Genomic DNA, 57,671 nt, shown 5'->3' with positions numbered 1-57,671 from the left:
AATGGCCCAATACTATAGATTACTAAGAGAGTTAATGACAATAAGAGCATTACCCATTAAGGGTTATGCCATGGATTTAGCATTATATAGATTAATTCAGGAAACAGATCCTGCACTGATTATAGTAACTAACGTGAATAAGGAAAGCATTAGTAGGCTTAACGACACCATTAATCAATTACCAACAAGGGCCTTAGCAATTGACATAGTACCTGAAACAATATTAATGAGAAATCTAATAAAAGGAACGCCTTGTGCCCAATGGGTTATTAGAAATAGGACGAAGATTTATCTAGCATTACCAAAGAATGTTAAGGTAATTACCTGGGACCCTGCTTGCGAAGGTATTGGCTCATTAATCGCTAAAATATCAACATACCTAGGCAGGTGGTTATAGGGTGAGGCAAGTCCTAATTACATTATCATTAATACTCCCTATAATACCCTTCATAGCGATAATACCTAGCAGTCCACTACTTAGTTTAATAATAATTGGCATAGTTTTCTCGACAGGGTTAATTGGTCTTCTCATAAATAATTTAGCCATTGAATCCTGGTTCTCATTAATACTGGCATTAATAATCTCATTAATATCCCAGGGATATATACCATTCATATTTCACGTAGTACTTATTCCACTGCAGAACCCTGAATTATTTAATGGCTTAGTAATAATGATTGAGTACTCATTGGTATCATCACAATTATATAAGAGTTACATGAAATACATAAAGGAATTCGGTAGTAGGGGTTTTGATAAGAATGAGGTTAATTACGCTTTAAATAATCTGGTTAAGTGGATCATGAGCTTCTTAACTATAGCTCTAGCTATATCACTCACTATTTACTACATAATGGTAATAATAACAATACCACTGGTAGACCCATTCACAGCTTTAGTGATCTTTGCAATCACATACATAACAATATCTAGGTACTTATTAACGAAAATGAGAAGCTCATGATATTTCAAAAACAGCACTAAAACACTCAAGGGTATTACCATCAACTACAGGACGCCAAACAATCCTATACCTACCCCTACCAACGGGCTTACCATCACTATCAAACTGAAACCAAACAACAACAAATGAGGAACTCGGATTAATGATAATTTGCGGAGGCTCAATCGAATAAACAACCCTACCATTCAAGTCAACAACACACCAAGAACCAATATTAACAGGCGTATTGCCCAGGTTAATGAGAGTAATGTAAATAGGCTCACCACTCGAAAAAGAACCCCTATCCAAATAAACACTACAGGACATAAACACCCAACAAATTACCCATATAGAAATTTATAAAAATTAATTATTAATGAATATACGATCCATCAAGTAAGGAGGACTTAAAAATATACAAGTCTACTAGGTCAATGATGTCAATAATCTTATCACCAGCAATTCAGAGATCCTAAAGGAACTAGCCGGTGACAAGGATATCGAGGCATTTCTCGCCGACCTAGTCGCCGAGAAACTCGATCCTCAACGAAGGATTAAGGTTTACCTTAAGCTTCATGAGGATTACCTTAGGGCCGCTGAGGAGCTCTACGCGAGGGGTGATCTAAGTCAAGCCGGTGATAAGTATTGGGGCGCTGTTACGGTGTTGTTGAATGCCATTGCCGAGGTTCGTGGTTGGGAGCATTATAGCCATAGGGATTATGATGTAATAATTGAAAAATTATATGGGGAGACCAAGGATAAGTCGTTACTCGTCAACTTCAGGATGGCCGAGGGTTTACACGCAAACTTCTACCACAACTTCATGACCAAGGAAAGCTTCGAAACACACAGGGAGGCGGTAATGGAGTTGATTGGAAAGCTGAAGGAATTACTAAAATAAAAGCAAGTCCTAAAAGGATGATTAATCCGAAGAAGCAATAACAATGCATTTTTACCATCATATAATCTAATGCGTTTTGAACCAGGGATTATTGATGAAACACCACGATTATAAGGATTTAAGGAAGGTTGTCATCATTTAATGAAGGCATAGGCTGGCTACGAGCATGGGCCTGCGTTGAAGTCCACGTAGACCGTAGGCGCCGGGTAGTAATTGCTCAGGTTACTTACATAGACCTGGTAATTAAATTCATAGGCAATAGGGCTCGTGCATACATTGATATTGGACGGGTAACTCATCTGTATAAATACCGTGTTCTGAATATTACTGATGGTCTGCGTATTAAAGGATACGCCTACTATTAAGTAGTTTAGGAATTGCTGTAGTTCTAGAGGTAATGATACTCCCATGGCCTCAAGTATCGCGCCCATATCGCCTGCAAAGGCAAACAATGGTGTTGCATCCACCTGAGTATCAATGTTACCAACATAAATTAATGTTGTGCCGCTTGGAAATGTTATTGTGTTAAAGGCCTCATTATTAAGAAGTAGTTGTACATAGCTCATCATCGTTGCTGGATTAAGGGGCTCTGCCTCGAACTCATTAACACTCGTGTTGTTATAGGCTGCGAACCAAGTCATTATAGCCCACTGCACAGCCTCAACCGTGCCAATGCACGGATCACCCAACGGACCAATACACTCATACTCGGTGTAATTGGCAATCTCTAAATAACCAATCACGGCAACGCCATAGGCACCAGCACCACTAATACTTGGTGCTGTTACTGTAACGTTTTTATTAGCATACGTACATTCAGAGGCGGACGTAGTTAATGATGGATTCGCAAATACGCAACCATATGCAAGTAATGTATATGATGCGCTATTACTTGGTAATTGTAGCATATAACCTATTCCAGGCGTTTCAACGTTTATACCGGTACTTGTCGGTATCGCCAACGTTAAGGCAAAGCCCGCCTCGGTATATGTGTTTTGTTGCAGAGTTATTGCTAAATTGATATTACTCTGCGTTATATAGTTCACTTCAGGTGATTGTATTATTTGTGCCGTTATTGGGAATGGTGTGTTGCTTTGGGTCAGTAGTACCGTGTTGAGCTCCCAATACCAACACTCCTCCTTATTCTCATAAGGGCCGCTACTAATCACGACACAACCAGCCCATATAGTGTTTGGCGGTTGCGTTGATGGGTCGTTAAACGCCAACTTGGCGTTATCGGTGGCGTTTATGGGTAGTGATGTCTTTAGGATCTCCGTGTAATTAATCGCCACATTAACTACAGAGCCCCTGGCAAGCTCGGGTATTATTGGCACCGTCACGAACCCCGTGACCACGGACGGGCCATTGCTTGAGTTCGTTATTGTACTTATGAAGAGCACAATGGATGGACCAGCGATGTCCGGAGTCATCCTCAGATAATTATCGAGCTTGATGGCGTAGGCCGTGTAATTGCTTACGCTTATTACGAAGCTTGTGGAATTGCTCAGGTAATGACCAATATTCACGAAGCCGCCAACTGACGGTCCCGTGGCGTATATGAAGAACCTGGCATTGACATTGAGGTACGGCTTGGGTGCACCCTTAATCACTATATTAATCAATGGGTAAGTATTGGGTTGATCGAAGGTTAGGACATTCAAAGGCCAGGGAAGCTCGGAATACCTGACGTATGTAACCACATAGCCAGGACCTGAGAATCTGAGGACGGTACGGCCAATGTGAGTGTAGATAAGTAGTGAAATGTAAACACCAATAATGATCAGTACTATTATTAGTACCCATTTACGGTTACCCAAGCCCATACCCACCACCCATATCCTATACAGCGGGCTTTTTTTTACTTCGGGTGTTCATAAAAAGTGGGTCGGGTGGAGTTGAAAATCCTCCTGCATACCTGGGCAGTTAATTATCAGCTTACTAATTTACATTGACATAGCACATCACCCAATGATCAATACCTCAGCTCCAAAACCGCGAATCAAATACACGACAACACATAGAAAATAAAAATCCACAAAAGAAGGCACGAAAAAGAGAAATTGAACGATTTTGGTGCCGGGGCCGGGATTTGAACCCGGGCCCCCTTGCGGGGACGGGATGGCCCGTTATTCTCGAGTCCCGCGCCTTGGACCTAGCTCGGCCACCCCGGCGTTTTTGTTTATTGTGTTTTCGATTTAAAGCTTTTGCTGTTATTTCTTGGCAAGTTTTGTCGTTTATTTTGACGTAACTTCTTGGTATTTTTATGTTCAGTTAATTTAGTTGTGTTATTGTTATTGTTATTGCCTTTGGGAGTATTGTTGGGTTTGTTATGTCGAGTATTAGTATTCTTTTCTTTGATCTTAGGTATTTCGTAATTACGTAATTCATGTTGTTCCTTGGCATGTCCCTGCATCTATCGCTTAATATGCTCATTAACTCGCTTGGTCTTACTATAATTGAGTCGCCGGCTATGAAGTATCCCCTGACTAACCTGACAGGGCTTGAGTAGTAGACAAGGACTATACTACCCTTACTTATCGTTCCCATGAAAATCTTTACCTCGCACTTCTTCTGGCCGGTTAGGACTTCATCTGCGAATTGTGGTTTTAAGGACATTAGGATGCAATTCATGATTTTAACCGAAGGCCTTGGCTAGCCTTGCTAGGTAGTCCCAGTACTCGTCGATTTCCTTCTCAATCTCCTTAATATCTTCCTCCGTTAAGTGCACGAACCTGCCCTGTCTTTTCAAGTACTCAATTATTGGCTTCCTTCTTGATTTGTCGAGGTGCGTATTGCTTGGTGGGTTGAATCTTATTCTGCCGTGATCCCATTCATATAGTGGGAAGTAGCCTGTCTCTGTAGCTAGCCTGGCTATTTCCACGGTCATCTCCTCTGGGTAGCGCCAGCCTGGTGGGCATGGTGCTATTACGTGTATGAAGGCAGGGCCCTCATCAATGTAGTCAAATGCCGTCTTTACCTTATTAGCTAAGTCAATTGGGTAGGCTATGTTGGCTGTGGCAGCGTATGGTATGTGGTGCCCAATGACTATGCTCATTATGTCCTTCTTCCTCTGGACCTTACCCTTAAACTTACTACCCACTGGCGATGTTGTTGTCCAGGCGAAGTGCGGTGTTCCTCCGCTTCTTTGTATTCCCGTGTTCATGTATGCCTCATTATCATAGAGTACATAGAGTATGCCATGACCACGCTCAAGCATACCACTAAGGGCTTGTAAGCCAATATCATAAGTACCACCATCACCGGCAATAACCATGACCTTAGCCTTAGTATCCAGTATACCCTTCCTTCTAAGCGCCTTAAGAGCAGCTTCTACACCTGATGCAGCAGCCGCGGAGTTCTCAAACGCAACATGCAGATATGGTACACTCCACGCAGTGTATGGGTACGATGTTGTAGTCACCTCTATACAACCTGTTGCATTAACAACTATTACATCAGAACCCGCCGCCTTAAGCAACCACCTAACTGCAATTGATGGGCCACATCCAGCACAGGTTAGTTGTCCAGGTCCAAAATACTCATCCTCAGGTAAATCCTTTATTGTTCTGAAATACACCTTCATCTCCATCACCCCCTCAACCCCAGGAATATTGTCTTCCTCGGATATTCACCAGTCCTCGCATACTCATCAAGCGTTTTATAAAGGTTATAGAAATCATCAGCCAGCATAGTCCTTTGAGAAATGCCATGCACCACGGAGATCACGGGTTTCTCAATACCCTTACTATAAAGTGCTGTAACTACATCATTAAATACAGGGCCTTCATACGTACTTCCTGGAGATAATGCCCTATCAACAACGGCCACCATCTTAGCATCTTTAATAGAACTCACCACTTCATCTACAGGGAACGGCCTGAAAAGCCTTATCCTTAAAACACCCGCCCTTAATCCTCTCTCCCTAGCCCTCCTGACAGCCTCCTTGGCATTACCACTTGATGCTCCTCCATAAGTTATTAATACGTAATCCGCATCATCAAGCATGTATCTCTCGACAATGTCATAGTTTGTTCCAAAGGTCTTATTAAACTCACCATGAATCTCCTTAATGACTCCCCTTGATTCCTTAAGTGCATTGACTACTTGGTACTTTATTTCGTAGTACCAATCAGGGCTTGCAATAACGCCTATAGTTATTGGTTTTCTAGGGTCAAGCTTTAGCCTATTTAGGTTTCTCGGTGTGAACTTCCTCACGTAATCCTCGTGATAAAGCTCCACGGGCTCTGTCGTGTGGCTCATTAGAAATCCATCATAGGACACCATAACTGGCACTAGGACTCTATTATCCTCTGCTATTCTATAGGCCATTATTATTGAATCATAAACCTCCTGTGCGGTGGAGGCTATTAACATTATCCAGCCTGAATCTTTAGCATTCATTATATCCTGGTAATCACCATGGATACTTATTGGCGCTGATAATGCCCTACCTGGAACAGCCATGACTATTGGAAGCCTAAGGCCAGAAGCTATATGAAGAACCTCATGCATGAATTCAAGACCTTGAGCTGACGTCGCCGTGAACACCCTCGCACCAGCCGCTGCCGCACCTACCACCGCTGAAAGAGCACTGTGCTCAGACTCCACTGGTATATATTCAGCGTCTATTTCGCCATTAGCCACCAACTCAGCCAACTTCTCTATTATCGTTGTTTGTGGCGTTATTGGATATGCTGCAATAACATCAACATCAACAGCCTTAACCGCGTAGGCAGCGGCGTAATTGGATGTTAATCCAACACGCTCCTTAACAATCTCCTCCCTAATACTCAAAGTCTTGGCGATCTCCATTACCCAACCACCTCAGAAACCATCTTTATTGCCTTTACTGGACATTCGTGGGCGCATATCCCACAGCCCTTACAATGGTCATAATCAATCTCATAGGTCAAATCATACTTTTTACCTGACTTCGTAGTGTACGGCTTCTTTAACTCTAGTATTGCTGGTTCAGGGCAGTACATCCAGCATATCCTACACCTAATACATGCGTCTTGGTCAATAACCGGCCTCTCAGTCCTCCAAGTACCGGTAAGATTCTTACGCGCATTACCCGGTTCAACAATAACGCCACCAATTGGTAAATCCTTCCATGTGAGTTGTTTCATCATAGTACGATCACCTCAGCCACCTTATAAGCTTCTTCCAGCGCTTCCACATTTGATTTACCAAGCTTCTTGCCGAACGTCTCTAGGACCAAGTTCTTAACGGTCTCTATATCTACCAGGTCAAGCACCTTAAGTAATGCACCAAGCATTGTGGTATTCACTATTGGTTTACCCAGATGCTTAGTGGATATCTCATATGCATTCACATAAACAACCTTACCACTGAACTTACCTATGGACTGCCTAGCATCATCAACACTCAACGCATTAATAATTATATAATTCTTCGTTATCTGCGGTATATTAAAAACATTCAATAACCTCGTATCAAACACCACTGAAATATCTGGTTTATCAATTGGTTCTCTAGCGAGAACAGGTTCTCGAGATAACCTAACATAAGCCCTAACGGGTGCGCCTCTACGCTCAGCACCGTATTCAGGAAACGAACTTGCAAATAAGCCACGCCTAATGGCGGCCTGGGCAATAATCTGCGCAGCAGTCACAGCACCCTGGCCTCCCCTGCCGAAAAACGTTATTTCAATGGCCGAACCACTCATATTCGGTCAAAATATCGATATAGATGCCTTTTATAAACCCTTTATTCTATATTCTCATAAATAAAACAAATAATTAAGGATTTGCCCCCTGCATGCATCCACACCATTAGTACGGGGCTCAGCGGCCCGGTTTTGGCCGGGTCGTTGGGCCTCGTACTAATGACGTGAATGCAAGGCAGGTATAGGCTCTATGTGGTTATTGCCTGTTTTATTTAAATAGATTTTCGTAAAGTAATCCATGCGTATTACTTATTTTATGAGGAGACCTTTACGACTTGTTCTGAATGCTTTTAAAGGCTGTGTTGGGGCATGTCATTGGTATTAATGAAAAGAGAACATAATATTGTGTGCACTACGGTTAATGAGGATTTATCGTTTAACTTATTTTCTAGGGCTCGTTATTTAGTCCTGGTGAAAAATGGTGTTGTGGTTCATAAGGAGGTTAATCCAGCTCTGAATTCTACGAATAAAAGACCAACAGTTGCTAGGAGGTGTGTCGAGCTTGGCGCAACAATTGTACTAGCTCCTCATGGTTCACTATGTTATCCTTCATATTTAATACTTAGGAGATCTGGTGTTGACGTTTATGTGGTTAGACCTGGTGATAAAATTAACAGTGATCCTGATAATAATTATTATAAGGTTAGTATTTGGGAAGTTATGTATTCAAGTTTTTTAGCTATTAAGGAGAGGATTGAGGAGGCGATTTTCCATGGGTAATAACATTGATTTTTACGTTGCATCTCAATACACGCTTTTCGGAACACCTAGGTGCGGCCGTGGTATACCAATACTTGGTATACCCATGGAGGATACCGTTAGCTTTAGGCCTGGGACACGATTTGCACCCAGCATCATTAGATCCTGGAGTCAGTACTTTGAATTTACACCTACGGAGGACCTGGGTATAGATCCACTTGATAAGATTTGTGATTTGGGTGATTTATCATTACTGCAGGGTATGATTGACAGGAATTTGGAGAGGATTAATCTAGTTGTTAGGGACGCTATTAGTACGTGGGGTAGGGTAATCAATATAGGTGGTGAACATACACTAAGTCTTGGTGTTGCTAAGGCGGTTAGAGAATCCCAGGGTTCATATGGCATTTACATACATGTTGATGCTCACTTGGATTCAAGAGAGGAATGGCCGATAGGGCAATCCTTATCGCATGCAACATTCGTGAGGCACTTAATTAATCAGGTTAAGCCTCAATTGATTGTTTTCCTTGGGTTTAGATCATATGACAGGGAGGAGATGAATTTCGTGAGTAGACTTGAAAATTCCATACTATTGTCAACTAGGGATGTGAAGTCCATGAATAACCATGAACTTAGACTGCTCATGAGGGGTGCCATTGATAGTTATCCTGGTTCGATCCACCTGAGCATTGATGTTGATGTTCTTGATCCATCAGTAATGCCTGGCGTCGGTAATCCAGAGGGTTTTGGACTTAGTTATAGCGAGCTTTTGAGGATTACTAAGGCTATTCTTGATTACGGTGATTCCAGGGTTAAGGCCGTTGACATTGTTGAGTACTCACCACCAAATGATCCTGGTTTAATGTCGTTACCCACAACAATCAGATTAATCCTTGATGTACTTAATTACATACGTACTTAAATTCTCGTCCTCTAAAGGCGGTGATATGTAATTCTCGAAGATAAATATACATTCTTTCCTCTTAATTCCTTTTAGTTCTTCGTTACTTCCTACATATACGTAGACACAGTTCCTGTCCTTGATTTTTCTTCATTTTTATTGTTCCAATTACCGTTATTACTGAGATATCAATTCGTCAATAAACATTGCAAAGAAGGTGGAATTCAATGTGCCGTTGAGGAATAGGATGATGAGTTTTCATGTAATGACCAATGACCTAAAACCATTAAACCCACACCAGGGCTAACGCATAAGACCTACACTATACAAACCCCCACTCCTTAAGGGATAGAGAAGGACTATTCTATGAAAATTATTTAAATATGCCTAATAATTATCGTGCTGAATGAATCTCGAAAGATTCATGGAACTAATGAGCGAGGGCGGATTTTTCTACCCAAGCTTTGAGATTTATAGGAGTAAGGCTGAGGTCGGTGGATTCTACGATTATGGACCACTTGGTGTAGAGTTAAAGAGGAATATAATTGAGAAGTGGCGTAAAATCTTTGTTTATCCGTATCAAGACTTTATTGTTGAAATAGAAACTCCAATAGTAATGCCAAAGATAGTATTTGAGGCTAGCGGTCATGTTGAGCATTTTACCGACGCAATAGTCGAGTGTACTAAGTGTGGTCGTAAGTTCAGGGCTGATCACCTAATAGAGGAGGAGCTTGGTAAGAGGGGTATTTCAATAAAGACTGAGGGGTTAAGCCTCGAGGAGCTTGATAAGTTAATTCGGGATTATGATATTAAGTGCCCTGTATGTGGTGGTGAGTTAAGTAGCGTTAAGCCCTTTAACCTATTGTTCCAGACAACAATAGGGCCATATAGCGATAACATTGGCTACATAAGACCTGAGACGGCCCAGGGAATGTTCGTGTCATTTCCAAAGATATTTAATCTAATGGGTAGAAAACTACCACTTGGTATTGCTCAAATTGGTAAGGTCGGTAGAAATGAAATTTCACCTAGGCAGGGCTTAATTAGACTCAGGGAATTTACCCAGATGGAGATTGAGTTCTTCTTCGACCCTGAAAATGCTAAGTGCCCATACCTTGATGAACTGGATGTTAAGTTGAGGATAATACCTGAGAAGGATGTTGTTACTGGTGTTAAGGAGCCCAGGGAGTTTAGGCCTAGGGAGGCTGTTGAGGGTGGGATTGTGCCTAATGAGTGGATGGCGTTCTTCATGGGCCTAGCCACAATATACATGAATGAGCTTGGTATATCGCTTGATCATCAGTACTTCCTGGCTAAGTTGCCTGAGGAGAGGGCTCATTACTCAGCGGCTAGTTTTGATCAGATGGTTTATAGTGAGAGGTTTGGTTGGGTTGAGGTTAGCGGTCATGCTTACAGGACTGATTATGACCTTGGTAGGCACGCGAGGTATAGTGGTTATGACTTAAGCGTTGACAGAAGACTGACCACGCCGAAGGAGGTTGTTGAGGTTAGGGTCTACCCGAATCCGCAGAGGATTAGAGAAGTCTTTGGTAATGAAATGCCTAAGGTCATGCAGGCCATTGGTAAGGCTGACCCAAGGTGGTTAGCCAATGAGCTGGCTAATAAGGGTAGGGTGATCATTGATGGGTATACCATAACAAGCGATGTTGTGTTTATTAGGGAGGAAAGGAGAAAGGTTCATGTTGAGAGGTTTATTCCACATGATGTTGAACCATCCTTCGGTGTTGATAGGATAGTGTACGTAACTCTAGAACATGCCTATACAGAGGTTAATGGAAAACCATTACTAAGGCTACCGCCTGATATTGCTCCAATAAAGGTTGCGGTGTTACCAATAATTAAGAAACAGGAGTATGTAAGTATTGGCAGGAATATATTTAGGGAATTATCGATGGTTGGAGTTAAGGCTGTTTATGATGATGATGGAGCAATAGGCAGTAGGTATGCCAAGTATGACTCGGTAGGTGTACCGTTCGCAATAACAATAGACGATAAGACACCCATCGATAGTACAGTAACTATTAGGGATAGGGATACGAAGGCTCAAATCAGGGTTAGTATGAACGATATAATTAAGGTAATTACTGATGCCATTTTTAGGAGGATATCGATAATCGAGATCGCTAAGTCGATGGGTCTTCAATTAATCATTAGGGAATAGGTAGATAAGCTTAAATAAGCTAAGCTCCATTAGCACTTCAATGGCAAAGAGAGGCGGCGCACGTCAGGTAGGTGTTAGCTGGAGATTTCATAAGACGCCTGGAATATTCATGAATAGTCTAGTTCCTGTTGCGGATAATAGTGGCGCTAAGCTTGTTAGGGTGATTGGTATAATTGGGCATATAGCAAAGCCTATTCACAGGGAAATACCTGGAGCTTCCGTGGGTGATATGGTTGTTGTTAGTGTTGTGGAGGGCAAACCTGAGGTTAGGAAGCAAGTACTCAGAGCAATAGTGATTAGGCAAAGGAGACCATATAGGAGACCTGATGGCACCTGGATAGCCTTTGAGGACAATGCCGTAGTTATTACAGACGAGAATGGCGCACCCAAGGGTAGTGAGATACATGGACCCGTAGCTATGGAAGCAGCATTAAGGTGGCCGGGCATCTCGAACTTAGCAACGATAATAATATAAAATTATAAGCTAAAACAAAAATTAGACCTTCTTCTGAAGAACAACCCTAAGTACATTAGCCTTTGCCTCCTCAGAAACAACCTCGTAATCATATTGAGCAACAAAACCTCTAATAAATGATAAGAGGGCCTTGTTACCAATATCGGTCGTGCCACTAGGCCCTATAGCCATTAACTCAATGGTATTTGGGCTCAGTTTCTTAACCTCAATATGCCTAACGGCTAATAACCTGCTAATTCTTGAAATTGCCTCGAGAAGTTCCTCAAGGTTTTCAAACTCCATCCTAACTAGGGCGCCGACTTGATGACCATATTTTTCATAAATGCTCCATAGATCATTCATAGCCTTGCTTGCACCTTCTCTAAGTTCACCCGATATCTTATCACTCTTGGAGAAGTCAATAAGAACGGACATTATATGACCACACACCTCCTCAATGAGCTTCATAGGCATTGGTATTACATCCATCGAGCTTAAGATTTTATATAATCTCCAAAAGTAAATGAGGTCTGATGGTTCAAAACCATCCCTAATAAGCTCAGTTGTTAATTTTAAGCCCTCGCCAGCAATATAGAATAATGTCCTTCCCCTGGTCTTAGCAACCCGTGATAATTCCGAGGCTATGTTTTTAGGAACCATTATCGTAGTTCTTGAATAGACCTCCTCTGTCTCTTTTTCCGGATTGTCCCTAGCCATAATTAGGACTATTTACATGAATACATTAGAATACTTATAAGCCTTATTGCACACAATTTACAATCATTAACGTGGAATACCTCACGTATTAATAATTACGTAATGTCGAGAACCTATGGAATCAAAGCGTTATTGCGCCTTCAAGCCTATACCTTTCCCTAGCTAATCTAAATAACTTCCTCCAGAGAAAGACACTTAATAATACCACGTTTATACCCAGTATTAGGCTCATGGCCTCAAGCCCAACAATATTCCCTATCGCTGTGTAATAATCCATTAAAGCCGTATATCCATGAACCATATAGACCTGGCCATTAAGCCCTTGTATATACTCGGCAACCTCAAGCCCACCCCATGTTGAACCTGCTGTACTTGCTAAGCCCGTTATTGTAGCAGGCATGGCGCCTGGAATCGCCAATCTCCTAAGCTTCTGCCAGGTACTTAATCTCAGGTTCTCGGCTACATCCCAAAGACTCCTGGGTATTGTCTTCATACCCACGTACATATTATAAATCACGTACCAAGCAGTACTTAGGTAGGCCACTACGAACACCAGTATTTCAAGCGAAATATGCGAACCGAGACTCACCGCTAAATACGTTATGAAGGGTATGGCAATCAATGGTAAGTAAGCCGATACAGGTATTGATGCTAAGTCCTCAAGTACTGGTAATAAAATCGACTCAACTCTTCTATGCGTTACCATTAGGTAATTAACAGGGATAGCTGTTAATATTGCTGCAACTGTGACCAAAATAACCCTAAACCAATCAAGCCCTAGATAATAAAGGTAAAGTAAGCCATATTCGTATAGATTATTTATTATGGGAACCCAAGTCGTTTTCCAAGACTCATATATTGAGTAGGTTATTAAACCAATAACGAAAATAACAATGCCTATGCCTATATACCTCTCAGACTCGGTTATTATGTTTCTAGGTCTAGGCCTTGACAATAGTCTATGTCTGACAGCATAGCTCGAGGCTTTAACGAATATGGGCATTATGGCATCCTCAACAGCCACAACCCTCCTTAAATACCTCATATTTCTAGCTGCCAATGACCTAACGCGACTAGTAACTATGGGTCTCCTGACTCTAGTCCTTGTTACTTCCATGAATGGATCATAACTATACTTAACTGCCCAATCAACAAATGGCCTAAGTATTCCAAATAGTACTGAGGTCACCATGACTACCAATACCCCAAGTCCGGTAAATGCTGCGGTCCACTCACTCCTGCTTGTCCATGATGCTATTAGTGCCCCTATGCCGAAGACTGAGTATTGCGTTGTGCCTAAGGTAACAACCTCACTAACTACTATGTAGAACAACGCATCAGCAAAGCTTACTAAAACATTACCAGCAACCCTGGGCATTGTAACTGGTATGTATAAGTATCTAAACTTGCCCCAGAAGCCCAGGTTAAGCATCTCAGCCGCATCCTCAAGTGACTGGGGCGCCGTCTTAATGGCCTCATACTCACCAACCCATATATTCCAAACAACTGCCGTGAAAACCAAAAAGTCAACAGCCAACTCAGTTCCTATGTAACCACCTATTGACTTAACGAAGAATATTAAGACTATTGGGAAGAAGGTGATGACTGGTACGGCCTCAAGGGTTTGGGTAATTGATAGGAATATCCTCTCAAAAAGTCCATTCTTTGCCGCTGCATAGCCAAAGAACCAACCAAGCACTATGCTCAGTATTATAGTAAGGGCAACTCTACCAAATGTCGCAAGTGTTGCTAGAAACGCTACTAAAACTATGGACCAAATGCCCATAGCCATCACTTAAACCTTAAGACTTATTGACAATAATGAGTATAGTCTATCCAAGTAATCCTGAAACTCTATATCCCTCGTATTCCTAGGTCTCGACAACTTTATCTCGACCTCGGCCATTATGCTTGCAGGTCTTCCCCCAAGTATTATAACCTTGTCACTCAACTCCACAACCTCATCAAGGTTATGGCTAACCATTACTATTGCCTTTACCGTGGATTCCTCATTAAATACCATGTTATAAATCTCGGCCCTCAAACCTTCAGCTGTTATTGCATCAAGATTTGCGAAGGGCTCATCCATTAACAAAACCACTGGTTGCGCAGCTAATGCCCTAGCAATTGCAACCCTCTGCTTCATACCGCCACTCAATTCCCTTGGGTAGTAATCCTCAAAACCACCAAGACCCACAAGCTCAAGGTACTTCCTAGCTATTTCCCTCCTAACCTCCTTACTGAGATCCTTCCTGTGAAATAACGCCAATTCCACATTCTCAAGTGCTGTTAACCAGGGATAGAGCGCAAAGTCCTGAAATATCATGGCAAGCTTAGGTGTTGGACCCCTAATCTCCTCACCCATGAGAAGGACCTTACCACTATCAGGTCTCCTTAGACCAGCTATTATCTTAAGTAATGTTGTCTTTCCCGTACCTGTGGGTGCAACTATAGAAACAAACTCATGGGAATAAACCTTAAAGTTGATGTCTTTAAGGACAGGCACAGGACCCTTCTCAGTCTTGTAGCTATAGCTAACATCAATAACCTCAAGAATTGGTTCCTTCATCGTTGCAATTATCTCACCATGATGACGAATGAGAGTTCACTTAAAAACTTTATTCCGTAAAATAGGCACTACGACCGTCTAATATATACTACACCAAATTCTCAATATTTATACTTTCAATGTTAAAATCTCTATATGACTCCTGGAAATATACCTTAGGCATTTCACCCAGTTCAGACTTACCAAAAAGCCTAACCTCTATCAATCGTATCAAATGCGCCAGTCTGAACTTGCCGAAGATCAGAGTTTCATTGGCAATATCAATAATACGCCTTAAATCATCCATAGTCACTATTAATTTACCATTAATTATTATGGGGACCTCAAAACGATCCTCGCCTTGAACTTCAACAACAACACCATCATGTGTCACTGAATATATACCACTATGTTTAAAGCCTGCCTCCCTAGCCATCCTAAGTATCGTCAATGCCCCATGAACATCCCTAGCCACGAAGTGGATTATTGGCGCCCTAACCAAGAACCAAACATCGCCAGAATCAATATTACTAAGTACATTCATAACCTCGCCATACGTGACAGGCCTATGCCACTTAACAACGAACTTAAATAACCCAGAACCCTTTGAGTAGCTAAGTCGTGGAGCCTTAGCCAGGGCAATCCTACCGCTGCAACTACTTGTCGTGTAAAAGTCATTTAAGGACTTATTGAACGTGAGTAAAAAGTCGTATATGTCAAAGTCAACTCTATTCTGGGCTCCCTCCTCCATCAATCGCTTAAGAAATATGGACTTACGTGAATCAAAATTAGTCCTTACCATTTAGGCACTAACATAGAAATTTTAGAATTTAAATTACTTAATGAACTATTCACGGCTTAAATAGATGCATCGAGAGACTTAAATAGACGTATTAGTTAAAGGGTCAGTTGATGAGGTTAAGTATCGTCGGCTCAATACTGATATCGTTAATTATAGGGCTAACCTTGGGATACTCAATACCAACAGTAACGCACCCAGCACATACCATGAAAACGAGCCAAACCCTAAGTGTAATAACGGCGTCTCTATATGCATCGTTGTTTCGAGATGCTGGTGAGAAGTTGGGCATAAATACCGTGGTGACCGGGATGGGTTCTGTACAGGCTGCCCGTCAGGTAATCCTAAATCCAAGCGGCTATTCAATATATGCAAGTATAGATCCATACATACTAACCTCCCTATTATATCCAAGCAACATAACTAGTTGGTACATAGCCATAGCAGGTGATCAAATGGTAATAGCGTACTCACCCAACTTACCTAAGCCATTATTAAATGTGGTTAATAACCTAACCAATGCTGAGTGGTCAGCGTTAAGGTCCGGGAATTATGCAGAGGCTATGGTAATAACCAGGGAATTCCTAAACCTAATATTCTCAAATGAAACCTTTAACATGGCTCATGAATACGGAGCCTACGCCATAGGGATGTCCAACCCAAACACTGATCCTGAGGGGTATAGGGCGCTCATGGTTCTACAACTCACTGGAATATATTGGGGCTTGGGTAAGGATTACTACGTTAATCTGTTTAATCAGGCAAATTCCACGGGTAATGTATACGAGGTTCTCGCAGGCAGTGAGTTATTCGGCCCTGTTGAGTCAGGTAAGGTTTGGTTTGACATAGCTATTTACAAATCATCTGCCGTGAGCGTTAATATACCGTATTTTCCATTACCACCACAGGTCAATCTCGGTTCGCCACAATACTCAAGCTTTTATAGCAAAGCCAGTGTTACGATTGTGGTTGGAGGTTCTAATATTGTTGCTAGGGGAACGCCCATTCAATTAGCTGTGACAATACCTAACCAGGCACCTGATAAGGAATTGGCAGTAGAAGTGATACTTTACCTAATATCGCCGAGTGGTCATGAGCTCATGGAAAGCCTTGGCATACAACCGTTAACACCAGCATTATTTTATGGCAACTTAAGCAATGCACCACCATTAATTAGGGCCTTTGCGAATTCTTCGTTATTGGCATATGGTGGCTAATGGTGATTATTATTGGATAGCACAAGGCATATGTTTATGCCTTTCATAATTCTAATATCACTTATGCTGCTATTACCTATTGTAGTCCTTCTCTATGAGGGTTATGGATACCTATTAAAGGCATTAATGAGCGGTCTATTCATCGAGAGCGTTGTAGTAACATTGCTCGGCGCATTTATAGCCGCAGCACTAGATCTACTCCTGGGGGCGCCTGTTGCCTATGCCATATCCAGAAGGTTAATACCAAGGCCAATAGATAGCGTAGTCAGTGGGGTATTGCTAAGTCCATTAACAATACCGCACACAATAGTTGGTTTGTCAATCCTAATACTGGTTTCACCAATATCGCCAATACCTATAATACGTAAGTTACCTCTCGTAGATACAATATGGGGCCTCGTAGCTGCATACTTCGTGGTTTCCGCACCAATAGCCGTCGGTGCCATGAAACAGGTATTTGATGAGTTGGACCCAACCTATGAATACGCCGGCTTGACCCTAGGACTTAGTCAATGGGGTGTCTTTGCCCATGTCGTGGTTCCCATGACATTCAGGGAGCTCGTATCATCATTCCTGATGACTTGGGGCAGGGCCATAAGTGAGTTTGGTTCTATTGTCATATTAGCTTACTACATAGTCAACCCACCATTCTTTAATTATGTGTACCCAGTGCCAATATTGATTTGGTATTCCTACGAGGTTTATGGGCTGCCCATGGCATTAGGTTATGCGTCAGCTTCGTTAATGATATCAATACTGATTTTAGTATTAATTGAAATTATTAGCGAGAGAAAATTCACAGGTTTTAAGCCGTGATCTCTAATTAAATTAATGGTTATTCACCTACAAACTTAGGCTTCCTCTTTTCCAGGAACGCCCTTACACCTTCCTGTGAGTCTTTCGTCGATATTGCCACACCGAATAATGCTGCCTCATTGTTTAGCGAGCTCCATATTGGTGATTCAAAGCCGTAGTTTACGGCATATTTGGCAAGCATGAGCGTCAATGGTGGTTTAGAAGCCAATTCCTTAATCCACCTCCTAACCTCAAACTCAAGCGCATGGTTAGGCGTAACCTTATTAACTATGCCGTATTCAAGAGCTTTCCTAGCACTTACTTGTTTACCCGTTAGTATTAGTTCCTTACTTACTCCTAGGTTCGTTAAGCGCGTCAGTCTCTGTGTACCGCCGGCACCTGGTATTATGCCTAGGTTAATCTCAGGTTGCCCAACCAACGCATCCTCGGAGGCTATCCTAATGTCGCAGGCCATAGCTATTTCTAAACCGCCACCAAGGGCATAACCGTTTATGGCCGCAATCACGGGTTTCGTGTAATACTCAACTTCTAGGGTCATTGAGTGATAATGTCTCATGGCTTTAAACATCTGTATTGGCGATGAATTTTGGAACTGATTGATGTCAGCACCAGCACAGAAGGCTCGGCCGTTACCAGTGATTACTACTACCTTAACCCTTGAATCATCCTCAACGGCTCTTAGGGCATTTACTATTTCATCGGCCATCCTAGGTGTTAATACATTCAGCTTATCGGGTTTATTAAAAACGATCCAGGCGGCTGGCGGATCTATCCTTAGTAGTATCTCATCGTACTTTCTCACCTCAACCTCGGGATAGTTCCTAAATCCAGCACCACTCTTCCTACCTAATTTACCTGACTTAACGTATTCCGTAAGTAATGGGTCTGGCTCATACTCATCCCAATTACTAACGTTCTTGAGATGCTGAAGGGCACTAACCACATTATCAATACCTATTTCATCAGCGAGATCGCTTAAGCCCCATGGATAATTCAACCCAAGCCTCACACTCTTATCAATATCCTCAACACTAGCTACGCCCTCCCTAACCAACCAGGCTAACTCGTTAATTGCTGGCGCCATTAATTTAACGGGATCCAAATCAAGCCCTTGATCAGGAAGTACTTTAGGCTTGACATACTGACCAGGACCCGGATACTTATAGAAACCTTCACCGGACTTAACACCAAGTTTACCCTTATTTACTAAGTCCTCAAGTAATGGGCATGGATGAGCCCTAAAGCCTCTCTCAGTCATGGCCTTAACTATGAAGAGACTTGTGTCAAGACCTATGTAATCAAGTAATTCAAAGGGACCCATCGGTAGACCAAGTACATTCCTGGCCATCGCGTCTAAATCAATTATTTTAACCCCTTCCTGCATTACCTCACGACACGCCTCAAGCATAACCCTAAAGAGGACCCTATTAACTATGAATCCAGGTACGTCCTTATTAACAACAACAGGCTCCTTATTTAAAAACCTGGTTAGTTGCACTGTGATATTTACAGTCTCATCACTTGTGTATTTACCTCTCGTGATTTCCACAAGCTTCATTAATGGTGGTGGGTTCATGAAATGAAGCCCTATGAATTTATCACGCCTAGAGGTTGCCTCTGAAAGTTCGGTTATCGGTATTGTACTTGTGTTTGATGCGAATATTGCGTGAGACGGCGCGTACTTATCGGCTTCTCTAAATATGTTCTTCTTCAGCTCGGCATTCTCAGGAACAGCCTCAACCAGGAAATCAACACCTTCGACGGCAGCTGCTATATTTGTAGTGGTCGTTATCCTCGATAATATCGTATCAACACTTTCCTTCAACTCACCTCTTTTACTTAATCTCTCTAGACTGTCTCTGATTCGATTTAATGCGTTCCTAAGTATCTCGTCAGATATGTCCATAAGCCTAACCTCATAACCAGCGATGGCGAATACCTCAGTGATTCCATGACCCATCGTGCCTGCGCCAAGAACTGCAACCTTCCTAATGCTGAGGCTGGAGGACATACATTAGTTTATGGAATTAATTCCTTTATGAGTATTACCATGGGGGATAACATTTTAACTGCGTTAGGGAATAATAATTTAAAATTGAAATTTATTGCTTCAATCTTAATTTGCCAGCGAATTTCTTGGTGACCTCTTCATTCAATTCTTTATCCCAATTCTCGTAATCCCAGTAATGAATAACCTCGTACTGCTCCTGCCTACTAATCATTCTACTGAGCAAGTCCTTCTGAGTACCCTTCTCCTTAAGTTCTATTAAGGCATCCTTAACAGCCTTCATGGCGACCCTAAAGGTCGTTACAGGGAATATAACAATCTTATAACCCATCTCCTCAAACTCCTTAGCCGTTATGTACGGCGTCTTCCCAAACTCGGTCATATTGGCGAGCAACGGCACCCTAACCTCCCTAGCGAATCTATTGAATTCCTCCTTACTCTCGAGAGCCTCGGGAAATATTATATCCGCCCCAGCTTCGACGTACGCCTGAGCCCTCCAAATAGCCTCATCAAGTCCATAAGTACCGCGAGCATCCGTCCTTGCAATGATTAAGAAGTTCTCATCCCTCCTCGTCTCAACTGCCGCCCTAATTTTCTTAATCATTTCATCAGCAGGAACCACATGCTTACCACTCAAGTGGCCGCACTTCTTGGGTAATTCCTGATCCTCAATCTGTATTGCAGAGGCCCCTATTGACTCAAACTCCCTAACAGTCCTAACAACATTAAGTGTCTCGCCAAAGCCAGTGTCCGTATCAACAATGATAGGTATATCCACGGCATCCATAATGTACTTAGTAAACCTAACCAACTCATCAAGTGTGAATACACCAAGGTCGGGCAGGCCCAGGGAGCTGCTGAAGGCCGCACCGGAGACGTAGAGAGCTTCGAAACCAAGTTGTTGGATCATTAGGGCAACGAAAGCATCGAAAGCCCCTGGGGCAATGATAATGCCAGGTTTTGATAATCTTTCCCTAAGCCAAGCCCTAACCTCCTTGGGATCCTTCTTGTTTCTCCTTAATAATACGGCGTCCATCATAGTGCTTAATTAATAATCCCTTAATAAGTAATTCCATGATCAGTTGAAACACAGCTTTATTACTTACCCAAATCCACTATAGTGATACTATAATGCGTAGTATCAGGTCAATATTTAACAGGAGAGGCGCACGTAGGCTGCCTCCAGACCGAGCCAGAGAGAGACTTGAAATGATAATTGACTTGTCACGCGCCATTATGTCAAGGAGGAGCGTGCAAATCGCTAATGATTATTTAATTATTAATGATTGGTCATTATTCACCCGTTACCTCATTAATTGTGTTAATGATAATTGTTCATTAATGAGTATTAGGGTTGATGGTGGGCAGGGAAGTTCATTATTGAACTTTTTGGCGAGGGTTAATAGTAGGCTTGAGTCTGAGGGTGCGGGTAGGATCATCATTGTTGGTGGTTTCGCCACGGAGCTCTATAGTGGTGGCGTTTATAGGACTGGGGATGTCGACGTAATTATTGATTCTAGGGATTCGGAGAGAGCCATGGGCATACTTTATGAGGAGTTGAATCACATAAACGCGAGGAGGGAGGGTAGGGTGTGGGTTAGTGATTACTTTGGTGTATTAGCCCTGGACATAGTCGGCGTGACCTACGTGGGTAGGGTCAAAGTATTGAGAGTAGATAATGGGCATGTTTATATTGAGTCACCGGAGGACAATGCAGTAACTAGCCTAAACGCTTGTGTTTATTGGTCCTCAGATGCCGATTGCGAGAGAGCTGCGGCGGTTCTGGCTGCCCAGTGGGGCAGTATAGATTGGAATTACCTGGTTGATAGGGCTTGGCGTGAGGGCGTTCTTGATAAACTGAATGAAATAAGAAGAGCAATAGAGGAGAGATACAGAAGGTACCAGGAAAAGTAAGAAAGAGAGTAATGTTTTTACCGCAGGTAGTCAATAAGTCAATAATGGGTAGGCTCAGGGATAGGGTGATATTAGTTACGGGTGCTTCCAGGGGCATTGGCAGGGCTATAGCCAGGGCAATCGCTGAGGAGGGAGCCAGGGTGATAATAAACTACAGGTCTTCAGCCAAGGAGGCCGAGGAATTAATGCTTGAACTAAAGAGGAATGGCTTCGATGCGGCCATAATTAGGGCTGATGTATCCAGGGAGGATGAGGTCAGAACAATGTTTGAATTAATTAAGAAAGATTACGGAGTACTACACGGGATAGTCAACAATGCTGGCCACGGTTCCGCAACTACCTGGAACAAGAGATTTCATGAAATAACCTGGAGCGATTTCGAAGAGGTCATTAATGTTGATCTGAAGGGCACATTCCTATGTAGTAAATTTGGTATTGAATTAATGGTGAATGGCGGGTCGATAGTCAATATTTCATCAATAACGGCAAGGACTGGTGATGTTACTGGCATACCCTACCTGGTCGCTAAGTCTGGAATAATAGCCCTCACAAAGTCCATGGCGCTATCGCTATCGCCAAGAATTAGGGTGAACGCAGTGGTCCTTGGAAGTATTGAGACCGGGTGGGTTAATTGGTTAGGCAGTGACGAGGCTCGGAGATTAATTAACTACATACCCATGGGTAGGTTAGGTAGTCCTGAAGATGTTGCTAGGGCCGTTATTTTCCTGCTTAGTGATGATTCATCATTCATAACGGGACATACGATTGTTATTGACGGCGGCGAGTGCACGGCATGCGATTAAGCACTCCTTTAATACGTGCTACTTACATGTAATACTGAATGCGTAGGAATGCTGTCCTATTAATAGCGTCTAGAGCGATTAGGAGCTTGGCTTTTGGATACTTAACATTTATAGTACCACTGTACTTAAAGTCTATTGGATTCTCTGCCGTGATTATAGGGCTTTACTTCCTCGTAGCCACAATATCCTCAGCAATACTGGTACTAATTTCAGGTTTTCTCGGTGATATGATAGGTAGGAGGGATGCATTGATTATTATGTCGAGTTTATTTATAATATCTATGGTAATCTTCAGTATAACGAATAATAAGGTATTACTATTCTTAACATCAGTATTTGGAACAACAACGGGAAGCATGGGGGGTGGTGGGGCTGGCGGTGGTCCCGTTACCCCATTACAAACATCTTTACTTGCTGACAATACCGAGTTAAATGAGAGGACAAGGATATTCAGCCTCACAACATCAATATCACTACTCTCTTCATTACTGGGTTCCCTAATATCATATGCAATACTAAGCCTTGGATTTAGTGACCTAGTGCTTTTCAGGATATCCCTCGTATTAAGTATTATATCATTAATGTTGCTTGTCTTAATCAGTAGGGATAAGCCCAGGATTAAGTCTCTCAGTATTAACGACATTCTTCCGAGAAGATCGTCAAAGCCGATAACGAGGATAGCAATAGCAGGATCGCTGGGTAGCCTAGGTCTTGGTATGGTTACACCATTACTACCATTATGGTTCAGATTATTCCTGAATGCAAGTGAGATTGAGATTAACGAGGTATATACCGCATCCTATGTTGTCTCGATAATCCTCACACTAATGGCTAGAAGAATTGAGGTCTTCATGGGTCGTGTTAGGGCGATATCCATACTTAGATCCATCTCCGTATTCCTATTTATTGTAATGGCATTAATGCCGGTCTTCATGATTGATGCCGTGCTTTATGTAATTAGAGTCACGCTATACACAATAACAATACCTCTACGTCAATCGCTTTCCATGGACTTAATGGATGAGAATGAGAGGGCCCGGGGTCTATCAATCACAGGACTTGCACGCAGAGTCCCATATGGTTTAGGCAGCACGATTGCCGGGTTACTAATGAATTATGCAGAATTCTCATTATCAATGGTCCTGGGAGGCGGCATAGCATTACTCGATCCAATACTTTACTATATATTCTTTAGGCATTATGATGATAGGTCTTCCCAGGTATAATCTTACACAGGATTAAGGGCGACTTAATACATATGTACTGAACCCTCTTTAAGTATCTTCATGAAGGCATAACTAGACAGAGCAACACCAATCACTATGTATATTACTGCCAAGACAGCCAATGGCCATAGGTAATTAAGGAGTTTGGGGATACTGTATCCATAGAGCATAGCACCCCTAAGTCCTGACAATGCCCAGGTTAGAGATAGCGAGTAGCTTATGTACTGGAGCCAGGTCGGTAATACTGAAATTGGGAATACGACTCCGCCAAGCAAATTCGAGGCTACTGAGGTGAATAGGGCTATTGGGTTTCCCTGCTTAACAATCAATACGACGGCACCGGCAATTAGGTTAAGTCCAATTATTGATGCTAGGTAAAGTATTAGGAAAACTATCGAGGACAATAAGTTAGCCCTATACGTAATGCCGAGGCCAAGGCCAATTAGCAGTACTAGAAGAGCACTAATTGAGTTTATTACTAGGCCCCAAACAGTATTGTACATCATGAGTGCCATGGGCCTCAATGGAGATGCTATTAGGTATTCTAGGGTTCCAATTAACTCTTCATTTCTGATACGACCAGCCAATGTGGTAACTGATGCGGAGAAGTAGCCCTGGAATGCCGTGCCGATAACCATGAAAGCCGTATAATTCTTAATAGCGCTTAATTTTCCAAAACCAAGGGTTATGCCGATGAAGAAATAGATAAATACGGGAATAACCCAATTAATCATTGTTAATGCAACCTGCGTCTTATACGAAATCCACATCTTCCAGCCCCTAATCACAATAAAACCATATAATCTGTCAATCACACCCATTATGACCACCCACTCCTCCTCATGATCCTCTCCATCCTCCTTGCATTTCCCTCAGCAACAGCCACCTCAACATCAATATCCATAACCCTAACCCTACCATCACTCATTGCTAACCTACCCATCAATTCATTAAACTTATCAATCGTCGTGACTATTACATACTCATCACCACCAACACTCTCAACATTAAAGCCACTAAGTCCATCCACAGAACCCTTAACGAGAACTTTAACGACCTTAAGGGCTGGAGCCTCATTGAGGATCCTCCTATTTATGTAAATAACCATGTCGGCCAACTCAATCTCCTGAGGATCATGAGAAGCCAGGATAACTGTTTTCCTACCCCTAAGGCCCTTAATGAAACTAAGTATGCTATGCTTAGCATCGATGTCGATGCCGCTCGTTGGCTCATCAAGCAACAGTACGTCTGGGTCATGCATTAATGTTCTGGCTATCTCGAGCCTCCTCATCATACCCGTACTATATGTTGCGACCCAATCATTAATCCTCTCACCCAGTCCCAATTCCTCAAGCAATTTCTTGGCTCTTGCCCTAGCCTCCCTAAGTGATAAGCCATATAATGTGCCGAAGAACACCAGGTTATCCATGGCTGTTATCCTCCAGTAAACACCACGGTCCATGGGGGTCATAAACCCAATCCTCCTCTTAGCCCTAACATCGGTTGACCCATAGCCATAAATAAGGATCCGCCCACTGTCAGGAACCAATATACCAGCAGCAAGCCTAAGAAGTGTAGTCTTACCTGCGCCATTAGGACCAACGAGAACCACTATCTTACCCTCAGGAACCTCGAGGTAAACATCCTCAACAGCCACAATACGCCCAAACCTCTTAGTAACATTATCAAAAAGAACTGCAGACACGAAGCCGTTATCGAAAATGCATTAATAACACTTTCTCCTTTTACAAATACATAATCACGACAAAAACCACAACTATGGCATAAACCACAGAAAAACACTTAAAACCAAAACCGCAAGATATAGATCGGCGGGGGTGCCCGAGCCAGGTCAAAGGGGACGGGTTGAGGTCCCGTTGGCGAAGGCCTGCGTGGGTTCAAATCCCACCCCCCGCACCAAGGGGCTGAATTGTTTATGGTTCGTGTCGTTTTCATTTCAATTGGTAAATATTTATGCGATGATGAATTAATATCGCGAGATTTAATATTGAATAAGTACTCGATTATGTAAAAATTAAATGGTTATTTTTTAGGCTCAATTAGAAATGCACTAAATATTAATGAAATAATGCCTAGTGTTACTATGAATATTATTGGTATGAACCAGGGATCGTAAATAAGGTAATATAGCTTTAGTGCCTTGCCTAATGTAATTGAGTAGTAATATAAATCGCTCATTACTATAATTATGGCGAATGCCCCGACTTGTGATGCTAGCCATAATAAGCTAGCCGCTATACCTGCTGATTCACCACCTACTGTCTCGAGGGATAATTGAAGACCAACAGGCGCTAGCGATAACAATAGAAAACCAACTCCTATTGAAATAACCAAGTAAATAATATATATGGTTCTCAACGAAAATAGGGCAAATAACAAAACTAATAATGATAGATTAATTAGTATTATCCCCTTCCTCATATGATACTTATCGGAAATGAATGGTATCACCACCATTCCAATTATCCCGCTTATGAGCATTGATATTCCAGCAAGGTCTCCGTAGAGAGTTGCTATACCTCTAGAGTATAGTATTGATTCATTCCATTGAGCCAGGGCACTAAATACGCCAACTCCTATTAAGAATAGTATCATTAGTATTATGATGTTTCGCTGCCTAATAATAGTCCTTATTTGAGCACTGAAGCTCTGCTGCGAGACGATCTCACGAGTTCTTCCCTTAACTGGTGACTCGCGCGCCGTAGTGATAAAGAAAAGAAAAGTAAGGATATAGTGACTATTAATGAGAATGTAATTATGTTTAGAATTAAGTCGTGAAATGAGGGTTCAGGAACCATTATGGGCGTTATTACTAATGCTAATACCATACCGATTATTTGCCCCATTGTGCCAATACCATTTGCTAATGTTTGTTCATTCTCAGGAAACCAATTATTAGCAAGTTTAGTTATGCCATTGTATATAAAGGGTTGACTTGTACCAGCTAAGCTTTGAAATAGAAGTAGTAAGTAGAAGTTAGTGCTGGCAAATAGCCTCAACCAGGAGAACAACGCGAGTAATGCACCGCCTATCGATACTGCAAGCTTAAACCCATATTTATCAACTATGAAGCCTGCAGGTATTGAAAGAGGAATGAATATTAATGGCCATATAGCAGCCATTAATCCTATCATTGTTAAGTTCGTATGAAATAAAGATACCATTTGTGGCACAGCAATACCCGCAAAGTTTAGCCATATAATCTGAGATGACATAGCAATAAGAGTATAACCAGAGAGTACGACCCACCTCCAGCGGTTTTCATATATCATATTCATATAAAAATAATAATATTTACTTAGTTCTTTTAAATGCTTATTATAAATAAAATATTTATATAACATGGATATCAATAATTTTAAGAATTCTATTTCATTAATTCCTTTACAAACTTAAATGAATACATCTCATAATATAGATTCAATATCGTGATATATTATTAATAAGAGACGGAGGATTATTGCATTCATTTAAAAAGAGGAAGTATTGTAATTACGCGTAATGTTACAAGGGAAAAATATCTGTTCTCGAAATTATTGGTTTAAATAAAGTATTATATTTTATATATTCATGATATTTTTAAATAAATTAATAGATTTCAGAGTAATGGCATTATCCGATATATCTAATCTTATGGCTGGGTTAGGAAAATTATTCAAGCCCTATAAGGGGGCTTTTCCTGAATTTAGGTCGTTACCATCCAAAGGAGTTAGTAGGGATGAATTACTTTCTATTTTGAGAAAAATGGCATCTGAGGAAGATAAATCATGGAAAAACGGTAAAGTATCGGGTGCTGTCTATAATGGGAGTGATGATTTAGTGTCTTTATATGAGGAGGTCTTTTCAATATATCCACTTGCCAATCCATTGCATCCTGACGTTTGGCCAAGCTTAGTTAAATTGGAGAGTGAGGTTGTAGCCATGTGCGCTAATATGCTTCATGGAGACGGCAATGTGAGAGGTTCAATAACTGTGGGCGGTACTGAAAGCATTTTATTAGCAATGAAGACCTATAGGGATTACTATAGGCATAAGAAGGGTATCATAGAGCCTGAAATAATTATTCCTAAATCTGCGCATGCAGCCTTCCTTAAGGCTGCCGAGTACTTTAACATAAGGGTGAAGATCGTAGATCTTGATGATAAATTTAGGGTTGATGTGGAGAAGGTTAAGAACACCATTACGAAAAACACAATAGCAATCATAGGTTCTGCGCCGAATTTTCCATATGGAACTATAGACCCCATTAAGGAGTTGGCTGAGGTAGCCATGGATCATGGGATCAGTATGCATGTTGATGCTGCATTGGGAGGGTTCATATTACCATTCGCACGAAAATTGGGTTATGATATACCACAATTCGACTTTGACGTAGAGGGGGTGACCTCGATTAACTTAGATACTCATAAATACGGATATGCTCCTAAAGGTTCCTCGGTAATACTTTATAGAGACCCAGAGTTATTTAGTTATCAGGTATATGCCATTGGTGACTGGACTGGGGGTATTTACTTCACACCAACAACACTGGGTAGTAAGCCTGGCTTTACCATAGCCGCCACATGGGCTGTAATGCTCCATCTCGGTGAGGAGGGTTATATGAAAATAACAAAGGAGATACTTGAGACCGGTAAATACATAATTAATGAGATTAAGAAAATAAGTGAATTGAAGATACTTGGTGACCCACTGTGGATAATTGCCATATCCTCAGATTCCATAAATCCCTACGTCATAATGGATTACATGGCACAGAGAGGATGGCACTTAATAGGTTTAATAAATCCACCAGGATTCCATATAGCACTCACGTATAGGCACACTTTACCAGGTGTTAAAGAGAGCTTCATAAATGATTTACGTGAATCAATAAAGGACGCCATAGAGAAGGGCCAACCTACAACTGGCATGGCGCCCATCTATGGAGCAACAGCGTTTCTGCCTAAGGACCAGCTAGACCTTATTTTAAAGTACGTAATTGATTGGCTGTATAATCCGTGGGAATAACTATGGCTTCATTAAGTGAATACTATATTGGTATTGACCTCGGTACATCTTCATGCAAAGTCGCTTTATTTAGTAGGGATGGAACATTAATAGCATCATCCACTAGGTATTATCCATTAATTCTTGGTAAAGATGGAAAGGTAGAGCAAGATCCATTAGCATGGTGGGGCGCTGTTAAGGACTCCCTAAGAGATGTTGTTACTAATACGAAAATTGATGTTAATAAAATAATGGCTATTGGCGTTACTGGACAGTGGTCAGATACAATACCAATTGATAAGGATGGAAATCCATTGTACAAAGCCATCATATGGATGGATACAAGGGGTAAGGACGAAATAAAGAAACTGATTGGGGGCTTTCCATCAATATCTGGATACCGTATAGATAAACTATGGATGTGGATACGCATAACTGGTGGAGCACCGACAAGGTCAGGTAAGGATTCCATAGCTCATATTCTCTACATAAAGAATAACATGCCTGACATATTCAATAAGACGCATAAGTTTCTTGACGCAATTCATTTCATAGTAATGAAATTAACAGGTAAGATTGCAGCATCTTGGGACACATCAGTCTTATTGTGGGTTACTGATAATAGGAACCCAAATAATGTGGTTTATTATGAACCGTTATTAAGACTTGTTGGTATACCCAGAGATAAATTGCCTGATCTAGTTTCACCAACTACTATTGTTGGTTCAATAGACCCTAAGGTGACTGAGGAAATAGGATTACCGAGTCACATTAGGGTTATTGCTGGTTGTGGTGATCTACCATGCTCACCAATAGGCGTTGGTGCTGTTGATTATTACGAAACGCACCTATACATTGGAACATCATCGTGGATAACAACGCACGTACCATTTAAGAAAACAGATATATTCCATAATATTGCATCGCTACCCTCGGCACTCCCTGGTAAGTACTATGTACCGGTTGAACAGGAAAATGCGGGGAGCTGCCTTGATTACACCATGAAAACACTCTCCATTAAGGATTACGACGAGATCGATAGGCTTTGTTTAGAATCGGTGCAGGGGTCAAATGGATTGCTATTCTTACCCTGGCTACTTGGGGAAAGGGCTCCTGTTGAAGATCCATACCTTAGAGGTGGATTTTTCAATCTAGGTATATATAATTCAAGGGGCGATATTGTGAGGGCTGTGATGGAAGGCGTAGCATTAAATATTAAGTGGGCATTTCAGTCTTATTTAAGGTTCATAAATCATAATGTTGATTACGTAATAATGGGCGGCGGAGGTGCCCAATCAAAAATATGGCCGCAAATAATAGATATATTGAATATTAAAGTGATCACTGTAAAGAATCCAAGGTATATAACAGCAAAAGGAGCAGCTATGTTAGCGGCCTATGGCTTAGGCACAGTTAATCTTAATGATATAAAGAGCACAAGAAAAATTGATCAGGTATATGAGCCAAGTAAAGATCTAAGAAAGTTATATGACGAAAAATACTTAATATTCATGAAATATTATAAAAATAATAAGGAATTAATGAAATCAATCAATAAATTATAATTCAAGGATTATAATTCAACAATATCATCCCTTGAACCGCAATGTAACCAAGCCTTTTGTAGACCCTAATTGCTGGTGTGTTATATTCATCAACGTGAAGCATCGCCACGGCACTACTATTAATTGCATCCTTAGTTATTACAGAGACTACCGCCTTTGCGAATCCTCTATTCCTGTAATTAGGGATTGTGAATACATCACCCACGACCCAAACCTCCGGTAGCTTCAAGTACGTACCTGCAATGGCCACCAATTCACTGTTCATGAATAATCCATAATAATGCCAATGAGGCGATGATAACCTAATTAACGCCTCAGCCTCACTTATCCGCGTTCCCTGTATACTCTTTACCCTAAGGAATTCATTAATATCATTAATCGATAATCTGCGAATAACAACAGCATCATCGTTAATAATAAATTCCCTAAAGGAATTACTCCAACAAATCATTGTTAAGTCTCTGGATAGTGATATCGTGCCTTTGCTGGATAGCTTATTGATTAAATGATTCACGTACTTAGGTTCGGTTTCCGCATGAATCACTAGGCGGTTGTTTAGTGGAATCTCATCAAGAGCGTTAAGGGATGCATTACCGATTATGTGAATTGCCGTGTATGGTAATCCCCTGAATATCAATAGGTAACCAACTATGTCATTATTAACCACGTTTAGGTAAGCCTCCGTGAACTCTGGGTAGTAAACAATGTCGTAGTACAGGTATACATACCTGACAGGGTCCATTAAATAAGCCCTCCTGATCAGGCTAAGGATGTTCCTATTCAACTCCTTAAATACATCAATAATCATTACACCAGGCAGGGAATAATCATTACCTGGATTTATTAATCAATCTCCCAACAATTGGGCAATAAGGATCAGGCGAATCCACAGAGCTAAATGCCGCAAACGCTCTGGCAGGGCAACCAGCATTGCATAGGTTAACCATTGGGCAGGTACTGCATGGCTTTATACCCACATAGTTCCTATTCCTAAACGATCTAAAACCATTCCTCCAGATAACCTTAAGATCATCCCTAAGCGCATTGCCCTCATAGAACTCCTTATTCATGGTCAATTCACACCCATAGATACTACCGTCCGAGTCTATTACGAATCTGCTTCTGCCCGCGGGGCATGTTGTGTAATTAATAATCCTAAGGGCATTAAGTTTCTCCTTGGACCTCTTATACGCATTGTATAGATCACTGAGGCTAAACCTAAAGCCATTCAGGACAAGCTTAACCCTGGTCTTAGTGCGCATTATGTCATTAATAACCATCCTTGCCAACTCATTACTAATCGATAGGCCGTTTTCACGAGCCCTACCAAACTCCTGAACACGTATGAAGGTGAGCACTGGGGCACCCAATTTTTCCGTTAACCTAACCATATCCACAACGTAATAAGCATTGTCAGGTATTACCGTATACGACAGCGACACAGCAATACCAACCTCCCTAAACACATTAACAGCCCTAACAGCCTTATCGAAACTGCCAATGCCCCTAATAACATCATTGACTGCTGGATTTGGGCCATCGAGACTCACCTGAACCTGGTCAAGCCCAGCCCTCTTAAGTTGAAGTGCACTTTCTCTATTAACTAACGTACCATTAGTACTCATCGATATGTAAAGACCAAGGTCCTTCGCATGACTTATTATTTTCAATAAGCCCCTTCTGATTAATAGCATTGGTTCACCACCCAATAGGTAGACATACTTAGCCCCAAGATCCCTTAATTTATCAAGTATGAGTAACCAATCATCGATACTTAATTCATTACTTAATGGCTTACCCGCTAATAAGTAGCAGTGTCTACATTCTAGGTTGCATGCATGGGTTAGGTAAATAGTTACGTCATTAATGAAGTTCATGCTTAGGTATGGAAGTTCGTTATTGTCCTCAACACTACCTCGCAGAGCCAGTATGTGGCTAAGTGGGGATGCTGGGCATTCATCCAGGAAGATCTCCATTTCATTAATCACTTAATCGCCTAATTCCTAACTCTATGTACTCCAATTTAAATTGCAGACTTTAGAGGGAAAGAAAATCAGGTGATCCGCTGTTCCTCATCGATCAGCGATTCCTGATTTTCATCAATCAACATCTTGATTATAATTGAAGTAATAAAGCTATTACTACTCCTTCCCCTTGGTATTGTCTTGCTGCTTCTCCTCAACCTTACCCTCTGCTTTCTTTTTCTTCCACATTGATGGATACGTGCCTTTTTTCATAATTACTCTGGTAGTCTTAATTGCAATACCGCGCTGGGCATTCATTATTTCATCGCTTGTCATTTCCGCATAGCCTAGAGCCACTAGTTCATTCTTTAAAGTCATGATTGCCGTTAATGATTTCCTCTTTATATTATTCGTTAACTTAACAATGCCAGGAACAGCCAATGCGGCTCCATGACAAACCGCATCGACTGCGGAGTCCCTGATCCAGACCTTGGGTAAATGCCTAACCATGTACTCAACAGGTTTTACATAAGTTCTCAGGAGATCCTCAATGCCATAATCCCTATAGAGCGTGTATGCATCCTTAAGATCCTGCAGTGTAATTGTCTCCTTCTCAGTGAAGCAACCAACCCTAATTCTTCTGAGCTCCCTCATGTTTGCGCCAACTCCAAGAACCTCACCAATATCATAAGCAAGCTTCCTTGCGTATGTCCCTGATTCCACATTCATCCTTATTAATGCGTACTTACCATCCCTCTCGAGAAGCTCAAGCTCATAAACATGCTTAACCCTCAACTGTCTCTTAACCGCACTCCTCAATGGCGGCCTTTGATAAATGGCGCCGGTGAACTCCCTAAGTACAGCCCTCAACTTCTCATCATTAACATCCCCATGCATCTTCATAACCATTACGTACTCCTTATCCAACGTATTAATTGCAGGCATAGCCTTCGTAGACTCTCCAAGCGCTATAGGTAATACTCCAGAAACCCCTGGATCAAGCGTACCAGAATGACCTGCCCTATCAAGATTAAGCATCTTTTTAATCCAAGCAGCAACCTCATGGCTTGTTGGTCCCCTCGGCTTATCAATAACCACAAAACCATACTTGAGGTAAAGATCCATGGGCCTCTTCTCTGGCGGTACGCCCCACTCTGGGTTTGTTTGCTCATTAGCTATCCTAACGAGAACCTCCGTTTCATTACAATAGCTCGGTAATGACACGCTCAATCATATTACGAATGTTATGAAATTATAAAAGCCTATCTCCGAATTACGATAAATTAACTTTTATTTTACCCCACATTATTATTCACGAGTGCCCAACATAAAAACATTAATTATAGTGATCTTAGTGTTGATACTCGCGATAGTACTTGTGTATTTGGTACATTCGTTATATATGATTAAGAATGGGACTGCTGTAGATAATATCTACGTTAACACAGTTAAATATAATGAATTACTAAATAATTATACAAACTTACTGGTTAAGTATACTGTATTACTTCAGGAATTAAATGAGTGCATGGCCAATGAGAGCTCGGTACAATACCAGGGTTCATTAAGCCATAGGATTACCATTGCAAGTAACCTGGTCCTAAATACCACATTATCAATAGTGAACTGCAATAGCTATTCACTTCAATCAGCAAAGGAACTCTACTTTGAAACAAAGGGACCCGGCTATCTAGAAATAACGTATAGGTTATCAAATCCCCAGGTGATTTCAGGCTCTGTCTCATACTACGTATACATAATGGCCCAGGCAATGCCATCAATTCCAATAACTGCTGTATACACTTATGAGAGCTCGACGTATGCCTATGAGGCTGGTCAATATGGACAATTAATTATTCCAGTCCTGCCAAACTCAACATACACCCTCAACATCGGATTCACGTGCTACACCACCGAGTATTATCCGCCAACGAACGCAGGCACGATAGTTAATAGCGAGATCCCGGAGAGTGCCGTTATTAATGTGACCTACGTATGGTGAAGGCATTAAGTTATGTAGCCCTATTCAAATGCAGAGGTGGTTATGTAATTACGAGGGGTAGGAAATTTGCAATAGGTAATGGACTTTATGCGTACGTGGGTTCATGTGGTAATGCATGCGCAGCACGCATAGTTAGGCACCTTGGTAAGGTCGTTAATAGGTTTTGGCATGTTGATTACCTACATGACATATGCAATGAAGTTGCCGTCATGGTACTACCCTTTAAGGAAGATGATGTTGCTAAGGCATTGCTCAGCAGGTTCTCTGGAATCTTAGGTTTCGGAAATAGTGATAAGAAGGAGAATAAGACGCACCTATTTAGGATAGGTCCAAGTAATGAAGATATCACTAAGGCCTTACACGTATTAAATGTGGTAATTCACGAGACCTTAAACAGTAAAGCACGAAATTTTAAGTATTAAGATCGCGATCAATTTTATGAATTACATTGATAACCATACTCAGGCTGTAGATAGTAACTGGTGTAGTTTATTATCATGCCCATGGGCCAGTAATAAGTATTGCCGGTGCTCGGATTGTAGGCCTCAACGCCTAGGAACGTGGTATAGAAGTTGTAATTATTGGGGTTAAATTCAATGGCTACGTTGGCGTTTTCGTAGAATTGAACCTGCTGTGCCGTAGTTGGTATCATGAAGCCCACGGCAGTATCCACTATACTGAACACAGTACTTAATGCTACCCCAGCGGGTGGGCTAATAAAGGAAATAAAAATACTAGCGAGCACTGAACCTACAGCATAGGCTATGCCGGCTGGTGTTGGACCATATGAACTAATAACGTTATCAAAGAAGTACGCAATCTCATTAGATGTTACACCGCTGTACTCAATATTGCACTGAGTACTTACGCCGTTAGATGAGCTAAACCACGACCCATCAGTTATCAATTGCGAGATGCTATAGCCCGTACTAAAGTACCCATTGAACATGCCACTCACGGGTCCATTACCCATGTCAATGCCGGGCAGTAGATAAAGGGTATTGCCACTTCCTGGGTAGGAATCGGATGCCAACCCTAGCACGTAAGTACCGTTAGCCCAGATGCCCGTTGAGGGTTGGTACCACGAGACAAACGCTACGTAGCTATCGAAGTATAGATAGACGAAACCAGGGCCATTTACCTGGTATATCAATCCGCCATTCTGCGTACTCTCCTGATACGTGCCTTCGGATAATGATAGGTCAGGTTGAACCTCAACAAACGACCAACCATTTGCCAACTCAATATTCATATTTTGGTTGAAGGTGATTAACGGTCCTACCAAATTAATGAAGGAGTACCCCGTTGATGGGTTCGTCTCGTTAACCGTCCCATAAAATCCATTACCTGATGGAACCCCACCATACACATCCCAAAAGCTGAATAACTCTATACCTGAGTTTGACAGCGCATTCTCGCTCCAACCTATGAAGAATTGAACGAGAGGTCCCTGATATTCCTGGCAATCCTCAAGGACCCAACCACTGCCTGGCTCTGGCGCGTATGTATCACTAATTTCACAGCTACCCACATACGTATAGCCATAATTACCACCGCCACTGCCTGGCGAAGTATTAACCTGGGGAGTATTAACTGGGTCTTTTATTGAATTATACAATGCTGAGCTTGGCATTGAGCCCTTACCTCTTATAACTATTGGTTTGATACTACTCATATTTACTATTGATACTATTGTTAATGGTTTATTCCAGGTTATGTAGCTTGGTGGGTACGGTATTGCTATAAACGCATTATAGACCTCGTCGTTGTTTATATACGTAACTATGGCGAGTAATGATGGCCATACCGCATCTCCATAATGACTAAACCATGCCTCTGAGGCATTAATTACCGATGAGTTATCTAATGCGATGCTAACTAAGCCGAACCCTCTGTAATATCCAATGGGTATTATGTACCTCTGCGTAATTGCGAATAGGCTAACGGTAATATTAATGGGTTTATTCTGGAAATACGCCCTAATGATGAGCTGTGGCTCGCTTACCGAGCTATAGTTGAAGTACTCGATTATCGAGTACGGAGTTTTAATTACCTTAAAAGGCCTTAATTGGGTTGTGAATTGACTCGCTGATGATGCTGCCAACGTAATTATTGCGGTTATAGCCATAATTAGTATTGCGATAATTAATAACCTTCTTAAGGTCGTGTACATAGTCATTAAGTTCTTTCTTATGCACGGATTTTTTTACTCCGGCTGTTCAGTGAAAGTGAGCCGATCAGAATTGAAAATAATAAAGGCAAATAGAGCATAAAGGCTTAAGTTTATAATCTCTATACGGTTATGTTTATTAATGATGTTGCTGGTGCGTCTGAGTGTCATGATGATGGCTCGTGATCCTGAGCTTCACTGTTATTCTCATCCTCACTAGATAATGAGTTGTTAAGTAAATCTTCGAATCGCCTAATTTTCAGTTTCTCCTTTATTAGGGTAGTCATGCTACTCCTTAACTCTTCAATGTCGGCCTTGGTTACGTATGATAGGGCGTTGACGACTTCCTCAGCATACATACTAAATATTGCGTATTTCATGAGGAGTTCTTGCTCCTTCTCCTTCCTCGTTATGTAAAGCCTGAGCTTCCTAGCCACCTCCCTAATGGCATTCCTTACCTCGGACTCTATCTCAGGGACTTCCGCAATTGCCTCCTTACCCGCACTTGCGTATGGTATCTTCGTTGAGCATATGTGGACCACAATGGCCAGAGGGGCTGGGAACTTAACCTTATACTGCGTCCAATCTATCTCATCAACGATCTTCCTAATAACATCATTACCCTCGTCATATATTAACGGGACCTTATTAGCGAATCTATAAATGATTGGGTTGTCACTCGGTTCAATGGCGCCTCCCCATGCAAGGGCAGCCTCGACAATGAATGGATTACCCATGTATGAACTCGGCTTCCTAGTCACGGTAAACACAACCTCAGGCCTAAGCACAAACTTAACACCCTCAGCAAGTATGTCCTCACCTATTGGTGATAACCAATCAGCCCTCGGTCTCCTCCACCCATTAAACTCCCTCATCTTAGTTACGAAATTAATTAATTCATCATTAATGAGCTTACCCACGGGCATGTCTGGTTGCAATCCCACGAAATCTATAAACGTCTTTGCAATGGTCTCACCAACACCATCAAAATTCTCAGTAAGAAACTCAAGCAGCGGCAGGTCTGGATTTTTCTGTATTAATTGCTTTATCAATTCCACATCAACACTCTTGGGATGAGGGAGACCCTCCTTAGGTGGGTCGGGCATTTTAGTCGTTACCCTCGGTATTTTTATGGCATCGTCCTCATCAGGTCCCCTAAGAACAAACTCCGCATACGGCGCTACCATGGCGGTTCTCCTCAGATACTCCTCAACCCTCCGCTTTGCCTTAGACCAATCGCCCTCAAGCACTACCCTTATTGCTGTGCCATGCCACCCATACTTATTCTCCATGGTTCTCTGAGACATGATTACAGGCTCATTCTTTGTAATGTCTATCATCAGTTGATACTCATAAATAACATTACTCCTCAAAGGTGCGCTTCTAACTAGGATTGGCGTATTAGTAGTTGATTGGGCATATAGGACCACCATCTTGGCTCCAAGCCCAAATATACCCCTATGCTGCTTAATTCTATACTTACTACTGTAGAATACCCTGCCGAAGACGTTCGGTATTTCATCCCCAGGTATACCAATGCCATTATCCTCAACGTAAATACTAATCCAACTCCTAGATTGATTTGCATAATCAATGTATATCTTTATGCTCGGCAGTATCTTAAATGTCTCAGTGGCATCGAGACTATTCTCAACGAGCTCCCTAATAGTCTGATAAATAGCCCTAGTCGGATTGCTAAATCCCGCTATCTCTCGATTACGCCTAAAGAACTCAGCCGGCGATAAAGCCTCAAACTTAACAATATCGTTAGTACCCATGATCTAGAGCCTAGGAAACGAGAACCAATTTAAACTTTTTGCATTCTATAATATGCGAAGATTATTAATAATCAACAAGGCCCACGATACATAAACCCTCACTACCTCATTAAGCTACATAAAAACGACGCCTAAAATAAAATCTTAAGTAATAAAATACCTAATTACGTGGATAATGCTTACAGCGCCACAGGTCCTAAGCACCATTATTTAGGCAATCATAGTCACAGTAATTGAGATACCAAAGGCGATGCTCATGACAATGATAATGGGTATAATAATATTCTTTGTGCTAAATGTAATTTACGGAAAAGTAAGCCTTGAGTCAAAAAGGAAATGGACCACTAATGCCTTGGATAGATTACGTGAGTATAACATGAAATCTATGCATCCTTTACCTGAGATTTTATTATAAATATCACTGCACGTGTTTATATGACTATTGCCTTGAGAATTTGCTTAATATCCTTTAAATTCTCGAGGTTCCTCACGAGGTTTATCACCGTACTCATTTGACTCAGTGTTAATAAACCATCAGTTAACCTCCTGAACTTATCCTCAACCTCCTCATCGGTCATTGGGTTCTTTGGATGACCTCTGGGATGATCAACCTGCGCAGTTAATTCTTTACCGTTTCTGAACTTCACGGTTATCCTATTGGGTATTGCCGATGGGTATAGCTTATCAAGCTCTGGATCCACATTAACCTTCATCTTCCTTATTAATGAAAGAACTCTAGGGTCGCGTATATTCTCGGGCTTGTAGTGGTATAGCTCAACGGTACCGTAAAGTAGCGCCACCGCCGTTACCCACATTAGGCTGTGGTCCGCAGTCTCCTTCGTCTTCGGATCCCACTTTTCAGGGTCCTTAACTATTATGTCGTAAGCAGCCTTAAAGGTGTCTATGGTTATTGACTCAACATCATCAGGCCCAACGGTCTTGCCATACTCCTGCCTAATCATTCTGGCCGCATCAACCGCTGACTGTGCATGGTATTCCACGGGGTACGGCTTTATGTACGTGTCGAGGATCCTCTTTGGGCTCGGCATTGAGCTTAATTCGAGAATAATCTTATCATTGAAGTCCCCCGCCAACAATTGCTTTACAAAACCCATCTCACCCTTTAACGGCGCGTCAGGTCCTGTAAAACCCTCCTTAGCCAATAACACGGCAAACACGGCGTTCCTTGAGGAGTTAGCTGTTGCCGCTGCCTTCCAATGACTCAACTCACCAACCCTCGACTGTCTCATGGCCGCATGCGGTACAGTAGCAATTGATAGAGCGTTTAATGCCTCATTCTCATTAAGGCCCATGAGTTTCGCAAGACCTGCCGTCACTGCTATGCCTATGTAGTTAACGTGGTCCCAACCATGAAGCCTGAGACTACCCGCATCACAAAGCCTAATGCCTATCTCATACGATGTGGCTATAGCCGTTATCAAATCCTTACCACTCAATCCCTTATGCTCCGCGGCCGCAAATAACGCAGGAATCATATCACTTGGATGAAGCGGCTCCTTACCCAGGTAAGTATCGTTATAATCAAGGTATCTAACCATCAGGGCGTTAGTAAATACCGCCCACTCAATTGATGAAGTATCCAATGTGCCCCATAGCGTGGCCTCGACATTTGATCGATGATTCTTAGCAACACCTCTGGCTATCTTAATGGGCTCGGCCATAAATGCCGCCAGGGCAACTCCAAGGCCATCGAGAATCCTACGCTTAACCTCATTAATAACTTGTTGATCCAGATCCTCAAACTTAACATTGAGGGAGTAACGTATTATGGCCTCACCCAGGGAATCCCTAGCCATATTACTTAATGCAGTATTGCCTTGGTTTTAATGCATTAACCTTAATGAATAACCACAAAACTACTTATTAATCATAATGTTAAGGCATTAATACGTGAAGAAAAGAGCCATTTTATTATTATCCGGTGGTATTGACTCGGCTGTAGCGCTATACCTACTCAAATCGCGGAATTATGATGTAGTTGCCATATCAATAAATTATCCAGGAAGAGGAGAACGCGAAAGAGAGTCAGCGAGGATACTCGCTAAGTTAACAAATACTAGGTTAATAGAGGTTGATATACCGTTCATGAAAGAAATCGTGGAGCTATGGAACAATAAAGAGGAGAGACCTGAACACCTAAGGGATGCACATCCAAGTACAATACCTGCCAGGAATGCGATAATATACGCAGTCGCCGCATATTACGCTGAGATACTGGGAATAAACATCATAGTGGCTGGCCATAATGCCGATGACACGAAGTACTTCCCAGACACATCAAGAATGTTCAGGAAAATAATATCAAGGGCATTGACAATAGGGACCCACATAGGTAAAACCAAGGGACTAAGGGTTATTGCACCATTATCAAAACTAAATAAGACGGAGGTCGTTAAGTTAGGCCTCAAGCTAGGTGTGCCCTTTGAATACACGTGGTCCTGCCACAACAATTATGATAAGCCATGTGGCCAATGCAGTGGGTGTCTAGCAAGGAAGAGAGCATTTGATGAGTTGGGCGTTAAGGACCCACTCGAGGAAGCGATAAATAGCGGAAGGGATTGGTGGTTATTGAAGAAGAAATCATTACTCAAGCCCTAGACTTAATATACGTCTTCAATACCTCGATGAATTTATCGATCTCATCGGTGGTATTATAACCATGTGGAGAAATCCTAATGGTTCCAGGTCTTGGAGAAACAACAATATTATTCCTGCTAAGGAACTCCGCTAGATCGTAGGGGTTCGAATACTCGAAGGTTAGTATTGATGAGTGACTGCCAAGCGGTGTCGTTACCTTAAGCCCTAAATCCCCTAGTGAATTCGCTAAGCGTCCAATTAATTTGTTGGTATGTTCCTCAAATCTATGCGGTACTTCGTACTTGAGTAGTAGTTTCATTGATGCTAGTGTTCCTTCGAAGGCTATTATTGGCCAAGTACCCCATTCAAGCCTTGCAGCGTCTCTGGCTGGTATGTACGTGTTTATGTCTATTGGTCTCTTAAACAATTTCTCATTCCTCAACCTCCTACTTACCTGGTTATCATCAATCCCCATCCACCCTGAGAATGATGGTTTAAGCCTACTTAGTAATTCATCATTTACATAGACGAAGCCAGCGCCATGAGGCCCAAGTAACCATTTGTATGAACCCGTAATTAGAGCATCAACATCATCCCTAGCAACATCAATTGGTAAAACACCGACTGCGTGAAACGCATCACTTATAAACACAGCACCCCTTGCATGGGCAATCTCAGATATTTCCCTAATCCTCTCCTTATACCCCGTTATCCATGATACATAATCAACGAAGACTACCGCAGTATTATCATCAATGAGCCTCTCATAATCCTCCAAAGGTACATAACCATTAACGGACTTTGCAATCCTAACCTCCCTGATTAATCCTCGGGATTTAAGTGCGTGAAATGAGAAGACACCTGTTGGAAAGTTGAGTGGACTAATAACTACGTTACTACCTGGCTTAAATTCCATGGCTGATAATAATGCATTGAGTCCGTAGGTTGCACTGGGTACGGCAGCAATATTCTGCCATGATGACGCACTGATTAATTGCGCAAAGACCCTCTTGGCCTCAACAATGTGATCAAGTGCTAATTCCCATGGTTCACCCTCCTCCTGCCACAGATTAAGGAAGTTATTGACCGCTTCAGCAGCATCCTTCGTTAAAGGACCAGCTCCCGCATTATCAAGGTATACCTTTCTTCTGGTTATTTCTATTCGATTCCTGAGTTCCTCAAGCCAACCCATTAATTAGGTAAGTAATAAGTGGAATTAATTTTTATCGCATCTACTCAATAACTCCATTATTACCTCGATAATGGCCTTCATGACGGAGACCCTGGTCGGTTCATCAACCTTAACACAGGTACCAAACTCTATGCACAACTCATCCAGGTACTGAAGCACGGTACTAAACTCCTCACTTGGGTTAACCAACCAATCAATTAGGTGGTAAATGGCCTTAACAGTCTCCTCCCTATCCATCAATAATAACACTCACTAAATAATTAATAAGGCAATAAATTCAGGCGCCACGAACCTCAGAACGACGATAGACCAAGTACTGAGCTGACGGACAGGCCTTAGAACAAAGCAGGCAGTTTATGCACCTGTTCTCATCAACTATGAATGAGGGACCTGAACCAATCCTCCTTAAGGCCTTTGTTGGGCACCAGTTGATGCATAGGTTGCACTCACCACATATTGATGCCCTAGCCACAAAGCCTGCAATGTGAACTCTCAATTCCTTATTGACTGAGGAAATCACCACTTTGTTATTACCCTGCTCAACCTTGGCCTCGGCCTCTCCGAACTTGCCCCTCACAATGTATGAACCATTAACGCTCTCCACAGTGCCGAGCATCTTTAAGAACTCCATGAAGGTGTCCAGATTGATGGGTTTGTTAACATCAACTATCAGTGACTCACCATCACCACTAAACCTGACTGGGTACTTAACCCTGAAACTCACCCTAACCCGGCTACGGATATCGCCTGGCCAGCTCCTCCTCCAGCGCCAGAGGCCGTAATCAATGAATTCGCTTGGTAATTCCTGGCTGGTCGAGAATTCCCTGAGTACCTTGATAAGCCTCGTGTAAATACCGGGGTATTTCTCACGCACAATCTCAAACTCTCCCAACTCATTCGCCGGGCATATAACACAGCCGAGCCTATCAAAGCCATACTCATAGGCCTTATTATAAGGCAGGTTCCTCAGCAATATGTAACCCCAGACCTCGAGCGCTGTCCAGTCTTGTATTGGAGCAACAACAATATCCCTAGTAACCCACTTACTAACCGAGATCCTGGGTAACCTAGCCCTTTGGAACGACTCAAGGGCCCTCTGGCCAACAACACTTATGAAACCCATTGGAAACCTGCGCAGCATTTCATCGGTTATTGGCCCAAGCTTTATCACCTTACAGCACCAGCGGTAGTCTCTGGCTGGTGGTCCGAATTCCCTAATCGCCTTCCAATACATATCCTCTGCCGAGGCTATGATTAACTCGGCATTGTAGAGCTTCGTAACCTCCCTAACATTGCCATAGGACTCTAGTGGTTCGAGACCCGTGTCATTAAATAATACGTAGAATTTAACGCCTGTCTTTGACACAAGGTCGAGGGTTACCAGCGAGTCCTTACCGCCTGAGTACGAAACCACAACTGGCTTCTTATACTCGCTGAAGACCTTCCTTAGGAATTCTATGGCTTTCTCGGCCTTATGCTCTATGTAATCCCTATTTAACTCGATGAAATCCTTCAGCGTGCTGGGCTTGGGGCTTGGCAGTGGTCCCTTTGCTAACCAGCTCTTGATTATCCTGAGCCTGCTACCCCTCATTGACTTAGCAATGCCGTGGTATCTACCGTCCTCCGTGGACACCGCAACGTGCACATACCTCTCGCTGGGTAGGTTACCCCTGGTGATTAACTCCTTATGAACATCATACCTCCCGGGAAGCTTGTTTAATCTAATTATGGCCCAGTAACCAAGGCCCCTATTAATCATCTCAGTAACGCCCTCGTACAACGGCCTGAACCTCCACATTCTCCTCCCTATATCATAAAACCTATGACCGATCACCCTACCTCTCGTGATGACCTCATCAGCTTGGTCTGCATAGCCAGGTATTTTATTGAGAAGGATGACCTCATTATCGGGTATTAATAATTTAGCCAACTCTTCATTTCCAAACTCATTAATCACAGCCCTCCTAGTAATCTCGACATCGGCAGGAAAGGCAGGCCTAACATCGCCAGGCTTGGTAATACTGACGATACTCATTGATGAGCATCGCCTAGCCCCTAAGTCCTTACTAAGTACTGGCACGTTTAAGTCATCACACCAATAAATCACTGAGGGCATCTTACAGCGGGTTTAAGGATAAGGAAGATAAATTTAATTCTTTTGACGAAGCCGGAAGCACTCACTTCATGTTCCTCATTAACTTCTGCCGTGATCCCTCATCAAGTAGTTGTAACACTCTGCCCACAATTGCCTGGTCTCTGTTTTGCAGGTTCTTATCTAGGCTTGAGACTACCCTGCTCCTTAATGCCAGCCCCGCCTTAACAACCTCGTCTGGGTACGAGGCCAGGATCTTCATAGTTGTCTTGCACCAATTAATGTACTCATCATCAGCGGCCCTTTTGGCGAGGGTCTCAATGACTCCTCGAAGTGCCTGGAATGCCTGGTCCTCCTTTAGCGTGAATAGCATTTGTAGTATTGACCTTATTTGTTGCTCACGCTGGTTCTCGGGTAATCGGGCTATCTGTATTGGGTCTACCTGCGAACTCATTGACTATTGTTAATGTATTGCCAAAATAAATGAATCCCGGCACACCAGTAAAAATAACAAAACCCAAATTAATCCCGGTTTTACGGAGGCAGTAGAAGACGCAGTGGGTTACCGACATCCCTTAGGAAGTCGCGGAGTTCACGCCTAACATTCTCATCGCGCAGGATCTCGATTATTAAGGCCTTGAGCGATGACCTGAATTCCCTATCATTTATGACAGACAACATTGATGAAATGACTATCTTCCTGAGGTTTGGGTCATTAACCAGGTCCGCCAGTACCACCTGTATTAATGGCTTGATAGACGTTAGTATCCCGGTCACGAGCATCTCCTGGTTAATAACCTGCCCTGCCTGCACAGATTGCTTGTCATTACTCATTAACATACTCATTAAATCAATGGGTTAAAAACCTATGTATTATCCCAAGCGGGAGTGCGGGGTGGCGTCAATGCTGTGCTTAATTAAATAATCACTAATAGGCTATAGAGGTACATGGTGATTAGGAAGAGCACTATGAGCACTGAGGGTATGACGTAGGTATAAAGCGGTCTCCAGGTAATTCTCCTCCTTATCAATGCAAGACCGATGCCACTGGCTATATGTAGTATGAAGAAGAGCGATAATGGTGCGATTAATAGTATGTGCAATTGAAGGGCTAACCCCCTAGTCAAGGCGCCGAACGTTAGGGAATACACTATAGACGAAGTCGCGGGCCCAGCACCAAATCCCGTAATTGCCTCGGCAATGGACAACGCAAGTAATATCCATGCAGTCCTCCTCTGAAAACTCGGTGAGTAGATTGAGTTAGCAATGTCGATGCCGAGGGCTGGGTAAACCGCCATCACAATACCAGGCACTGCGATGAACCATGACTTGAGATACATCGCTAAAGCCATCGTTAGGATGCCGGGGTATATCAGAGTGGTCTTGTTGATGCGTAAATCACTAATACGCAGGGACTGCATTGTTAATCACCGTTCTTCCTAGCAACGTCTGGGTAACCCCTCGACTCCCAATAGCCCAGGTAATTCTCGTTAGTCACCGTGATCTTAACCAACCACTTAACGTATTTATAGCCCCACCACCTAGGCACGACTAACCTAACGGGGTAACCGTGAGTCGCCAGTAATGGTTGCCCATCAGCCATAAACGCGATTAACGTGTCATCCTCCATCGCCTTCCACAACGGTAAATCACTTGTGTACCCATCAGCACCATAGAGTATTACCTTAGTCGCACCCGATTGAACACCCGCGGCATTTAACACGTACTTCAGGGGTACTCCGATCCACTTAACCATCGCCTTTAGGAAGTATGGGTCTGAGACACATTGTAGTGTGTCTATGATCGTCGTGGTCGGCATACTCGTCAGTTCAGAGTATGTTAGGTTTAATGGATTATTCACGAGCCCATCAACCACCAGCATGTAATTGCCGATATTTACCTGGGGTGTAGGCCCTATTTGCACGATATACCAATCGTCCAGTGGTGTTAAACTTACGTTAGTAACATTACTAGTGCTACCCGTGTTATTTGTGGCATTGCTTACCGCAACCGCATCGACGTTTACCTGCTGCGTCTTGTTTGTGGGGAAGGTCTTAATGGCCGATATATGCGATACGGTTGGTACGGTTATGTTGACCGTGGACCCATTAGTGATTAATTGATTTGCCCTGGGCTCATTAATTACGGAAGAAATTGCGGAATTATTGGCGGTAGTGCTTTCAATGCCCTGACCATTATTGGTTATTGCATTGGGTATCATACTTGCGAGCATTGCGGCAGCACCGGCGGTTAGTAACATGGTTAGGAACCTCCTCCTACTACTAATGCCCATATTCCTTGACCTCCCGCCCTCAGTGTTACTTGGCATCGGTGAGTATGTAATCGGACCGTTAAATAATGCTTATTCATAATCCCTTACAAACTTATTACTAATCTCCATACCCTAATTTATTCATAATTTTGTAACAACCCCAATGGCTATTACTAATTTATGAATTATAGCCCTAGTTATTTAAGGTTGAGACGCCATGGTTACTCGACCATCATGGTTGAGGTTGGGGAAAGAGCCCCGGACTTTGAGCTCTTAGACACGGAGTTGAAACCAAGGAGGTTGTCCGAATTCCTCGGTAAGAGGTTCGTAGTCATACTAACCTTTCCAGCGGCCTTCTCGCCAGTATGTACAAAGGAGTTGTGCACCTTCAGGGATAGGATGGCATTGCTAAATAAGGCCAATGCCGAGGTCATAGCAATAAGTGTGGACACGCCATTTACACTCAAGGCGTTTAAAGAGGCAAATAGGCTGAACTTCACAATGTTGAGTGACTTTAATAAGGAGGTAATTACGAAGTACGGGGTCGTCCACGAGAGCCTACTCGGACTTAAGGGCGTGGCTAAGAGAGCGGTCTTCATACTCGATCCAAAGGGCTTAATAGTCTATAAGTGGGTCAGTGACAACCCAGGCATTGAGCCACCTTATGAGGAGGTAATACGTATAGTTGATGAACTAAGCAGGAAGTACTCCCCCGTAATGTAAGGCACGCGTAGATTAATAACCTGCTCAAAAATAAGAAGTCATTACTGCGTCAGTCCGGCTAAAAGCTTAAATTTCCTTACTTACGGTTTTTCCTGGGCCGGTAGTCTAGCCTGGAAGGATGCCCGCCTCGCACGCGGGAGATCCCGGGTTCAAATCCCGGCCGGTCCACCAATTCAATTCTTTTTCCTTTATCGCTAGCTTAGGATTTTACCTGCGTAGACGTTTATAGGGCTAGGCAGGTGATTAGTAGGTACTTGCCAAGGACGCCTCTTGTCTATTCACGTCAGTTATCTAGGTTGCTTGGCTTTGATGTTTACCTGAAGCTTGAGAATCTTCAGCCAACTAGGGCGTTTAAGGTTAGGGGTAGTGCGTATTTCGTGATGGTTATGAGAGATGAGGCGCAGAGGAGAGGATTAATTGCGGCGTCCACGGGCAATCACGCGCAGTCTGTTGCCTACGCCGGTAAGTTAATAGGCGCCAGGGTCCGTGATCGTAATGCCTGAGAGCGTATCTAGGGTTAAGGTTGAGACTCTGAAGAATCTAGGTGCCGAGATTATATTTCACGGTAAGGTATTTGATGAGGTCCTGGACTACGCAATGAGTCTCGCCAACAGGGAGGACTTGCTATTCGTGCATAGCACCAATGAGCCACTGCTCTATCCCAGGGTTAGTACAATACACCTAGAGGTTGTTGATGACCTATCTTATGTTGATGTGGTGATTAACCCAATAGACGGTGGTTCGGGAGCGTCGAGTGCCGTGATAGTCTATAAATCCGTTAACCCATCAATTAAGGTCATAGGCGTACAGGCGGAGGGCGCGCCGAGTGTTTACCTATCGCTTAAGGAGGGTAGGTTGATTTCCACGGGTTATGCTAGGACTATCGCCGAGGGCTTGACCACGGCTAGGGCCTATGAGTTGCCGTTCAGCATATTGAGGGGTAGGATTGATGATGTGGTTCTCGTTAGTGATGATGAGATGCTCAGGGCTATTAAGGAATTAGCCTTAATGCTGGGCAGGTCGCGGAGCCGGCGGGTGCCGTCGCATTGGCCGCTGCCATGAAGTCAAGAAGTCAGTTAGTGGGTAAGAAGGTCGTTGTCATGGTTACTGGCGGTAATATTGACCCAGAACTGTTTATGAAGGCCCTTGAGAATTACTAGGTGTATGAGGAGGATCATTGTACTGGGCTTTGTCTCACCACTGCATAAGGATAGACTACCCGCTATTGAGGGTGTTGATAGGGTCATATCAAGTACTGATGAATTAAGGGGATTGAGCATTAATGATGCATTCGTCGTTGCCTTAATACTGTCAGGTGGTGTTAGTCGCCTCGTTAGGGAGTTCGCCGAGGATTATGGCCTACGCAGGTTACTGCTTGTTTCTCACCCAGGTCTTAATAGCCTCGCCTCAGCCCTTGACACAAGAGCTCTACTTAGTGAGGTTGGGATTGACTCAGGGGTACTTCACCTCGAAGACTTGGGCCATATTGACCATGCGCTTAGGATTGCCAGGGCCATAGCCTCCATACTCGGTATTAGGGTTGCTCTGCTTGGTGTTGGGGTTAAGGATAGTGTGGCCAGGACCTTTGAGGATAGGTTTGAGGCTAGGGTTGATGCCATACCCATGGAGAGTCTTGAGGAGATAATTAATAATGCCGATGAGAGAGTAGTCACCGAGTTCATGAATTACATCAGGGGTAGGGTTAAGTTTGAGGTTAGTGATGATAGGCTTAGGGATGTTGGTAGGATCTACGCTGCCATGCGTGGTCTTTATGGTAAGTACGATGCCCTCACAATTAATTGCTTCCCATACCTAATTAAGCACAAGGTCACACCATGTTTGGCATTGGCTAGGCTTAATGAGGAGGGGTTGATAGTGGCGTGCGAGGCTGACCTAAGGGCTTTGTTCTCCATGGTTATTGCCAGGGAGTTAACAGGCTATAGCGGTTGGATCGCAAATACGAATCACATTGAAGGCAGTAAGGTCACAATGGCTCATTGTACCATAGCCCTTAGCATGATCAGTGATGCTAGAGTAGTTACGCATTTTGAGTCAGGGTTTAGCTATGGCTTAACAGGTAAGTTACTATTCAATGAGGTGACTGGGGTTTCAGTCTCAAGTGATTTTAGGAGGATGAGTATATTCAATGCAAAGGTCGTTGAGTCAGGGTTATTGAGTAATAGTATGTGCAGAACGCAGGCGATACTTGACCTTGGGGTTAACTCCTCGGTAGTCCTTAGGTTAGCGCCATACAATCATCACGTCATAATACCAGACAATGTAATCAAGGAATTAGAGACAATAGCTGGCGTCCTTGGTATGGAAGTCGTTAAGTACACACAGTAAACTAGCACTCACCCTTCATGCCCTTTGGCGGTGTGACCCCTCTCTGGCCTAGGTACCTGCCCAGGTACTTCGCCTCGCCAATTGCCTTTACGAGGACTACGTGTAGGAACCTCATACCTGGCCTAAGGACCATGTAGTTACCGCTGTTGTTTATGACTTCTATTGTTACGTTGCCCTCGAAGCCTGTGTCAATTATTGTTGGCGGCACACTTAGGCCGTATCTGGCCAGAGTTGAGCGCAGGTTGCAGAAGCCTACTATGTCCTTTGAGAATTTCACGTATTCCATTGTGGTTAATAGCGCGAAGCTTCTTGGTGGTATTACGATTCTACCATCCTTAGCCTCAACAATGCTGAATAAGTGCCTTGCGCTCTCTAGCTCACATGGGTCTATTACCTGCCCGTCGAAGGCATATATTGCGTACTCAGTGCCGACCCTTAGGTCAAGCCCATTCTCCCTAACAACGTCCTCACTGAAGGGCTCGATTGATAGAACTCCGCCCTTAACAAGCTTTAGTATTTCATCCCTCGCTAGTACGGCCATCAATTACTAACGAACTTCGCAATTTATTTTTATTACCATGAAACACCACAGGTATTCCTCACGTATTATTTCATCATTGACCAGGTAAATACACTTGTTGCCATGGATACTTATTCTTATCCTTAGTGTTCCTTATATCGTCTAGTTTTTTCATCATTTCCTTAAACTCTTCATGACTGATCTTCTTGAACAATGGTCTCACATTACTAACTCTAATCCCTGATTTGGGTGGCTCATAGGCATCCTTCCAGTTTAATTTGCTGAAGCCAGCCATAGTCCATAGACTCTCCATGGACTTCGGCATAATGGGCCATAAGTCAATGGATAATATCTTAACTATATGTAGGGCATTGAGTATAACGGCACCAGCCTCATCCTTATTACCCTTTATTAATTCCCAGGGCTGTCTTTCATTTAAATACCTGTTACCAACCCTGGCTATTTCTATGGCCTCCAATAAGGCGTCCCTGAGTTCAATCTTCTCATAATACCCCTCAGAATTCTTAAAATGATCCAACGCTTCATCCCTATATTTAATGTCTATATCTCTTAATGATCCACTAGGTATTTCTCCATTAAACCTAGTGCTAATGAATGTTAAGACTCTATGTATGAAGTTGCCGATTATATCATTTAATATTGAGTTTATAACATCAAGGGTCTGATGCCAGGCAAAGCTTGTATCCTTACTCTCGGGTCTTTGGTATATTAATACGAACCTCCAGTAATCAACAGGCATTAGGGCAAGCGCCTCGTCTATCCAAATACCAATCCTCTGACTCTTGGAGAATTTCTTACCCTCAAATAATAGGTACTCGGTTGATGCCGTGGTGTAGGGCATTACATATGGGTCACCGGATGCTATGAGCATTGCGGGTAGTAGTATTACGTGAAATGGTATGTTGTCCTTACCCACAAAGAACACAACCCGCGTGTTTGGGTCGAACCAGTACCTCTTCCATTCATCCTCATTGCCCCTGTTCCTGAAATACTCGATCGTCGCCGATATGTAGCCGAGCACCGCCTCAAACCACACGTATATCGTCTTATTATCGGCACCAGGGAATGGAGCCTCAATACCCCACTTATTATCCCTTGTTATGGCTCTTGGTTTTAATCCCTCCTTCAACATACCAAGACTCATTTGCTTAGCATTCTCTGGTAATGCAGTATTCTCCTCAACATACTTCTTAACTCTATCCTCAAGTCTCGTTAAGTCTAGATACCAATGTGCCGTCCTAACCCAAATAGGTTTAGAACCACATATGGCGCATCTCGGGTTTATTAGAAGCTTCGGTTCAAGTAATCTACCGCAATTCTCGCACTGATCACCACGTGCCTTATCATAACCACAGTAAGGGCATGTACCTATTATGAACCTGTCGGGAAGGTAGATCTTATCCTTCGGGCAGTAGGGTACTTCATCCTCCTTAGTAAATATGTAACTATTATTATAAAGCTTCATAAAGAACTCTCTAACAAATTCCCTATGCACCGGTGACTCGGTCCTTGTATAATTATCGAAACCAATCTCCCAGAACTCGAATAATTTCTTTATTATTTCATGCATTCTATCCGTTAGTTCTCTAGGCCTTATGCCCAATTGCAGCGCCTCAACCTCTATTGGTGTACCATGCTCATCAGAGCCCGATACAAAAACGACGTCATCACCCTTAAGCCTTAGGTACCTTACAAAAACATCTGCTGATAATACAGAACCAATTAAATTACCTAAATGAGGCACTGCGTATATATACGGCCATGCAGACCCTATAACCCACCTTCTCCTAGCATTTCCAGGTTGGTCACTCTCATCACCAAAGGGCACAACGAAGTTCAGAAATTTAAGTTTTAAGGATTTACTAAGAGAAATTACTCAACCTTAATCTCAAATCCTTTTCGGCCCGTGCTCTTCTTTTTCAACTCCACGGTTAATACACCATTCCTATACGTGGCCTTTGACTGGCTTGGGTCAACCTCAGTCGGTAAGTCAACCTCCTTATAGTACTTTCTATCACTATCCCTGGCACTAATGATCAATTTTCTACCATCTTCACTAATCTTAATACTAATCTTATCCTTATCAACACCCGGCATGTCCATTATAACCTTAACAGAGTCCTCCTCCTCAATGACGTCGGTCAATGGTTCGATGTCCTCCTCAATAATTGGTCTCTCGCCCTTGGGTCTCACATTACCAAACTCCTTAATCCTTGGTTTACCATCAGGACCTATTGATATTTCAAAACCGTAATAGTAATACTTAGGTCTTGCCCTACTGCTACGTTTCTCCTCTTCCTCTGGCGTAACCCCTCTCATCATTCTATCCATTTCCTCCTCCATTTCTCGCTCAAGCTCCTCAAAATACTTTTGAATTCTCTTAAACCAATTATCAATATCTTCAAACCATGACATAACCATTGATTAATTTTAATGGGCCTTATAAACCTTTACTGTTCCTCTAATTCGATTTCGGGCTTCTCCTCAGCGCCAGCCTTCATTCTCTTCATTACCCTTGTTATTTCACCAGCCACCTTATTACGAACAGATTTACTCGGTATATCTGCCAACTCAGCAACCACCTTCTTATTGCTTTCAAAATCATCACTAAACCTGCCTGGGTAAACCTCAAGCAATCTCCTAGCAAGGCTCTTTATGTATCTTGGCCTTACTCGTCCCATTGACTAATCGTAATACTACCCCCTTTAAAGTCTGACCTTATGATAAAATACGCAGAGCTAATGCTTTTAATAACTGCTTAGATAGTGCTATTGCCGTGAGCAATGTAAAAATTAATATTATGGAACCGGTGTTAAGGCCTGTGTATTTTTTAACGGGATTCGCTGGCCTTGGTATGGTTGGTTACTTAGTTGTACAGCACCTTTCTAATGCATTGAATTGCCGTAGAATCGGGTTCATAAAGATGCCCAGGGAACCACCGTTAAGCGCCTACATCATTAGTGCAAACATGCTCTCTACACCCGGAGAGATTTATTATTGCCCGGAAACCGAGTTCACGATATCTATTATTCATTGGGATGGTGATTTCATGACGAAGTATGCCCATGACGTCGTTGGGGCTATTGCCCGTTGGGTTTACGTTAATGGATTTAAGGAGGCCATACTCTTTGGAGGACTTGACAATAGATTAAGGGGTGAAGACCTGGATCAATTGAGAATTGCCGTAACCACTGAGTATAGAAATAAGCATTCTTTGGGTAGGGTTAAGCTTATGGAATTGAACTACGCAATAGTTGGACCCTTGGCATTACTAATGAATGAATTCGAAAGGTTAAGTATGCCTGCCATTTCTATATTACCATATGCTGAGCCGTTCCGTGCCGACCCCAATGCGGCTATAGTTGCTATTCAGTTTCTAAAGGAATTAACAGGCATTGAGGTTGACGTCAGCAAACTAAGGGAGCTGGCTGAAATGATCGATAAGGAGCTTAAGGAATTGCAGGAAAGCATCAAAAGAAGGGAGGGAGCACCATATATTATATAAAGCAATAATTATTGCTGATTTTCGCGATATCTTTATTACTATATCATCATAAGTTCCCTTGGATCTCGAAGTATTAAAATACGAGAATATCAGGGAGAAGATAACGATAATGTTCCGTGAAAAACTATTGATTACCACATTAAATATTTCCTATTTCTCTAATGACCCAGGGTATTAATGCATATAGTTCCTGCCTTGACTTAGCCTCGAGTATTGTTACTTCCTTGAAACCTATGTTCATTAATTCATTAATTATCTTCCCATAATTCTCTTTCATAATTACCATTATATCAGTAAAGCCCCTCTCACGTAATTTAACTAAGTATTTACGTAATAAATGATACGAGAATAATCGTAAATAACCTGGGATTGGTTCAGGATACTCATGCTGCGATAATGGGTATATCTCGCTTATTTCATATGGTATTGGCCCTAGGACCGGGTTATTTATCACCACATGAACCTTACTAAGTAGGTTGTTGGTTGATAATTGGTCTATTAGCCAGTAAACTATTGAATCCCTTATGTATGGTCTATCAAGGAGCTCACCTGGTAATACTAAGACTATGCATCCCTGGGGTGGCTCATAATTATTGAGAAGTCTCTCAACGTGCCTAACAATTTCAGGCCTGTACAGGGATTCCACGGATGTTATGTGCAGTGCCCTCACACGCCCTGACTCATCCGGGATTACCTTTAGCAAAGCCCTTAATCCCTTCCTTAAGGCCAGTAATGCTGACTTAACCCTGGCATCACCGCCGGCTTTTTCCTCGAGATACTCCCAAAGGGTTCCCTCCTTAATCCTAGCCTTAATCTCCTGAATCTCCTCCCAAAGCACGTATAGGTTGTGAATTGCTAACAACCTCTCACGCTCAGCCTTATTCATACTCATCAACTCCTTAACACTGTACTTCCTACACACGGGGCAGTTGCAGGGTATTCTATCAACCTTAATCTCATTAAGTCTCACAGTCCTGTCCCTAAGGATTATCCTATCATCACGAGCATAGAGAACATAACTGGCAGAATCGAAGAAGTCAACGCCCATGGCTACGGCAAAGGGTAGTATTAATGGATGCCCAGCCCCAAAAAGATGAACGGGCTTACCTGGTGGTAACCTAGCCTTTACTGTGGCTATCATCCTCATTATCATTGAGAAATCATACTCCTCAAGCAACGTTGTTGGACTTCCTATGGCATAGATATCAAAACCTAATTCACCAATTTTCTCTGCCGAATAACTAAGTATACCTAGTTTATCACCCCCCTGTACTGGGCCGACAATTAACATCTTATGATCAGGATCCCACATTCTGGCCTTTACAAGCGCTGCCCTAGCCCTCCTTAGGGTCTCCTCAACCTCGAGTAATACAATATTCCTAGGCCTACCCCATTGAGTTGGTATGTCGAGTATTACGCCTATGTCGGTACCTATTTCAATCTCGTATTTAAGAATCTCCTCAGGCGATACGTCAACCTTACCATACATCAATAATTGATAGGCACCTGAATCAGTCATAATTGGTTTATCCCAATTGAGTAATTTATGTATACTAACTTCCTTAACTAAGTCACCATAGTGCCTCCTAAGTAGGTAAGCATTGGTTATTACCTGGTTAAAACCAATATTGCTTATTTCATTTAATGTCACTACCTGTTTTATGGGATTTATAACAGGAAATAATGCAGGAGTCTCAATAATACCTGACCTAGTCCTTAATTTACCAATCCTTCCAGCTAAATCCTTGTCTAATATCTCAAAGGACATCCTTGACAATTACTACAAAACAATGAGTACTTTAAATATACCTTATCTTTCCGTGGTTTTTACATAATTATATAGAATAAATTTCGCCCTTGTGCTTAGGACTTTCGCTTTGACATAAATTCATCAAACAACTCCTTAACACGCTTCGCCAGAGGTCCAGAACCCTCAACACCTGCGGTGGTCACCTTCACATTGCCTACCTGAACTATGTTGGCCTCTTCAACATACTTAACCATGCCAGGGAAGTACTTATCAATGTACTTAGCGAATTCCCTGAGATCCACGAATTCCTGAACAAGCACTATATCGACAATAGCATGACTCATTACTAAGACTCGGGAGAACCTCTCGTTCTTGTTGTTAACGGCATCCACGAGCATTATGTTTAATGAACTGTCTATACCCACGAGCATTCCTTGATACGTAGTGCCCGTGCTTGTGGTTATCCTGACCTCCTTATTAACCATGTTAAGCAATTCTGCATTAAACCTCCTGGCTGCGTCAGCAAGTAATGACATAATCAATCGGGATTACATAAGATAAGCTTTTTTAGTATTTTTCCTTACCGTACACCAATGCAATTAAGTGGTGATTTCAGGGTTGTCAATGTTAAGGAAACGGATTATAAGGGCGTAGTTAGGCTTGAAATGGAGGGTAGCTCGGGTATATCCCTGGCTCTTGAGTACCCGAAGAATGCTGTTGGTGTTGATATTAAACAGGGAGATAATGTTAGGATTAATATAAGTAATGAAAAGGATCCGAACTATACGTTGAATTGGGACGTCTACATGAACGGTATTGTTTACTATGTTGGTGAAAATATAGTAAAAATATCGATAGGAGGCTTAATAATGGACATTAATAATTTTAAAAACAATGTTAAGGTTGGCGAGAAGGTCTATATTGGTTTAAGGGTGATAAAGTAAATTAAAACTTTCAGTAAACTCACACACTCCACTGGAGTCTAGTAACCCTGAGCTATATACCATATAAACACTGGACTTATTAATAACGAAAAAGAAGCCTTATATACCATGAAATGTCCTTATTGTGGAAGTTCAAGAATAATTGAGAGAGATGGAGAATACATATGCATAGACTGTGGTACTGTTCTTGGTTCTGTATACGTTTACGATACGTATATGCAATCATCACCATTACTAGATGGCGAGGAAATAGACTTAACACCAATATGGAAATCAGTAGAGAAAAACGTTAGAAAGAGAGATGAAACAAGGTTAGGTGTCTATAGAAGATTGAAGGTAATAAATGACATTTTCAGGACAAGGCGTGAGAGTTACTCGATTTATAGAGCTTATGATTGTATATTATTCATAGCGAGGGCTTTTGGTATTAGCAATGAATACGTCGAGGAGGCTAAGCACGTATTTAGAAAGATATTGAATAAAGAGGGCTCGTCATCGACAACCTATTACCAAGCAGCAGTCGCTGCTGTTTTATACGTAGTACTTTCACATAATTTACCAATAAGTACTAAACAGGTTATAAACCTATGTAGATTAAGAGGGCATAAGCTTACCTTTGAATCAATAAGGGATTCCCTGATCAACATTAAGGTTAGGTATAATTTAAGAGATAGGGTCTTATCGCATATTAAATCAGGACTAACTAGATTATTTAATGACTCATGGGTTACCATATACCCTGAAGCCGAGAAGTACCTCGACTCATTAAGAAAGTCCGTGATACAATCAAGAAGTCCCCCAATCCTCGCAGCAGCCATTATATACTGCGTAAGCAAGAGACTTGGTTATAAGTTAAGGGTGGAGGACATAGCTAAGGCCGTTCAAGTAAGTCCGTATACTCTGAGAGATTATGCACGTAAACTATGCCGTAATTAAACCAAGATGAATATGAAATCCCCTTTTATACCTTGATGAGATAATTTGTCGGTTCAATATGCCCTCATTAAGTTCCCATAACAATAAAGAATCTCCATTAACTAAGTTAATAATTGCTCATCAAATCCTGAACTGCATTAAATGTTCATCACTCAATAGTTGCACCTTCATAAAGGATCTTTCAAATATGGCCATAGAAAATAAAATCGATCCAGACGCTATTGAAACACTAAGTACCTGTGAATCAGTGGATATAAAGCAGCTTCTCGATATTGTACGTAAATCAAATCATCGTGACTTCATTAACAGGCTTCTTAATTTATTGATTAAAAATCGTGATAGGTCTTCCATAAGAATAGAATCATTTAAAGAAGGCTCCATAATAGTCATGGATGGTCTCTCATTGGTAATCGATAATAATCAATCAATGAATGGTATATTCACAATATCATCATCTGAATTTAT

At 42.3% G+C, this 57,671-nt stretch carries 60 protein-coding genes, 3 tRNA genes and 1 pseudogene (2 of these 64 cut by a window edge); 27 read left to right on the top strand and 37 right to left on the bottom strand.

The genetic code is table 11. The features are described 5' to 3' along the window. Nucleotides 1-397, top strand: partial view of a DUF58 domain-containing protein gene (locus tag VMUT_RS01880; protein WP_013603732.1) — the end only. The gene continues 896 nt to the left of window position 1, outside the view; 397 of the gene's 1,293 nt are visible here — the last part of the coding sequence; the start codon falls outside the window, past its left edge; it ends in the stop codon at nucleotides 395-397. 1 nt (nucleotide 398) lies between these two features. Beyond that, nucleotides 399-965, top strand: a complete 567-nt coding sequence (locus tag VMUT_RS01875; protein WP_013603731.1) for a hypothetical protein — start codon at nucleotides 399-401, stop codon at nucleotides 963-965. On the opposite strand, the gene VMUT_RS01870 is transcribed toward VMUT_RS01875, so the two are convergent. After that, entirely contained in the window at nucleotides 960-1,271 is a 312-nt protein-coding gene (locus VMUT_RS01870; protein ID WP_048056810.1) for a hypothetical protein, read from the bottom strand. The genes VMUT_RS01875 and VMUT_RS01870 overlap by 6 nt on opposite strands. A 110-nt stretch (nucleotides 1,272-1,381) precedes the next feature. Here VMUT_RS01870 and VMUT_RS01865 point away from each other — a divergent pair. Further along, nucleotides 1,382-1,845, top strand: a pseudogene (locus tag VMUT_RS01865) (PaREP1 family protein). Nucleotides 1,846-2,003: 158 nt separating this feature from the next. On the opposite strand, the gene VMUT_RS01860 reads toward VMUT_RS01865, so the two are convergent. The 7 genes from VMUT_RS01860 to VMUT_RS01830 all read right to left on the bottom strand — a co-directional run bounded on the left by VMUT_RS01860 (nucleotide 2,004) and on the right by VMUT_RS01830 (nucleotide 7,534). Then, nucleotides 2,004-3,668, bottom strand: coding sequence for a hypothetical protein (locus VMUT_RS01860; RefSeq protein ID WP_237699685.1), 1,665 nt, complete (start codon nucleotides 3,666-3,668; stop codon nucleotides 2,004-2,006). Between the two features lie 248 nt (nucleotides 3,669-3,916). Next, nucleotides 3,917-4,016, bottom strand: a tRNA-Ser gene (locus VMUT_RS01855). Nucleotides 4,017-4,116: 100 nt separating this feature from the next. Next, complete coding sequence (locus VMUT_RS01850) at nucleotides 4,117-4,476, bottom strand: hypothetical protein (protein WP_148224625.1); 360 nt, start codon at nucleotides 4,474-4,476, stop codon at nucleotides 4,117-4,119. A 4-nt stretch (nucleotides 4,477-4,480) separates the two neighbouring features. Next, nucleotides 4,481-5,428: a pyruvate synthase subunit PorB gene (gene porB / locus VMUT_RS01845; protein ID WP_048057121.1), complete on the bottom strand. Its 948-nt coding sequence runs from the start codon at nucleotides 5,426-5,428 to the stop codon at nucleotides 4,481-4,483. 5 nt (nucleotides 5,429-5,433) lie between these two features. After that, nucleotides 5,434-6,657: a pyruvate:ferredoxin oxidoreductase subunit alpha gene (locus VMUT_RS01840; protein WP_013603725.1), complete on the bottom strand. Its 1,224-nt coding sequence runs from the start codon at nucleotides 6,655-6,657 to the stop codon at nucleotides 5,434-5,436. After that, the gene (locus VMUT_RS01835; protein WP_148224789.1) at nucleotides 6,657-6,974 is read right to left on the bottom strand and encodes a 4Fe-4S binding protein; all 318 of its coding nucleotides are present in this window, start codon (nucleotides 6,972-6,974) and stop codon (nucleotides 6,657-6,659) included. The genes VMUT_RS01840 and VMUT_RS01835 overlap by 1 nt, the downstream gene beginning before the upstream one ends. Further along, a complete protein-coding gene (locus tag VMUT_RS01830) occupies nucleotides 6,974-7,534 on the bottom strand; it encodes a 2-oxoacid:acceptor oxidoreductase family protein (protein ID WP_013603723.1) in 561 nt (186 codons plus the stop codon). Before VMUT_RS01830 ends, VMUT_RS01835 begins: the two co-directional genes overlap by 1 nt. Nucleotides 7,535-7,843: 309 nt before the next feature. Between VMUT_RS01830 and VMUT_RS01825 the strand changes: the two genes are divergently transcribed. The 4 genes from VMUT_RS01825 to VMUT_RS01810 all read left to right on the top strand — a co-directional run bounded on the left by VMUT_RS01825 (nucleotide 7,844) and on the right by VMUT_RS01810 (nucleotide 11,794). Then, nucleotides 7,844-8,254, top strand: a complete 411-nt coding sequence (locus VMUT_RS01825) for a NifB/NifX family molybdenum-iron cluster-binding protein (RefSeq protein ID WP_013603722.1) — start codon at nucleotides 7,844-7,846, stop codon at nucleotides 8,252-8,254. Further along, nucleotides 8,247-9,158, top strand: a complete 912-nt coding sequence (locus VMUT_RS01820) for an agmatinase family protein (RefSeq protein WP_013603721.1) — start codon at nucleotides 8,247-8,249, stop codon at nucleotides 9,156-9,158. Before VMUT_RS01825 ends, VMUT_RS01820 begins: the two co-directional genes overlap by 8 nt. A 385-nt stretch (nucleotides 9,159-9,543) precedes the next feature. Continuing rightward, on the top strand, nucleotides 9,544-11,319 hold the full coding sequence (gene glyS, locus VMUT_RS01815; protein ID WP_013603720.1) for a glycine--tRNA ligase: 1,776 nt from the start codon (nucleotides 9,544-9,546) through the stop codon (nucleotides 11,317-11,319). 40 nt (nucleotides 11,320-11,359) lie between these two features. Next, nucleotides 11,360-11,794 (top strand): 50S ribosomal protein L14, encoded by a 435-nt coding sequence (locus VMUT_RS01810; protein ID WP_013603719.1) that lies wholly within the window; start codon nucleotides 11,360-11,362, stop codon nucleotides 11,792-11,794. Nucleotides 11,795-11,815: 21 nt separating this feature from the next. Here VMUT_RS01810 and VMUT_RS01805 read toward each other — a convergent pair whose 3' ends face one another. The 4 genes from VMUT_RS01805 to VMUT_RS01790 all read right to left on the bottom strand — a co-directional run bounded on the left by VMUT_RS01805 (nucleotide 11,816) and on the right by VMUT_RS01790 (nucleotide 15,840). Then, the gene (locus VMUT_RS01805; RefSeq protein ID WP_013603718.1) at nucleotides 11,816-12,490 is read right to left on the bottom strand and encodes a hypothetical protein; all 675 of its coding nucleotides are present in this window, start codon (nucleotides 12,488-12,490) and stop codon (nucleotides 11,816-11,818) included. Between the two features lie 121 nt (nucleotides 12,491-12,611). After that, entirely contained in the window at nucleotides 12,612-14,282 is a 1,671-nt protein-coding gene (locus VMUT_RS01800) for an ABC transporter permease subunit (RefSeq protein ID WP_237699684.1), read from the bottom strand. A 3-nt stretch (nucleotides 14,283-14,285) separates the two neighbouring features. Further along, the gene (locus tag VMUT_RS01795) at nucleotides 14,286-15,059 is read right to left on the bottom strand and encodes an ABC transporter ATP-binding protein (RefSeq protein ID WP_013603716.1); all 774 of its coding nucleotides are present in this window, start codon (nucleotides 15,057-15,059) and stop codon (nucleotides 14,286-14,288) included. An 88-nt stretch (nucleotides 15,060-15,147) separates the two neighbouring features. Next, a complete protein-coding gene (locus VMUT_RS01790; protein WP_048056809.1) occupies nucleotides 15,148-15,840 on the bottom strand; it encodes a tRNA(Phe) 7-((3-amino-3-carboxypropyl)-4-demethylwyosine(37)-N(4))-methyltransferase in 693 nt (230 codons plus the stop codon). Between the two features lie 110 nt (nucleotides 15,841-15,950). Between VMUT_RS01790 and VMUT_RS01785 the strand changes: the two genes are divergently transcribed. Together VMUT_RS01785 and VMUT_RS01780 are read left to right on the top strand one after the other, a co-directional pair. Then, entirely contained in the window at nucleotides 15,951-17,054 is a 1,104-nt protein-coding gene (locus VMUT_RS01785) for a substrate-binding domain-containing protein (protein WP_013603714.1), read from the top strand. Nucleotides 17,055-17,066: 12 nt separating this feature from the next. Further along, the gene (locus tag VMUT_RS01780; protein ID WP_237699683.1) at nucleotides 17,067-17,870 is read left to right on the top strand and encodes an ABC transporter permease subunit; all 804 of its coding nucleotides are present in this window, start codon (nucleotides 17,067-17,069) and stop codon (nucleotides 17,868-17,870) included. A 19-nt stretch (nucleotides 17,871-17,889) separates the two neighbouring features. Here VMUT_RS01780 and VMUT_RS01775 read toward each other — a convergent pair whose 3' ends face one another. Together VMUT_RS01775 and prpB are read right to left on the bottom strand one after the other, a co-directional pair. Further along, nucleotides 17,890-19,881, bottom strand: a complete 1,992-nt coding sequence (locus VMUT_RS01775; RefSeq protein WP_013603712.1) for a 3-hydroxyacyl-CoA dehydrogenase/enoyl-CoA hydratase family protein — start codon at nucleotides 19,879-19,881, stop codon at nucleotides 17,890-17,892. 91 nt (nucleotides 19,882-19,972) lie between these two features. Continuing rightward, nucleotides 19,973-20,914 carry a methylisocitrate lyase gene (gene prpB / locus VMUT_RS01770; protein WP_048056807.1) on the bottom strand — a complete coding sequence of 314 codons (942 nt, stop codon included), beginning with the start codon at nucleotides 20,912-20,914 and terminating at the stop codon, nucleotides 19,973-19,975. A 95-nt stretch (nucleotides 20,915-21,009) separates the two neighbouring features. Between prpB and VMUT_RS01765 the strand changes: the two genes are divergently transcribed. The 3 genes from VMUT_RS01765 to VMUT_RS01755 are packed head-to-tail and all read left to right on the top strand — an operon-like array spanning nucleotide 21,010 to nucleotide 23,821. Next, a complete protein-coding gene (locus VMUT_RS01765; protein ID WP_013603710.1) occupies nucleotides 21,010-21,792 on the top strand; it encodes a hypothetical protein in 783 nt (260 codons plus the stop codon). A gap of 44 nt (nucleotides 21,793-21,836) precedes the next feature. Further along, the gene (locus VMUT_RS01760; RefSeq protein ID WP_048056806.1) at nucleotides 21,837-22,595 is read left to right on the top strand and encodes an SDR family NAD(P)-dependent oxidoreductase; all 759 of its coding nucleotides are present in this window, start codon (nucleotides 21,837-21,839) and stop codon (nucleotides 22,593-22,595) included. Between the two features lie 38 nt (nucleotides 22,596-22,633). Further along, entirely contained in the window at nucleotides 22,634-23,821 is a 1,188-nt protein-coding gene (locus VMUT_RS01755) for an MFS transporter (protein ID WP_013603708.1), read from the top strand. A gap of 23 nt (nucleotides 23,822-23,844) precedes the next feature. Here the strand turns inward: VMUT_RS01755 and VMUT_RS01750 are convergent, their stop codons facing one another. Together VMUT_RS01750 and VMUT_RS01745 are read right to left on the bottom strand one after the other, a co-directional pair. Continuing rightward, nucleotides 23,845-24,642, bottom strand: a complete 798-nt coding sequence (locus tag VMUT_RS01750; protein ID WP_013603707.1) for an ABC transporter permease — start codon at nucleotides 24,640-24,642, stop codon at nucleotides 23,845-23,847. Beyond that, nucleotides 24,642-25,526 carry an ABC transporter ATP-binding protein gene (locus tag VMUT_RS01745; RefSeq protein WP_013603706.1) on the bottom strand — a complete coding sequence of 295 codons (885 nt, stop codon included), beginning with the start codon at nucleotides 25,524-25,526 and terminating at the stop codon, nucleotides 24,642-24,644. Before VMUT_RS01745 ends, VMUT_RS01750 begins: the two co-directional genes overlap by 1 nt. Nucleotides 25,527-25,653: 127 nt before the next feature. Between VMUT_RS01745 and VMUT_RS01740 the strand changes: the two genes are divergently transcribed. Next, a tRNA-Leu gene (locus VMUT_RS01740) sits at nucleotides 25,654-25,741 on the top strand. Nucleotides 25,742-25,864: 123 nt separating this feature from the next. Here the strand turns inward: VMUT_RS01740 and VMUT_RS01735 are convergent. Together VMUT_RS01735 and VMUT_RS12175 are read right to left on the bottom strand one after the other, a co-directional pair. Beyond that, nucleotides 25,865-26,551 (bottom strand): MFS transporter, encoded by a 687-nt coding sequence (locus VMUT_RS01735; protein WP_373419230.1) that lies wholly within the window; start codon nucleotides 26,549-26,551, stop codon nucleotides 25,865-25,867. Further along, on the bottom strand, nucleotides 26,473-27,120 hold the full coding sequence (locus tag VMUT_RS12175) for an MFS transporter (protein ID WP_158304781.1): 648 nt from the start codon (nucleotides 27,118-27,120) through the stop codon (nucleotides 26,473-26,475). Before VMUT_RS12175 ends, VMUT_RS01735 begins: the two co-directional genes overlap by 79 nt. Before the next feature lie 328 nt (nucleotides 27,121-27,448). Between VMUT_RS12175 and VMUT_RS01725 the strand changes: the two genes are divergently transcribed. Continuing rightward, nucleotides 27,449-28,849 carry an aminotransferase class V-fold PLP-dependent enzyme gene (locus tag VMUT_RS01725; RefSeq protein ID WP_158304780.1) on the top strand — a complete coding sequence of 467 codons (1,401 nt, stop codon included), beginning with the start codon at nucleotides 27,449-27,451 and terminating at the stop codon, nucleotides 28,847-28,849. Next, nucleotides 28,840-30,393 carry a xylulokinase gene (locus VMUT_RS01720; RefSeq protein WP_013603702.1) on the top strand — a complete coding sequence of 518 codons (1,554 nt, stop codon included), beginning with the start codon at nucleotides 28,840-28,842 and terminating at the stop codon, nucleotides 30,391-30,393. The genes VMUT_RS01725 and VMUT_RS01720 overlap by 10 nt, the downstream gene beginning before the upstream one ends. Before the next feature lies 1 nt (nucleotide 30,394). Here VMUT_RS01720 and VMUT_RS01715 read toward each other — a convergent pair whose 3' ends face one another. The 3 genes from VMUT_RS01715 to VMUT_RS01705 form a co-directional block, all read right to left on the bottom strand. Continuing rightward, on the bottom strand, nucleotides 30,395-31,201 hold the full coding sequence (locus VMUT_RS01715; RefSeq protein ID WP_013603701.1) for a GNAT family N-acetyltransferase: 807 nt from the start codon (nucleotides 31,199-31,201) through the stop codon (nucleotides 30,395-30,397). A 22-nt stretch (nucleotides 31,202-31,223) separates the two neighbouring features. Continuing rightward, nucleotides 31,224-32,381, bottom strand: coding sequence for a radical SAM/SPASM domain-containing protein (locus VMUT_RS01710; protein WP_013603700.1), 1,158 nt, complete (start codon nucleotides 32,379-32,381; stop codon nucleotides 31,224-31,226). A gap of 153 nt (nucleotides 32,382-32,534) precedes the next feature. Then, on the bottom strand, nucleotides 32,535-33,581 hold the full coding sequence (locus VMUT_RS01705) for an RNA-guided pseudouridylation complex pseudouridine synthase subunit Cbf5 (protein ID WP_013603699.1): 1,047 nt from the start codon (nucleotides 33,579-33,581) through the stop codon (nucleotides 32,535-32,537). Nucleotides 33,582-33,675: 94 nt separating this feature from the next. Here VMUT_RS01705 and VMUT_RS01700 point away from each other — a divergent pair, with 94 nt between their 5' ends. Then, on the top strand, nucleotides 33,676-34,359 hold the full coding sequence (locus VMUT_RS01700; RefSeq protein WP_048056805.1) for a hypothetical protein: 684 nt from the start codon (nucleotides 33,676-33,678) through the stop codon (nucleotides 34,357-34,359). Continuing rightward, on the top strand, nucleotides 34,353-34,781 hold the full coding sequence (locus tag VMUT_RS01695; RefSeq protein WP_048056804.1) for a GIY-YIG nuclease family protein: 429 nt from the start codon (nucleotides 34,353-34,355) through the stop codon (nucleotides 34,779-34,781). Before VMUT_RS01700 ends, VMUT_RS01695 begins: the two co-directional genes overlap by 7 nt. A gap of 14 nt (nucleotides 34,782-34,795) precedes the next feature. Here VMUT_RS01695 and VMUT_RS01690 read toward each other — a convergent pair whose 3' ends face one another. From VMUT_RS01690 to VMUT_RS01680, 3 genes are all read right to left on the bottom strand, one after another. Then, a complete protein-coding gene (locus tag VMUT_RS01690) occupies nucleotides 34,796-36,538 on the bottom strand; it encodes a hypothetical protein (protein WP_148224624.1) in 1,743 nt (580 codons plus the stop codon). A gap of 158 nt (nucleotides 36,539-36,696) precedes the next feature. Beyond that, entirely contained in the window at nucleotides 36,697-38,307 is a 1,611-nt protein-coding gene (locus VMUT_RS01685) for a DNA topoisomerase VI subunit B (RefSeq protein ID WP_013603695.1), read from the bottom strand. A 431-nt stretch (nucleotides 38,308-38,738) separates the two neighbouring features. After that, complete coding sequence (locus VMUT_RS01680; RefSeq protein ID WP_013603694.1) at nucleotides 38,739-40,124, bottom strand: MmgE/PrpD family protein; 1,386 nt, start codon at nucleotides 40,122-40,124, stop codon at nucleotides 38,739-38,741. A gap of 94 nt (nucleotides 40,125-40,218) precedes the next feature. On the opposite strand from VMUT_RS01680, the gene VMUT_RS01675 reads away from it, so the two are divergent. Continuing rightward, complete coding sequence (locus tag VMUT_RS01675) at nucleotides 40,219-40,926, top strand: 7-cyano-7-deazaguanine synthase (protein WP_013603693.1); 708 nt, start codon at nucleotides 40,219-40,221, stop codon at nucleotides 40,924-40,926. On the opposite strand, the gene VMUT_RS01670 is transcribed toward VMUT_RS01675, so the two are convergent. The 7 genes from VMUT_RS01670 to VMUT_RS01640 all read right to left on the bottom strand — a co-directional run bounded on the left by VMUT_RS01670 (nucleotide 40,916) and on the right by VMUT_RS01640 (nucleotide 46,518). Continuing rightward, nucleotides 40,916-42,097 (bottom strand): aminotransferase class V-fold PLP-dependent enzyme, encoded by a 1,182-nt coding sequence (locus VMUT_RS01670; RefSeq protein ID WP_013603692.1) that lies wholly within the window; start codon nucleotides 42,095-42,097, stop codon nucleotides 40,916-40,918. The genes VMUT_RS01675 and VMUT_RS01670 overlap by 11 nt on opposite strands. Nucleotides 42,098-42,121: 24 nt before the next feature. Further along, a complete protein-coding gene (locus tag VMUT_RS01665; protein WP_048056803.1) occupies nucleotides 42,122-42,334 on the bottom strand; it encodes a hypothetical protein in 213 nt (70 codons plus the stop codon). 40 nt (nucleotides 42,335-42,374) lie between these two features. Further along, nucleotides 42,375-44,213, bottom strand: coding sequence for a phosphoadenosine phosphosulfate reductase domain-containing protein (locus VMUT_RS01660; RefSeq protein WP_013603690.1), 1,839 nt, complete (start codon nucleotides 44,211-44,213; stop codon nucleotides 42,375-42,377). A 61-nt stretch (nucleotides 44,214-44,274) separates the two neighbouring features. Then, nucleotides 44,275-44,643: a hypothetical protein gene (locus tag VMUT_RS01655; protein WP_013603689.1), complete on the bottom strand. Its 369-nt coding sequence runs from the start codon at nucleotides 44,641-44,643 to the stop codon at nucleotides 44,275-44,277. An 80-nt stretch (nucleotides 44,644-44,723) separates the two neighbouring features. Continuing rightward, nucleotides 44,724-45,023, bottom strand: coding sequence for a hypothetical protein (locus VMUT_RS01650; protein WP_148224623.1), 300 nt, complete (start codon nucleotides 45,021-45,023; stop codon nucleotides 44,724-44,726). Nucleotides 45,024-45,106: 83 nt separating this feature from the next. Then, nucleotides 45,107-45,610 (bottom strand): hypothetical protein, encoded by a 504-nt coding sequence (locus VMUT_RS01645; RefSeq protein ID WP_048056802.1) that lies wholly within the window; start codon nucleotides 45,608-45,610, stop codon nucleotides 45,107-45,109. Nucleotides 45,611-45,612: 2 nt separating this feature from the next. Next, nucleotides 45,613-46,518: a molybdopterin-dependent oxidoreductase gene (locus tag VMUT_RS01640; RefSeq protein WP_013603686.1), complete on the bottom strand. Its 906-nt coding sequence runs from the start codon at nucleotides 46,516-46,518 to the stop codon at nucleotides 45,613-45,615. A 177-nt stretch (nucleotides 46,519-46,695) separates the two neighbouring features. Here VMUT_RS01640 and VMUT_RS01635 point away from each other — a divergent pair, with 177 nt between their 5' ends. From VMUT_RS01635 to VMUT_RS01620, 5 genes are all read left to right on the top strand, one after another. Next, entirely contained in the window at nucleotides 46,696-47,184 is a 489-nt protein-coding gene (locus VMUT_RS01635) for a peroxiredoxin (protein WP_013603685.1), read from the top strand. A gap of 94 nt (nucleotides 47,185-47,278) precedes the next feature. Beyond that, nucleotides 47,279-47,355 (top strand) — tRNA-Ala (locus VMUT_RS01630). Between the two features lie 68 nt (nucleotides 47,356-47,423). Further along, on the top strand, nucleotides 47,424-47,687 hold the full coding sequence (locus tag VMUT_RS12990) for a pyridoxal-phosphate dependent enzyme (RefSeq protein ID WP_202795181.1): 264 nt from the start codon (nucleotides 47,424-47,426) through the stop codon (nucleotides 47,685-47,687). After that, nucleotides 47,680-48,246, top strand: coding sequence for a pyridoxal-phosphate dependent enzyme (locus tag VMUT_RS12985; protein ID WP_202795180.1), 567 nt, complete (start codon nucleotides 47,680-47,682; stop codon nucleotides 48,244-48,246). The genes VMUT_RS12990 and VMUT_RS12985 overlap by 8 nt, the downstream gene beginning before the upstream one ends. Nucleotides 48,247-48,348: 102 nt before the next feature. Next, complete coding sequence (locus VMUT_RS01620) at nucleotides 48,349-49,530, top strand: fucose isomerase (protein WP_013603684.1); 1,182 nt, start codon at nucleotides 48,349-48,351, stop codon at nucleotides 49,528-49,530. A 1-nt stretch (nucleotide 49,531) separates the two neighbouring features. Here VMUT_RS01620 and dcd read toward each other — a convergent pair whose 3' ends face one another. From dcd to VMUT_RS01600, 4 genes are all read right to left on the bottom strand, one after another. Beyond that, nucleotides 49,532-50,071: a dCTP deaminase gene (dcd, locus tag VMUT_RS01615; RefSeq protein WP_013603683.1), complete on the bottom strand. Its 540-nt coding sequence runs from the start codon at nucleotides 50,069-50,071 to the stop codon at nucleotides 49,532-49,534. Nucleotides 50,072-50,144: 73 nt separating this feature from the next. Continuing rightward, nucleotides 50,145-51,899: a methionine--tRNA ligase gene (gene metG / locus VMUT_RS01610; protein ID WP_013603682.1), complete on the bottom strand. Its 1,755-nt coding sequence runs from the start codon at nucleotides 51,897-51,899 to the stop codon at nucleotides 50,145-50,147. Between the two features lie 44 nt (nucleotides 51,900-51,943). Beyond that, on the bottom strand, nucleotides 51,944-52,486 hold the full coding sequence (gene hsp20 / locus VMUT_RS01605; RefSeq protein ID WP_013603681.1) for an archaeal heat shock protein Hsp20: 543 nt from the start codon (nucleotides 52,484-52,486) through the stop codon (nucleotides 51,944-51,946). A gap of 35 nt (nucleotides 52,487-52,521) precedes the next feature. Next, on the bottom strand, nucleotides 52,522-52,752 hold the full coding sequence (locus VMUT_RS01600; protein ID WP_013603680.1) for a 30S ribosomal protein S17e: 231 nt from the start codon (nucleotides 52,750-52,752) through the stop codon (nucleotides 52,522-52,524). Nucleotides 52,753-52,847: 95 nt separating this feature from the next. Between VMUT_RS01600 and VMUT_RS01595 the strand changes: the two genes are divergently transcribed. After that, the gene (locus VMUT_RS01595; RefSeq protein ID WP_148224622.1) at nucleotides 52,848-53,576 is read left to right on the top strand and encodes a proteasome assembly chaperone family protein; all 729 of its coding nucleotides are present in this window, start codon (nucleotides 52,848-52,850) and stop codon (nucleotides 53,574-53,576) included. A 139-nt stretch (nucleotides 53,577-53,715) separates the two neighbouring features. Here VMUT_RS01595 and tgtA read toward each other — a convergent pair whose 3' ends face one another. Together tgtA and VMUT_RS01585 are read right to left on the bottom strand one after the other, a co-directional pair. Further along, nucleotides 53,716-55,344 carry a tRNA guanosine(15) transglycosylase TgtA gene (tgtA, locus tag VMUT_RS01590; protein ID WP_013603678.1) on the bottom strand — a complete coding sequence of 543 codons (1,629 nt, stop codon included), beginning with the start codon at nucleotides 55,342-55,344 and terminating at the stop codon, nucleotides 53,716-53,718. A 95-nt stretch (nucleotides 55,345-55,439) separates the two neighbouring features. Then, complete coding sequence (locus VMUT_RS01585; protein WP_013603677.1) at nucleotides 55,440-55,862, bottom strand: Lsm family RNA-binding protein; 423 nt, start codon at nucleotides 55,860-55,862, stop codon at nucleotides 55,440-55,442. Nucleotides 55,863-55,919: 57 nt separating this feature from the next. Here VMUT_RS01585 and VMUT_RS01580 point away from each other — a divergent pair, with 57 nt between their 5' ends. The 3 genes from VMUT_RS01580 to VMUT_RS01570 form a co-directional block, all read left to right on the top strand. Continuing rightward, a complete protein-coding gene (locus tag VMUT_RS01580) occupies nucleotides 55,920-56,270 on the top strand; it encodes a hypothetical protein (protein ID WP_013603676.1) in 351 nt (116 codons plus the stop codon). Between the two features lie 108 nt (nucleotides 56,271-56,378). After that, nucleotides 56,379-57,206 carry a TFIIB-type zinc ribbon-containing protein gene (locus VMUT_RS01575; protein WP_013603675.1) on the top strand — a complete coding sequence of 276 codons (828 nt, stop codon included), beginning with the start codon at nucleotides 56,379-56,381 and terminating at the stop codon, nucleotides 57,204-57,206. A 187-nt stretch (nucleotides 57,207-57,393) separates the two neighbouring features. Then, nucleotides 57,394-57,671 carry the 5' portion of an ATPase, T2SS/T4P/T4SS family gene (locus tag VMUT_RS01570; RefSeq protein ID WP_237699682.1) on the top strand. It continues 1,156 nt past the right edge of the window, so 278 of the gene's 1,434 nt are visible here — the first part of the coding sequence; its start codon is at nucleotides 57,394-57,396; its stop codon lies off the right edge, out of view.

Origin of the sequence: Vulcanisaeta moutnovskia 768-28 (genome assembly GCF_000190315.1) — an archaeon.
GTDB classification, from domain to species: Archaea; Thermoproteota; Thermoprotei; order Thermoproteales; family Thermocladiaceae; genus Vulcanisaeta; species Vulcanisaeta moutnovskia.
Note: the sequence above shows the minus strand (reverse complement) of the source record. Positions and strands in the feature narration are given on the sequence as shown.

Coding starts and splice junctions, on each gene's coding strand:
- VMUT_RS01655 (WP_013603689.1), bottom strand. CDS start 44,643: ATGAGTTCGCAGGTAGACCCAATACAGATAGCCCGATTACCCGAGAAC.
- VMUT_RS01860 (WP_237699685.1), bottom strand. CDS start 3,668: ATGGGCTTGGGTAACCGTAAATGGGTACTAATAATAGTACTGATCATT.
- VMUT_RS01750 (WP_013603707.1), bottom strand. CDS start 24,642: ATGGGTGTGATTGACAGATTATATGGTTTTATTGTGATTAGGGGCTGG.
- VMUT_RS01685 (WP_013603695.1), bottom strand. CDS start 38,307: ATGGGTACTAACGATATTGTTAAGTTTGAGGCTTTATCGCCGGCTGAG.
- VMUT_RS01690 (WP_148224624.1), bottom strand. CDS start 36,538: ATGACTATGTACACGACCTTAAGAAGGTTATTAATTATCGCAATACTA.
- VMUT_RS01870 (WP_048056810.1), bottom strand. CDS start 1,271: ATGTCCTGTAGTGTTTATTTGGATAGGGGTTCTTTTTCGAGTGGTGAG.
- VMUT_RS01850 (WP_148224625.1), bottom strand. CDS start 4,476: ATGAATTGCATCCTAATGTCCTTAAAACCACAATTCGCAGATGAAGTC.
- VMUT_RS01795 (WP_013603716.1), bottom strand. CDS start 15,059: ATGAAGGAACCAATTCTTGAGGTTATTGATGTTAGCTATAGCTACAAG.
- tgtA (WP_013603678.1), bottom strand. CDS start 55,344: ATGTCCTTTGAGATATTAGACAAGGATTTAGCTGGAAGGATTGGTAAA.
- hsp20 (WP_013603681.1), bottom strand. CDS start 52,486: ATGTCATGGTTTGAAGATATTGATAATTGGTTTAAGAGAATTCAAAAG.
- VMUT_RS01585 (WP_013603677.1), bottom strand. CDS start 55,862: ATGTCATTACTTGCTGACGCAGCCAGGAGGTTTAATGCAGAATTGCTT.
- porB (WP_048057121.1), bottom strand. CDS start 5,428: ATGAAGGTGTATTTCAGAACAATAAAGGATTTACCTGAGGATGAGTAT.
- VMUT_RS01665 (WP_048056803.1), bottom strand. CDS start 42,334: ATGGATAGGGAGGAGACTGTTAAGGCCATTTACCACCTAATTGATTGG.
- VMUT_RS01800 (WP_237699684.1), bottom strand. CDS start 14,282: ATGGCTATGGGCATTTGGTCCATAGTTTTAGTAGCGTTTCTAGCAACA.
- VMUT_RS12985 (WP_202795180.1), top strand. CDS start 47,680: ATGCCTGAGAGCGTATCTAGGGTTAAGGTTGAGACTCTGAAGAATCTA.
- VMUT_RS01830 (WP_013603723.1), bottom strand. CDS start 7,534: ATGAGTGGTTCGGCCATTGAAATAACGTTTTTCGGCAGGGGAGGCCAG.
- VMUT_RS01600 (WP_013603680.1), bottom strand. CDS start 52,752: ATGGGACGAGTAAGGCCAAGATACATAAAGAGCCTTGCTAGGAGATTG.
- VMUT_RS01635 (WP_013603685.1), top strand. CDS start 46,696: ATGGTTGAGGTTGGGGAAAGAGCCCCGGACTTTGAGCTCTTAGACACG.
- VMUT_RS01790 (WP_048056809.1), bottom strand. CDS start 15,840: ATGGTAAGGACTAATTTTGATTCACGTAAGTCCATATTTCTTAAGCGA.
- VMUT_RS01660 (WP_013603690.1), bottom strand. CDS start 44,213: ATGCCCTCAGTGATTTATTGGTGTGATGACTTAAACGTGCCAGTACTT.
- VMUT_RS01580 (WP_013603676.1), top strand. CDS start 55,920: ATGCAATTAAGTGGTGATTTCAGGGTTGTCAATGTTAAGGAAACGGAT.
- VMUT_RS01725 (WP_158304780.1), top strand. CDS start 27,449: ATGGCATTATCCGATATATCTAATCTTATGGCTGGGTTAGGAAAATTA.
- glyS (WP_013603720.1), top strand. CDS start 9,544: ATGAATCTCGAAAGATTCATGGAACTAATGAGCGAGGGCGGATTTTTC.
- prpB (WP_048056807.1), bottom strand. CDS start 20,914: ATGGACGCCGTATTATTAAGGAGAAACAAGAAGGATCCCAAGGAGGTT.
- VMUT_RS01755 (WP_013603708.1), top strand. CDS start 22,634: ATGCGTAGGAATGCTGTCCTATTAATAGCGTCTAGAGCGATTAGGAGC.
- VMUT_RS01765 (WP_013603710.1), top strand. CDS start 21,010: ATGCGTAGTATCAGGTCAATATTTAACAGGAGAGGCGCACGTAGGCTG.
- VMUT_RS01810 (WP_013603719.1), top strand. CDS start 11,360: ATGGCAAAGAGAGGCGGCGCACGTCAGGTAGGTGTTAGCTGGAGATTT.
- VMUT_RS12175 (WP_158304781.1), bottom strand. CDS start 27,120: ATGAATATGATATATGAAAACCGCTGGAGGTGGGTCGTACTCTCTGGT.
- VMUT_RS01620 (WP_013603684.1), top strand. CDS start 48,349: ATGAGGAGGATCATTGTACTGGGCTTTGTCTCACCACTGCATAAGGAT.
- dcd (WP_013603683.1), bottom strand. CDS start 50,071: ATGGCCGTACTAGCGAGGGATGAAATACTAAAGCTTGTTAAGGGCGGA.
- VMUT_RS01760 (WP_048056806.1), top strand. CDS start 21,837: ATGGGTAGGCTCAGGGATAGGGTGATATTAGTTACGGGTGCTTCCAGG.
- VMUT_RS01775 (WP_013603712.1), bottom strand. CDS start 19,881: ATGTCCTCCAGCCTCAGCATTAGGAAGGTTGCAGTTCTTGGCGCAGGC.
- VMUT_RS01640 (WP_013603686.1), bottom strand. CDS start 46,518: ATGCCAAGTAACACTGAGGGCGGGAGGTCAAGGAATATGGGCATTAGT.
- VMUT_RS01715 (WP_013603701.1), bottom strand. CDS start 31,201: ATGATTATTGATGTATTTAAGGAGTTGAATAGGAACATCCTTAGCCTG.
- VMUT_RS01650 (WP_148224623.1), bottom strand. CDS start 45,023: ATGAGTAATGACAAGCAATCTGTGCAGGCAGGGCAGGTTATTAACCAG.
- VMUT_RS01820 (WP_013603721.1), top strand. CDS start 8,247: ATGGGTAATAACATTGATTTTTACGTTGCATCTCAATACACGCTTTTC.
- VMUT_RS01575 (WP_013603675.1), top strand. CDS start 56,379: ATGAAATGTCCTTATTGTGGAAGTTCAAGAATAATTGAGAGAGATGGA.
- VMUT_RS01805 (WP_013603718.1), bottom strand. CDS start 12,490: ATGGCTAGGGACAATCCGGAAAAAGAGACAGAGGAGGTCTATTCAAGA.
- VMUT_RS01695 (WP_048056804.1), top strand. CDS start 34,353: ATGGTGAAGGCATTAAGTTATGTAGCCCTATTCAAATGCAGAGGTGGT.
- VMUT_RS01840 (WP_013603725.1), bottom strand. CDS start 6,657: ATGGAGATCGCCAAGACTTTGAGTATTAGGGAGGAGATTGTTAAGGAG.
- VMUT_RS01835 (WP_148224789.1), bottom strand. CDS start 6,974: ATGAAACAACTCACATGGAAGGATTTACCAATTGGTGGCGTTATTGTT.
- VMUT_RS01670 (WP_013603692.1), bottom strand. CDS start 42,097: ATGGGTTGGCTTGAGGAACTCAGGAATCGAATAGAAATAACCAGAAGA.
- VMUT_RS01785 (WP_013603714.1), top strand. CDS start 15,951: ATGAGGTTAAGTATCGTCGGCTCAATACTGATATCGTTAATTATAGGG.
- VMUT_RS01680 (WP_013603694.1), bottom strand. CDS start 40,124: ATGGCTAGGGATTCCCTGGGTGAGGCCATAATACGTTACTCCCTCAAT.
- VMUT_RS01825 (WP_013603722.1), top strand. CDS start 7,844: ATGTCATTGGTATTAATGAAAAGAGAACATAATATTGTGTGCACTACG.
- VMUT_RS01645 (WP_048056802.1), bottom strand. CDS start 45,610: ATGCAGTCCCTGCGTATTAGTGATTTACGCATCAACAAGACCACTCTG.